A 52,079-nucleotide genomic window follows, 5' to 3' on the forward strand; every position below is an offset into this window, starting at 1 on the left:
GCCGCGACGGCCTCCAGCGCCTGGGCCGCACGGTGGTGACCGTCGCCGTGCTGCTGGGGCTTTGGCAGATCGCCTTCCACCTGACCGGCGAGCGCCGCTTCCTCCTGCCCTCTCCGGCCCAGACGCTGGAGGTGCTGGTGGAGCGCCACGTACAGATCCTGGAGCACGCGGGGGTGACCTTCGCGGAAATCCTGCTCGGCCTCGGCCTCGGCTGTGTTCTGGGCGTCGGCACGGCCCTTCTGCTGGCGAGCTTCCGTCCCGTGCGGCGGTGGCTGATGCCGGTGCTGGTGGTCAGCCAGGCCATCCCGGTCTTCGCCATCGCGCCGCTGCTGGTGCTGTGGCTGGGATACGGGCTGGGCAGCAAGGTCGCCATGGCGACGCTGATCATCTACTTCCCCGTCACCGCCGCCTTCTTCGACGGCCTGCGCCGCACCGATCCGGGATGGATGGACCTGGCGCGGGTGATGGGCGGCGGGCGCTTTGCGACGCTCCGCCACATCCGCCTGCCCGCCGCCCTGCCGGCGTTTGCCTCGGGCCTGCGGGTGGCGACGGCGGTGGCGCCCATCGGCGCCGTTGTGGGCGAGTGGGTGGGATCGTCTGCCGGCCTCGGATACCTCATGCTGCAGGCCAACGCCCGCATGCAGGTGCCCATGATGTTCGCCGCCCTGTTCGTGCTCGCCGTGTTCGCCGTCGCCCTTTACACCGCCGTCGACGTCCTGCTGCGCCGGGCCCTGCCCTGGGTGCCGGACGATGGTCGCACATCTTGAAGACCGATTATCAACCATTTGTTTTCACGGAGTTTTTCAGCGCATGTTCAACCGCCGTCTCACCCGGTTCGCGGCCGCCGCCTGCGCCGCCGCGGGCCTGATGCTCGGGGCCGCCGCGCCCGCCGCCGCCCAGGACCAGCAGGCGCCGCAGAAGCTGACCCTGCTGCTGGACTGGTTCGTCAATCCCGACCACGCGCCGCTGGTGGTTGCCCAGAAGAAGGGCTACTTCGCCGATGAGGGGCTGGAGGTGGAGCTGGTCGCCCCGGCCGACCCCAACGACCCGCCCAAGCTGGTCGCCGCCGGCAAGGCGGACGTGGCCGTCGGCTACCAGCCGCAGCTCCACCTGCAGGCGGCCGAGGGCCTGCCGCTCAAGCGCATCGGCACCCTGGTGGCGACGCCGCTGAACTCGCTGGTGACGCTGCAGGACAGCGGCATCGAGACGCTCGCCGACCTGAAGGGGAAGACGGTGGGCTTCTCCGTCGGCGGGTTTGAGGACGCGCTGCTCGGCACCATGCTCGATTCCGTGGGCCTGAGCCTGGACGACGTGACGCTGGTCAACGTCAACTTCGCCCTGTCGCCGGCGCTGCTGTCGGGCCAGGTGGATGCCGTGATCGGTGCCTTCCGCAATTTCGAGCTGAACCAACTGGCCATCGAGGGCGCCTCCGGCCGCGCCTTCTATCCCGAGGAACACGGCGTGCCCCCCTATGACGAGCTGATCCTGCTCGCCAACGCCGAGCGCGCCGCCGAGCCCGTCTTCGCCCGGCTGGTGGACGCCATCGAGCGCGGCACCCAATACCTGATCAACCATCCCGACGAAAGCTGGGAGCTGTTCATCCAGGCCTACCCGGACCTGGACGACGAGTTGAACCGCCGCGCCTGGGGCGACACCCTGCCCCGCTTCGCCCTGACGCCGGCCGCCCTGGACGTCGGCCGATACGACCGGTTCGCCGAATACCTTAAGGCGCAGGGCATGATCGACAGCGTGCCGCCGGTATCAGACTACGCTGTCGCACCGACGCGGCGGTAAAGGCCGCCCAGGAACATCCGTGCTGGGTGCAGGCCGGCGGGGTTCAACCGACCCCGCCGGCTTTTTTTCTTTGACCCGGACGCTTGGGATTCTATTTTCGGCTCTCTCGCCTTTCGGTCGCGTTGATGATCGAAGGGTATCCACGGCGTCCGGCGGGGCGCCGCCACATGCGTTTCCGGGAGCCTTCCTTCGTGTTTCACGCCGTCGGTCTCGGCTTGGTGATGTATCTGCTCTGGCTCGTGCTGTCAGGCCATTACACGGGCCTGCTGATGACGCTGGGCGCGATATCCTGTGCCTTCATCGTGTGGATCGTCCACCGCATGGACGCCATCGACCACGAAGCCTTTCCCGTCCATCTCAGCCTTCGGGGCACGGTCTTCTGGCCCTGGCTGCTGTGGGAAATCGTGAAGAGCAACGTGGACGTGGCCAAAATCATCCTCGACCCGCGGCTGCCCATCAGCCCCACCGTCGTGCGGGTACCGGCCAGCCAGAAGACCGAGTTCGGCCGCGTGATCTTCGCCAATTCCATCACGCTGACGCCCGGCACCATGTCGGTCCACATGGAAGACCACACCATCGTCGTGCATGCCCTGACCCGCTCCGGCGCGGACGGGCTGCTGAATGACGACGAGATGGACCGCCGCGTCTGCAAGTTGGAGGGCTCCTGCTGATGTTCATCGCCGCCGCCGCCGCCATCCTGGCAACCATTGCCATGGCCATCGCGCGCGCCGTGAAGGGCCCCAGCGTGTGGGACCGCATCCTGGCGGCCAACATGGTGGGGACCAAGACGGTGCTGCTGATCGCCGTGCTGGGCTTTCTGACCAACCGGCCGGAGTGGGGCGACATCGCGCTGGCCTACACGCTGATCAACTTCGTCGGCGTCATCGCGGTCCTGAAGTTCTTCCGCTACCGGAGCCTGGGCGGCCCGTCCTCCGGCATCGACGACGTGGGCGAGGTGTGACCGCCATGGACTGGGAGCTTCTGCGCGACGGCCTGTCCTGGGCCATGCTTCTGGGCGGCGCCGCCTTCTCGCTGATCGGCGGGCTGGGCATCCTGCGCATGCCCGACATCTATACCCGGATGCACGCGGCCTCGCTGACCGACACGATGGGCGCCATCCTCATTTTGGGCGGCCTGATGATCCAGGGCGGACTGACGCTGGTGACCGCGAAGCTGGTGCTGACGCTGTTCTTCCTGCTGTTCACCAGCCCCGTCTCCACCCACGCGCTGGCTGCCGCCGCGCTCACCGATACGCGGACGGCGCTGCAGGCCCGCGACGACGGCACCCTGGCCCCCACCGAGGTGGACCTGCCCGATGACCAGGATGCGCTGGACATCGCCGCCGACGAGGCCGCGCGCCAGTCCATCCGGGACGAGGAGTCGCGCGCATGACGCTTGTCATCGACGTTTTTCTGTTCCTGTTCCTGATGATCACGGCCGTCGCCATGGCGCGCATGAACAGCCTGTTCGGCGTGGTGATGATGTCGGGCATATACAGCCTGCTGTCGGCAGCGCTGTTCATGGTGATGGACGCCCCCGACGTCGCCTTCACCGAGGCCGCCGTGGGCGCGGGCATTTCCACGGTGCTCATGCTGGGCACGCTCGCGCTGGTGGGCCGCGTGCAGAAGCCGGCCCTGCGCCGCCACCACTTCGCCGCCCTGGGGATCGTCATCGTCACCGGCATCGCGCTGGCCTACGGTACCTATGACCTGCCCGCCTTCGGCGACGCCGACAACCCCGTGCAGACCAGCACGGTGACCGAGCGGTACGTGGACGTCTCGGGCCGCGAGATCGGCATTCCCAACATCGTGACCAGCGTGCTGGCCAGCTATCGCGGCTATGACACCCTGGGCGAGACCGTGGTGGTGTTCACCGCCGCCGTCGCCGTGCTGGTGCTGCTCGGCCGCGCCCGGCGGCGCGGCGTCACGGGCGAGGAACGGGAGAGCGATCTGCAATGATGCACCGTCACCCCATCCTGCGCGCCGTCTCCAAGCTGCTGATCGCCCCGATCATGCTGTTCGCGCTCTATGTTCAGTTCCACGGTGACTACGGGCCGGGCGGCGGCTTCCAGGCCGGCGTCATCCTGGCCGTGGCGTTCATCCTCTATGCCCTGATGTTCGGCGTCGAGACCGCACGGCGCGTGGCACCCATGTGGATGCTGCGTTTCCTGACCGCCTTCGGCGTGCTGCTTTATGGCGGCACGGGTGTGGTCGGCATCCTGTTGGGCGGCGCCTTCCTCGACTACAACGTGTTGGCCGCAGACCCCAAGGCCGGCCAGCACATCGGCATCCTGCTGGTGGAAGGGGGCGTGGGCATCACCGTGGCCTCGGTCATGATCGTGCTGTTCTTCACGTTCGCGGGGCGCAAGTGATGGACAACCTGCTCCAAATCATCATCGACCACTACAACTACTGGATCGTCATCATTTTGATGATGATCGGGTTCTACGTGGTGATCGCGCGCGGCAACCTGGTCAAGAAGCTGGTGGGTCTGAACATCTTTCAGACAAGCGTCTTTCTGCTCTACATCAGCGTCGGCAACGTCATGGGCGGCACCGCGCCCATCCTTGTCAGCGAGGCCGCCGAGGCGCGCCCCGACGCCCAGGTGCTTTACACCAACCCGCTGACGAGCGTGCTGATCCTGACCGCCATCGTGGTCGGGGTGGCGACCACGTCGCTGGGCCTGGCGCTGGTGGTGCGCATCAAGGAAAGCTACGGGACCATGGAAGAGGACGAGATCATCGACATGGACCAGGCCGAGGACAAGGCCGAGCGGGACCGCCTGCGCGGGCCGACGCCGGAAGAGATCGCGGAGGGTCATCCGTCGTGACCCTTCTGCCCCACCTCGCCGCCCTCCAGGTCGTCATTCCCCTGCTCGCCGCCCCCATTTGCATCATGCTTCGCCGCCCCGGGCTGGCCTGGGGTTTCGCGACGCTGGTGTCGCTGACCGATTTCGTAATTTCGCTCGGCCTGCTGTGGCAGGTACAGACCGACGGCCCGTTCTCCTACGCCATCGGCAACTGGGCCGCGCCCTGGGGCATCGAATACCGCGTCGACGCCCTGGCGGCCTACATGCTGGTCATCATCTCGGCCATGGGCGCGGCGGTCATGCTGTTCGCCCGGCGCTCCATCGAGGCCGAGATCGAGCACGCCCGCATCTACCTGTTCTATACCTGCTACCTGCTGTGCCTGACGGGCCTGCTGGGCATGGTGATCACGGGCGACGCCTTCAACCTGTTCGTCTTCCTGGAGATTTCGGCGCTTTCCAGCTACGCCATGATCGCACTGGGGCGCGGCCGGCGGGCGCTGACGGCGGCCTATCACTACCTGATCCTGGGCACGGTGGGCGCGACCTTCTACGTCATCGGCGTCGGCCTCGTGTACTCCCTGACCGGCACCCTGAACATGGCCGACCTGTCGCGCCTGCTGCCCCAGGCCGCCGGTTACCGCACGCTTGAGGTCGCACTGGCCTTCATCACCGTCGGGGTGGCGCTGAAACTGGCCCTGTTCCCGTTGCACAAGTGGCTGCCGGATGCCTACTCCTATGCGCCGTCGGTGGTGTCGGCCTTCCTGGCGTCGACGGCCACCAAGGTGGCGCTTTACGTCCTGATCCGGCTGTTCTTCACCGTCTTCGGCGCCAGCTACCTGACCGAGGGCATTCCGGTGGCCGAGGTGCTGCTGGTGACTGCCATCGCCGCCATGTTCTCGGGCTCGGCCGTGGCCATCTGGCAGGCCGACCTCAAGCGCAGCCTGGCCTATTCCTCGGTCGCGCAGATCGGATACATGGTGCTGGGCGTGGCGCTGATTTCGGCCGCCGGCATGGCGGCGGGGCTGCTTCACCTGTTCAACCACGCACTGATGAAGGCGTGCCTGTTCCTGGCGCTGGGCGCGGTGTTCTACCGCCTGAAGTCGGTCAACATCCGCGACATGGAGGGCATCGCCCGCCAGATGCCGCTGACCATGGGCGCCTTCGTCGTCGGGGGGCTGAGCCTGATCGGCGTGCCGCTGACCGCCGGCTTCATTTCCAAGTGGTACCTCATGCTCGCAAGCTTCCAGGACGGCCGCTGGTGGCTGGCCGTACTCATCGTGCTGTCGAGCCTGCTGGCCGTGGTCTACGTTTGGCGGGTGGTGGAAGCCGCCTACCTGCGGCCCCGCCCGCACGGGGCGCCGGCCGTGCGCGAGGCCCCCATGAGCCTGCTCGCGCCTCTGTGGGGCTTGGCGCTCGCCAACATCTGGTTCGGCCTTGATACCAGCTACTCCTACGGCGCCGCGCAGTGGGCCGCCGAAGCGCTGTTCCGGGCGGGAGGCCTGCTATGAACCCGCTGCTCTGGATGCTGGTGACGCCGCTGATTGGCGGCGTCGGGATCCTGCTCGCCAACCGTCAGCCCAACGCGCGTGAAGGCGTGACGATCCTGACGGCGGCCGCCCTGATCTGGCAGGTCTGGGGCCTGGCGCCCGAGGTGTTGGCCGGCGGCCGGCCGGAGGCGAGCTTCTTCGAGATCGTGCCCGGCATCGAGCTGGCCTTCCGGGTCGAGCCGCTGGGCATGTTGTTCGCGCTGGTGGCCTCGGGGTTGTGGATCATCGCCTCGGCCTATTCCATCGGCTACATGCGCGGCAACCACGAGAAGCACCAGACGCGCTTCTACCTGTTCTTCGCCGTGTCCATCGCCGCCACCATCGGCGTGGCGTTCTCGGCCAACCTGTTCACGTTGTTCGTCTTCTACGAGGCGCTGACGCTGGCGACCTATCCGCTGGTCACCCACGCGGGCTCCGCCAAGGCGCGCCAGGGCGGGCGCACGTACTTGGGCATCCTGATCGCCACCTCGATCGGGCTGCTGCTGACGGCCATAATCTGGACGTGGTGGGCGACCGGCACCACCGAGTTCACCCCCGGCGGCATCCTGGGGCAGGAGATCGTGGGGCCGGAAGTCGGGCTGCTGCTGTTCCTGTTCATGTTCGGCATCGGCAAGGCGGCGCTCATGCCCATCCACCGCTGGCTGCCGGCGGCCATGGTGGCGCCGACGCCGGTCTCGGCCCTGCTGCATGCCGTGGCGGTGGTGAAGGCGGGCGTGTTCTCGGTCATCAAGGTGATCGTCTACGTCTTCGGCTGGGAGAACCTGGCCGCCACCCCCAGCGCCGAGTGGCTGCTGTACGTGGCGGGCGGGACCATCGTCGTCGCCTCGCTGATCGCCATGCGGCAGGACAACCTGAAGCGCCGGCTGGCGTATTCCACCGTCAGCCAGCTGTCCTACGTGACCATGGCCGCGGCCATCCTGGCGCCGTTGTCGCTGGTGGGCGCGGCCCTGCACATCGCCGCCCACGCGCTGGGCAAGATCACGCTGTTCTTCGCCGCCGGCGCCATCCACACCGCCGCCCACAAGGACTATGTAAGCCAGCTGGACGGCATCGGCCGGCGCATGCCCTGGACCATGGGCGCCTTCGCCGTCGGGGCCCTGTCCATGATCGGCGTGCCGCCGACCGCCGGCTTCATCTCCAAGTGGTACATGCTGCTGGGCGCCTATGACGTGCAGGCGTGGTTCGCCGTCGGCGTCATCACGCTGTCGACGCTGCTGAACGCCGCCTACTTCCTGCCCATCGTCTATGCGGCCTTCTTCAAGCCGGAAAAGCCCGTGCACGCGGACGGGCACGCCCACACGCACCACAACCACGACTACAGCAACCACGGCGAGGCGCCCTGGCCCTCGGTCGTCGCCCTGACCCTGACGGCGGCGGGCACCGTGGCGCTGTTCTTCTTCGCCGAAATGCCGCTGGACCTGGCGCGCCAGATGATCGAGGCCACGCCATGAGCAAGACGCCCGAAACCACCGGCCCGCGCAAGAGCCCAGGGCAGGAGGACAGCGGCGGCCTGTCGCTGCCGCCCCTGCCCTGGCTGATCGGCGCCGCTGTCGTGCTGGCCGTGCTGGTGGGCGCGGATGCCGTAATTGACTTCAAGCCGCACTTCGGCGTCGACGGCATCTTCGGTTTCCACGCCGCCTACGGCCTCCTGAGCGGCCTGTTCGTGGTGATCGTCGCCAAGATCGCCGGCATCTTCCTGAAGCGGACGGACACGTACTATGACGCAGATTAGCGCCCTGGTGCCGCCCGGCGTCATCCTCATGATCGGCGGGCTCCTGCTGGCCCTGCTGCGCGGCGCACCCGCTGCCCGCGCCGTGATCCTGCCGCTGGCCCCGCTCGTGACCCTGTGGGCCGTCTGGCAGGTGCCGGACGCCGTGGTGATGTCGGCGGCCTTCCTGGACTACCGGCTGGACATCGTGGAGGGCGGCGCCCTATCGCGCCTGTTCGCCACCATCTTCGCCATCATGGCCTTCCTGGGCGGCCTCTATGCCATGAAGCGCGACAGCGTCATGGAACTGGCCGCCGCCTTCATCTACGCCGGCGGCGCCGTCGGTGTCTGCTTTGCCGGCGACCTGGTGACGCTGTTCGTCTTCTGGGAGGTCATGGCCATCGCCTCGGCGACCGTCATCTGGGCCAACCGGACCGAGGGCTCCTTCGCCGCGGGCATGCGCTACCTGTTCATCCACCTGCTGGGCGGCGTGCTGCTCATGGCGGGCATCGCCGCCTGGGTGATGGAGACCGGCTCGCTGGAGCTGGAGGCCATGGCCCCAGCCGACGTCGCGACGTGGCTCATGCTGGCCGGCGTGCTGGTCAACGCCGGCGCGCCGCCGCTGTGGGCCTGGGTGGGCGACGCCTATCCCGAAGCCTCGTGGTCGGGCACGGTGTTCCTGTCCGCGTTCACCACCAAGACCGCCGTCTACGTGGTGCTGGTGCTGTTCCCGGGCGTGGCGCTGCTGACGTGGATCGGCCTGGCGATGATCGTCTACGGCATCATCTACGCGCTGCTGGACAACGACATTCGCCGCATCCTGGCGTATTCCATCGTCAACCAGGTCGGCTTCATGCTGGTCGCCGCGGGCATCGGCACGGAGATGGCCCTGAACGGCGCGGCGGCCCATGCCTTCGCACACATCATCTACAAGGCGCTGCTGCTGATGTCGGCCGGCGCGGTGCTCTACCAGACCGGCATCCGCAAGGCCACCGACCTGGGCGGGCTGGCGAAGACCATGCCCATCACCGCCATCTGCGGCATCATCGGCGCCTTTGCCATCGCCGGCTTCCCGGCCACCTCGGGCTATGTCAGCAAGTCGCTGATCACCACCGCCGCCGCCGACGCACACCTGGCCTGGGTGTGGTTCCCGCTGGAGACGGCGTCGGCGGCCACCTTCGTCTACCTGGGCCTGCGCTGGCCGTGGCTGATCTTCTTCGGCAAGAACAACAGCGGCCTGACGCCCAAGGACCCGCCGCCGACCATGACCGCCGCCATGGTGCTGACGGCCGTGCTGTGCATCGGCGTCGGCATCTGGCCGTCGGCGCTCTATGGCCTGCTGCCGGTTCCGCCGGACTACAGCCCCTACAGCGTCTACAAGGTGGTCCACCAGCTTCAGCTCCTGCTGTTCGCCGGGCTCGCGTTCTTCGCGCTGAAGCCCCTGCTGCGGCCCAAGCGCACCGTCACGCTGGACTTCGACTGGTTCTACCGCCGGTTCGGCACCTTCCTGGCCGCGGAGTTCGGGATGCGCGGCGTGCGCGCCGGCGGCAGCGTGCTCGACATCTTCCAGGGCGGCCTGCGCCGTTTCGTCACCTTCGTCGAGACCCACCACGGCCCCGGCGGCCTGCTGGCGCGCACCTGGGCGACCAGCACGGCGGTGTTCGGCGTGGTGCTGCTGCTGCTGATCTATCTGATCATCTATTTCGTCTAGAAGGGCGGGCCGCCGCTCCTGCAAGACCCGACGACAAGGCCGGAAAGCCGACGGTGGTTTTCCGGCCTTGTGCTATCCATATGAGCGGCTGGAGATTTCCTCGACCTCGGGAGACCGCCGTGCTTCGACACCTCGTCCTGTCCGCCGCCGCGGTGCTTGCCGCCTCTGCCGTTGGCCCCGCCATGGCCGCCGATCCTCCGGGCGCGCCCTGGCAGTCGCCGCTGTTGCAGGACCACCCGCTGGTCGGCACCTTCGTGGAGGCCTCCACGGGCGTGACGCTGTCGGCCGAAGAGGCACTGTCGCGCGCCGCCGACGCGCGCTACCTGATCCTGGGGGAGCGCCACGACAACCCCGACCACCACGACCTCCAGGCCTGGGCGACAGAACAGGTGGTGGAGCGCAGCCGGCGGCCCGCCATCGTCTACGAGATGTTCGAGGCCGACGAGCAGGACGAGATCGACGCCTTCCTGGCCGGGGCTCCCGCCGACGCCGCCGGTCTGGGCGAGGCCGTGAACTGGGCGGAGTCCGGCTGGCCGGCATGGGAGCACTACCGCCCCATGGCCGATACCGCCGTCGCGCACGGGCTGCCCATCCTGGCCGGAAACCTGGCGCGCGACACCATCCGCGACATCGCCCGCCAGGGCCTGGACTCCCTGCCCGACGACCAGGTGAACCGGCTGGGCCTGCTGGAGGCCGACGAGCCCGCCATCCTGGCCGGCATGACCCGCGACGTGGACGAAGGCCACTGCAACCTCATGCCCGAAGACGCCATTGCGCCCATGGTCACCGTGCAGCGCGCCCGCGACGCCCGCATGGCCGCGACCATGGCGCAGGGGCTTGAGGCCGACGGCACCGATCAGGCCATTCTCATCACGGGCAACGGCCACGCGCGCACCGATCGCGGCGTGCCCTTGCGCCTGCGCCAGATGGATGTCGCGCCCGAGGACATTCTGGTGATCGCTCCCATGGAGGTGCGCGAGGGCATGACCACGGTCGCCGACTATGCCGAGGCCTGGGGCGGGGAGAGCTTCAACGCGCCGTTCGACATCCTGTACTTCACGCCGCGGCTGGACATGGTCGATCATTGCGAGGAACTCCGCGCCCGAATGGAGAAGAAGAAGGCGGAGTAGCGCCCGCATACCACCTTGGTCTAAATTACCCCTTCCGATCAAACCGCCCGGAAGAGGTCATGCCCATGGTGTTCCGCTCCCTCGCCCTCGCTGCCACCATCGCCTCCGCCGCCGTTGCGGTTCCCGACGCCCGTGCGGCGGACCCGGACTGCCACCGCGTCGCCCGCGGCGGCCAGACGGCGCGGGCGACTGTCTACTTCGACACCGGCAAGACCACGATCGCCGCCCACCACCGCAAGGAGCTGGAGCGCGTCGCATATGACGCCAAGTACCAGATCAAGGTCTGTCTCATCGGTCAGGCGGACCGCCAAGGCAACCCGGAGTACAACAAGCGCCTGGCGCTCAAGCGGGCGCAGGCGGTGCGGGCGCTGCTCATCGACTATGGCGTTCCGGCGGGCGTGCTGGTGCCGGTGTCGGTCGGCGAGGCCTACGGCGCTTTCGGGGGCGACTACAAGGACGGGCAGGAGCGCCGCGTGGAGGTCCATTTCCCGCGGCGCTACGAGTGATCGGCCCTACTCCTCGGTCCGGCCGCTGCCCAGCGAGCGCGGCATCCACTTGTGGACGTTCACCGGCCGGCCCTTGTGGCTGCGCATGACGCGCGGGCGCAGAACGTCGGTCAGCGCCGGGGCGGCGCCGGGCTCGCCCGCCTCACCGGCACCGGCCTCCGGCTTGCGGTCGGCAGCGCCCTTGCGGCCGTAGAAGTCCATCATGGACTTGAGCGTGATTTCCTCGCCCGGTCCGTTGGCGGCGATGGCGTCGCGGTAAGGGGCGTGGTTCTTGGTCAGCTTGGTCAGGTGCTCGGCGGAATGGGCGCCGAACTTGCGCCACACGCTGTCGAGAAGCTGCTTGGCGTCGTCGGGCACCCGGCGCGTTTCCACGTCGGGCCGGCCGTTTTCGAAGGCGCGGTAGATGGTGGGCTCCAGCGGCCCCATCTGGTCGGCCACGAAGGTCGCGGGCATCAGCTTGCGCCCCCGCGAAGCCACGGCGAAGTACGCCTGCGCCAAATACAGAAGCCGGTGCAGCTTCTGCGGCTGGAGGTATTCGTTGTCGTCCAGCGCCCGGTCGAGCATCCAGAACGCTACGTCGAACGACGAGTCGGCAGCGATACGCCTCATGGCGTGCCTCCGGAACCGATTGATCCTGATTGCGTTCCCAGGACAATAGACTGTCCACGCCGGGGCGCAAGACCCGCCGGTGCTTGACGACGGCGGCGCAGGCTCCGACTGTTGTCGAAACGGATGGGGCCTGCGTCTCCCATCCCTCTCGGGAGCCCGCCACCGTCCCATGTCCCGCCGCTTCATCATCACCCTTCTGATCGTCATCGTGACGCTGATCGCGCTCGGCGCTGCCTTCTGGCGGTCCCTGCCCGCGATCGCCGAGCATCTGGTGATTTCCCGCCTGGAGGCGCAGGGGCTCGGCCCTGTGGAAGCGGAAGTGGCCCACGTCGACCTCGGTGGCGCCCGACTGGCGCGCCTGACGCTGGGCGATGGTACGGTGGCGGTCTCGGGCGCGACGCTGGCATGGCGGCCGCGCGCGCTGGCGCCGGAGTCGCTGACCATCGACTCGCTGCGCCTGACCGGCCGCTGGACCGCAGAGGACGGGCTGAGCCTGGGCCCGCTGGACACGCTGCTGGCTGGCGCGGAGGACGGCGAGCCGGCGGCGGACGGCCCCTCTCTGCCCGTGCCCCGGATCGAACTGCGCGATGCCCGCGCCGAGATCACCCTGCCCGACGGTACCCTTACCGCCACCGCCCGGGGCACCATTCTGCGCGCCGAACCCGGTCCGGCCCTGGACCTGACGGCAGAGGTGGACGCGCCGGGACTGGCCGGCCGCGTCAGCTTTCAGGGAACCGCCGCCGGCTCCGGCGCCACCCCCGTCACCGGCGAGGGGCGGGTGCAACTGACGGCGGCCGGCTTCACCGCCCCCGGCGTTGCCGGCGCCATCAACGGCGACGTTTCGGCCATGGTCGCCATCGGGGCGGATACGGTGACCGTAACGGCGGAAGATCCAGTATCACTCACCCTGCGCGACCTTGCCCCGGCCCTGGCCGCACCGCTGGCCGACGTTCTGCCGGCCGGGGCCGCGGCGGATGCGCCGGTGCGGATCACCCTGTCCGGCCCCGACGGCCGCGCGCCCGTCTTCACCGTCAGCGGCCTCGGCGATCCGGCATCCCTGGCCGTGGCGAGCGACGGCCTGCGGCTGGCGGCGGAGACGGGCGAAGCCCGGGCCGCCGCCTCCGCCGCCGGGTCCCTGCGGCTGGAAGACGGCTTGCCGACGGCCGCCCTGCACGACCTTGCGGCCGAGGCTTCGGGACTGGTGGTCGGCGGCGTGCCGGTCGCGGGCACGCTGGCGAACGGCAATGCCACCCTCAGCGCCGCCGGGATCGCTGCGGAAGGCGATATTGCGCTGTCGACGGGCGCGGCGGTCGTGGGCGACATCGCCGCCCAGGCGGCTGCGCTGGACGCCCGGCTGCGCCTCAGCACCCAGGCGGACGGCACCGGCGCCCTCTATGCCGAGCGCGGGACGCTGCGGGTCGAAGGGCTGCGGCCAGCGCCGGATCTGGCCGTGACGGCGCCCGTGGTGCTCACTCTGACCGAAACGGAGGCGCCCCTCGTCCGCCTGTCTCCGCTGGAAGACAGTGACGGGTTGCGGGCCGACATCCAGGCCGCCTTCGCCGACCCGGAGCTGCGCCTGCGCCGGACCACGGGCAACGGCGCCAGGCTGATCCGCGCCGCCTTCGACCGGCTGGCCGTGGAGGCCGTGGCGCGCCTGCCGGACGGCACGCCACCGGAGGTGACGGCGATGGACCTGGAGGGATCGGGCGGCCTGCTGGCGGTCGACGCCATTTCGGTGACCGGCGCCACCCTCGACGCCGCCCTCGGCCCCGACGGCCCCCGCCTGTCGGTCAGCGGCCGCATGACCGCGCTGCCTGGCGAGCCTGCCGCTTTGGCCGAGCGCTCTCCGCTGCGTCCCTACCGCCTGTCGCTGACCGCCTCCCCCACGGCCGAATCCGGGACCCCGGAGCGGTTCGCGCTGGAGGTGGACCTGCGCGACGCGGCGCAAACGCGGTTGGCCTCGGCCACCGGCTGGGCCGACCTGGCCGAGGGCACCGGTCGCCTGCGACTGGACATGCCGCGCCAGGTCTTCGACCCCAAGGCGCTGCGGCCCGAACACCTGCACGGGGCCCTCGGCACCTTCGCCAGCGGCGTCACCGGCGCTGTCGCGGCCGAGGGAACACTGGCCTGGGGGCCGGAAGGCCTTGACCCCGACCTCAACCTCATGCTGCGGGACCTGTCGCTGAGCCAGGGGTTCGTGACGCTCCGCCGCATCAACGGCGTCATCCGCCTCACCAGCCTGGACCCCTTGCGCACGCCGCTGGGCCAGACGGTTTCCGTCGCCGCCGTGGAAGCCGGCCTGCCGCTGACCGACGTGACGGCGGACTTCCAGCTCGACGGCGACCGCCTGCACATCGACAGCGCCCGCGCCACCCTCGCCGACGGGACGCTGACGGCCGATCCGGCAAGCCTGCCGCTGGACCTCGCCAATGGCACCATGACCCTGCGGGTGCGCGACATGCGCCTGGCGCCGCTGGTGAACCTGCTGGACATCGAGGGGCTGAACGCCGCAGGCGCCCTGGGCGGCGAGATCCCGCTGCGGTTCGCCGGCGGCGACGTGGTCATCGACAACGCCGTGCTGCGCAGCCAAGGGCCCGACCGCGTCGCCTATGCACCGGAGGCCCCGCCCGACGCCCTGTCCGGCGGCGGCCAGAGCGTCGACATGGTGATGGAGGCGCTGGAGGACTTCCGCTACAACACCCTGCGCGTCACCGTGGACGGCCGGGCCAGCGGCCAGTTGACGGTGACGCTGCACATCTCCGGCCACAATCCCGCCTTCTATGACGGCTATCCCGTGGAGTTCAACCTGAGCGTCAGCGGCGCCCTGGCGGAAGCCGTTCAGGCCGGCCTGCAGGGCTATCAGGTGCCCGACCGCATCCGCGAGCGCATGATGAACTTCCAGAACGGGCAGTAAGCCGCAGCCATCTTTATCAAAAAGAGGCGTGACGCGCCTTACGATCGCCATTATCAATGGTTTGAATCCATGGTGACGGGGACACGCCGTCCCGCGTGCCCGAGGGAGACCCGGATGTTCCGCTCTGCAGCCTCCATGCCCACAGCCCTGCCCGCCGCGCTGGCGGTGCTCGCGGCACTGGCCGTCGCCGGCTGCCAGCCCACCGTGAAGGTGGAGGCGCCCGACAAGCCGATCGTGATCAACCTGAACGTCAAGATTGAACAGGAAGTCCGCGTCAAAGTGGAAAAAGACGTGGAAGACCTGCTCGAGGACCGCAAGGACCTGTTCTGAGGGGTCCGCCGATGGAGGGACGTATGATGTCGTTGCGAATGTTGCGCCGCCTCGCCGCCGGCTTCCTGGTGCTGCTGGGCCTCGCGGTCGCCGCGCCCACGGGCGCGCTGGCGCTGGACCTGGATACGGCGCGCGCGCAGGGGCTGGTGGGGGAGCGCTACGACGGCCTCATCGGCCCGGTGCAGGGCGGCGGTGAGGTACAGGCGCTGGTGGCCCGCATCAATTCCGAGCGCATGGAGGAATACCGCCGGATCGCCGAACAGCGCGGCGTGCCGGTCTCGGCCGTGCAGAAGCTTGTGGGCGAGAAACTGGTGAACAATGCCGCGCCGGGCACCTTCGTCATGACGCCGTCGGGCGACTGGCGGAAGAAGTAGGCCCGGCCGCGCGCCGGCTCGACCGCCAGCGCCGGCGCCGGGGCTGCCGCCGGCTCAGTGGAGACGGTTGTATTCCGTGCCCAGCCGCGGCGGGCCCAGGCGGATGACGTCGTAGACGATTTCGTAGCGCTTCGCGACACTGCCGAAATTGACGATAAGCCCCGGCGGCGGGTCGGGCGTGAAGGCCTGATAGTAGAACAGGGTGCGGTCGACCTCGAAGCTGGTGAGCATGGACCCGAAGCGCGAGGCGACGATGGGCCGCCGGTGCTTCTTGTGGTGCCAGTCCAGGCCGCCGCCGCCATGCCCGCTGCCTTCGCCATGGTCCTCGTCGTCGCGCACCGCCTCTTCCTGCGGTCCGGCGCCATCGGCGGGCAGCAGTCCCTCGATCGGCATGGCCTCGTCCGGCGAGAACGCCGACCGGCCCGCCGAAGGCGTGCGGGCGGTGGTGGCGGCTGCGAAGGCCGAGCCGAGCTTGCCGGCGGCGAGGGACATGGCGGAGAAAACTCCTTGGGCACGATTTCTTACTATTTAGTTTAGGTCTCCCCCGCTCCGCGTCAATCGCGTGACGGTGAAATCGGACCGTTCGCCTGCGCAACACCTTGCGCATCTTCCGGGAGTCCCGCGCAATCCCTTGCGTTCGGCCCCTTCGCCGCGCCATGATCGCAGGATGCCGGTCGGGCCGCCCGCCCGTCGCCGAAGGCGCGGCGGCGCCTGCGCCCGATCCGCGACTCGAACGACACCTCCGAAAGGCGCCCCATGAGCCACAACCTGCTCGTCACCCTGTTCTGCCCCGACCGCACCGGTCTGGTGGCGGCCGTCACCGGCCAGTTGTTCGACATGGGCCTCAACCTGGGCGATACCACCTTCGCCGTCCTCGGCACCGGGGCCGAGTTCACCGCCGTGTGCGAGGCGCCGGACGACGTTTCCTCCGACGACGTGGAAGGCGCGTTGAAGGGACTGCCCGAAGCCGAGGACGCCCGGGTCGAGGTCCGCCCCTTCGGCCTGGACCCGGTTGCCGACCCCTCCGGCCGCATCACCCACCGCGTCTACGTGCGCGGCGGCGACCGACCGGGACTGGTCGCCCGCATGGCCGAAGTGTTCGGGCAGTACGAGGCCAACATCGTACGCATGAGCGCCGAGCACATGCCCGACCTCGCCGGCGGCCAGTACGTGGTGCGCTTCGACGTCAACATTCCCGCCACGGCCGTCGAGCGGTGCCTGAACACCGCCGCCAACACGGCCGGCGAACTGCATCTGACCTGCCATGTGGAAGGCGTCGAACGCTCGGTAACCGCCTGATGGAGAACAGTCGCGTCCTTATCGACAGCCCGGTGCCGCCGGACGACCTGCCGGCGGTGATGCCGGGCGACCTGGTGCGCGCCTGGGACGCGGCGACCATTGCCGCCGAACTGGGGCTGGAGGTCGATCCCCGCGCCACCGGCGGCATCACCTTTCGCGGGCCGGGCGGCGAGGTCACTCTGCTGTTCGAGGACGTGGACGCCCAGGTGTGGATCGCCGGGCTGGAGCGCACGACCGGCCTGGACAGCCCGCACGGCATCTCGGTGTGCTTCCGGCTGCTGGGCCTGATCGAACTGATGGCGACGGCGGCCTGGATGCGCGGCCTGTTCGACATCGGGGGGCCCGAAGGGCCGGACATCCACCCGGCCCTGTTCCGCGTGGCCGCCACCATGCCGCTGGGCCGCGACGCCCGCTTCGACCCGCGCGAGTTCGAGCGCCGCACCCGCCCGCTGGTCGGGCCGCGCATGCTGAACTGACCTATTCCCCGGCCGCCTCGCGCAAGGGCTCGGTGTGGCAGCGGAAGCGGTTGGACCGCACTTCCGTGACAAGGCCCGAGCGCTTGAAGTCCGCCACCACGCGGCTGGCGGTTTCCGTGGTCACGCCCAGCATGGCGCCCAGATCCTCACGCGAGAACAGTTCCACCTCGGGCTCCGGCGTACAGGCGGGCTCCACCTCGGCCAGGTGCAGGAACAGCCGGGCCACCCGCGACCGCGCAGACCCGGTCGACAGGCCGGTCAACCATTCATCTGCCTGTCGCACCTGGGCGTGCCAGCGCTTCATGAGCTGTGTGTGCAGGCGCGGCGTTTCCACCGACAGGCGCTTGACCACCTCGCGCGGCAGGCGGCAAACCAGCGCCGGACGCAGGACCACGGCGCTGTGCTCGTACGCCTCGCCCACCAGAACCTCCAGCCCCGCCGTGTCGCCCCGGCGCAGAAGGCGCACGATGCGCTGGCCGCCGTCGGGCAGGTACTGCACCAGCTTGACCAGCCCCGACCGCACGGTGAACAGCGCCCGCCCCTCGTCGCCGGCGTTGTAGAGCGTTGATCCGGCGCCGAATTCCAGTTCGTCGATAGGCAGGTGGATGAGGTCGAAGTCGTCTTCCTGAAGGTCCGCGAACAGAGCGAGGTCCCGGATGGTGCACCCGGCGCATTCCGCCTGTCCCTTCCAGGCCGCTTCGATCCTGCTCTTTCGCAAAGTATCCTCGCCGGTTGGCCGCCGCATCGACGGTCGAAATTTCAGTGCCGCCAATTTAGGATCATCCGGACCTCCCGAAAAGGGATAACCGTCGCAAGGATTTATACCCGTGCCCGCCGACGCTTCGCAGTCCGCTCCGCTGCTGGAGGCGCGCGATCTCTCGCGCCCGCCGCTGGGGCCCGTGTCGCTGACGCTCGGCGCCGGCCGATGCCTGGCCGTGACGGGCCCGTCAGGCGCGGGCAAGTCGCTGCTGCTGCGGGCGCTGGCGGACCTGGACCCGGCGGAGGGAACGGTGCTGTTCCAGGGCACGGAGCGCAGAACACTGCCCGCGCCGGAGTGGCGGCGGCGGGTGTGCTATGTCGCCGCCGACTCCGGCTGGTGGGCTGAAACGGTTGCGGAGCACATGCCGGCCGACAAAGCAGCATGGCGGCCGCTGATGCAGGCAGTGGGGCTGTCAGACGCGGCGGACTGGCCGGTGTCGCGCCTGTCCAGCGGCGAACGTCAGCGGCTCAGCGTGGTGCGGGCCCTGGCCCGGCGGCCGGCGGTGCTGCTGCTGGACGAACCGACGGCGAACCTGGACGCCGAGGCCGCCGCCACCGTGGAAGCCCTGATCCGCCACGCGCTGGACGACGGCACCGGCATCATCCTCACCAGCCATGACCCGGCCCAGGTGGACCGCCTGGCCGACCACCGCCTGCGCCTGCGCGCCGGACACATGGAGCCCGCCCCATGATCGAGACGGCCGAACCGCTCTCCTGGCTGGACCTGGCATGGTCGGCGGCGCTGATCCTGCTGGCGGGCGGGTTGTCCGTGGTGTGGAACCTGGGCATCCATCGGCGGCTGCTCATCGCCGCCGCGCGCGCCACCGTGCAGCTTCTGCTGCTTGCGCTGGTGCTCGAGGCGCTGTTCGCCACCGCCTCCCCCTGGCTGACCGCGGCGGCGGCGGCCGTCATGCTGGGATTCGCGGGGCGGGAAATTTTCGGCCGCCAGGACCGGCGCCTCGCCGGCGGCTGGGGCTACGGCGTCGGGGGTGCGGCGATCACGGTGGCGGCGAGCGTCGTGACGCTGTTCGCGCTGACCACATCGGTCCGTCCGGATCCCTGGTACGACGCCCGCTACGCCATCCCGCTCCTCGGCATGATCCTGGGCAACGTAATGACGGGCATCGCGGTGGGGCTGAACACGCTGACTGCCGCCTGTGCGCGCGAGACGGCTGCCATCGAGGCACAACTCGCGCTCGGCGCGACGCGGTGGGAGGCGCTGAACGCTCCCATCCGCCACGCCCTGCGCACGGGGCTCATCGGCATCGTCAACAGCATGGCGGCGGCGGGCATCGTGTTCATTCCCGGCATGATGACGGGCCAGATCCTGGCGGGGCAATCGCCGGAGCAGGCGGCACGGTATCAGCTTCTGATCCTGTTCCTCATCGCCGGGGCGACGGCCATCGGCGCGGTGATGGCCGTGCTGCTGGCGGCGGCGCGCCTGACCGACGACCGCCACCGCCTGCGCCTGGATCGGTTACGGGGCACGAAGTGACACCCCCTATGCCACCAGCGCCGTCGCAATGACGGACCACAGGTAGATCATTCCCAGAAGGGCGAGAAGGCCGAAAGTGTCGCGCAGCAGGGCGGCCATGGACATGGTCTGTCTCCTCGTTTGACTCGTGAAGCAGTTCACCAAATGTTCCCTTATGGGCATGAGAACACATGCGGAACGGCAGGTCAACACGGTCTTTCCTCCGTATGCCGCCCGGCCTATATTGCCGCCCATGACCAACACGCCCAGCCGCCCCAGCCCCGTCGACCGCCGCCTGTCCGTCGACCGCCGCCTGTCCGTCGCCCCTATGATGGACTGGACGGACCGGCACGAGCGCGCCTTCCTGCGCTGCCTGACCACGCGCACGCTGCTCTACACCGAGATGGTGGTGACCGGCGCCATCCTGCACGGTCGCGACCCGGAGCGGTTCCTGGGCTACAACACCGATGTGGAGCACCCGCTCGCCCTGCAACTGGGCGGCTCGGACCCGCGCGAGCTGGCCGAGTGCACGAGGATCGCGGCTGAATGGGGGTACGATGAGGTCAACCTCAACTGCGGCTGCCCGTCGGACCGCGTCAGCGCCGGGCGCTTCGGCGCCTGCCTGATGGCGGAGCCGGAGCTGGTGCGCGACTGCCTTTCCGCCATGCGCGAGGCCGCCGGCGAGGCCGGGCCGGAGATCACGGTCAAGCACCGCATCGGCATCGACGACATGGACGGCTACGACCACCTGACGCGCTTCGTCGGCACGGTGGCGGAGTCGGGCGTGCGGAGCTTTTCGGTCCATGCCCGCAAGGCGTGGCTCCAGGGCCTTAGCCCCAAGGAGAACCGGGAAATCCCGCCGCTGCGCCACGACGTGGTCCACCGCCTGAAGCAGGACTTCCCGCACCTGGAAATCATCCTGAACGGCGGCATCAAGTCCGTGCCCGAGGCGCTGACCCACATCGGCCCCACCGACGGCGTGATGATCGGCCGCGCGGCCTATGAAACGCCCTGGTGCCTGCGCGAGGCCGACCATCTGGTGTGGGGGGAGCCGGCCGGAAACGCACCCGCCACCCGGCACGAGGCCGTCCGGCGCTACCTGCCATACATCCAGGCGCGGCTGGACGAGGGCGTGTTCCTCAAGCACATGGCGCGGCACATGCTGGGCCTGTTCCAGGGCGTGCGCGGCGCGCGGGCATGGCGGCGGTATATTTCCGAGAACGCGCCGAACAAGGCGGCCGGCGTGGAGGTCATCGAGGCCGCACTTGAGTGCGTGCCCGAGGACGCCGCCATGCAGGCCGCATGAGCACCCTTCCCGCCTCCGAGGCCGACGCCCGCCGGCTTCTGTGCGATGAAATGCTGGTGGGCCTCGCCCGCTGGCTGCGGGCCGCCGGGCACGACGCGACGACGCCCGTGCGCGGGGAGCCCGACCAGCGCCTGATCGCGCGGGCGGCCGTGCAGGACCGCCTGTTCGTTACCCGCGACCGGCCGATCCTGAAGCACCGCGCCGCCGCGGGGCTGGTGGTGGTGCTGGAGTCCGACGACCTGGACCGCCAGGCCGCAGAACTGCGGGAGCGCCTACGCCTTGACTGGCTCGCCGCGCCCTTCTCCCGCTGCCTTGTCTGCAACGTCCCGGTGGACGAGGCCGGGCCGGAGGATGTGGGCCGCATTCCCGAACAGGCCCGCGCCCTGCCCGGCCCCTTCCGCGTCTGCCCGGAGTGCGACCGCGTCTACTGGCCAGGCAGTCATGAGCGGCGCATGCGGGCACGGCTGGAGACTTGGGCGACCTCTTAGGGCTCTATGACCAGTTGCACCCAGTCCGACGCGAACCGAGTCACGTTGAAGCTGACCGGCCGCCCCTCGCCGTCCACGTCCAGGGCTTCCGTCACCAGCACGGGGCGGCTTTTGGGCTGGTGGAGGAGGTCCGCCTCCGCCCCCGCCGGCATCCGCGCGATGACGCGGGTCCAGGCGCGGGTGTAGTCCTCCACGCCATAGCGCTTGAGCGTTTCCGTCACCGATCCGGTCTCGCGGAACCCGACGTCGAAATCCGGGAAGCGACGGGCCGGAAGGTACTGGGACGACAGGGAAATGCGCCGGTCGTCGGCCATGCCGATGCTGTCGACCATCATCACCTTGTCCTTGCGCGCCACCCCCAGCGCCTCGGCCACCGCCGACTCCGCCTCCACGATCTCGGCGCGGACGAATTCGTGCGCCGCTTCAAGCCCTTGCGCGCTCAGGTTCGAGGAAAAGCGCGTGCGCTTGCCCACCGCGTAGTCAATGACGTGTTCGTGGACGAAGGTGCCGCGCCCCTGCTCCACCCGTAACAGACCTTTCTCTTCCATCTCCGCGAGCGCGCGGCGCACGGTATGGCGGTTGACGGAAAAGCGCGTCGCCAGCTCAAACTCAGTGGGCAGACGCTCGCCGGGCTTGAAGACGCCCTCGCGGATTTCGCTCTCCAGCACGCGCTGGATCTGGCGCCACAGGGCCACGCCCGCGCCGCGCCGCCGATCGAGGCCGTCATCCATTCGTCCAGGTCTCCGCACTGTTTCCGGGGCTTTGCGTCACAAACCTTTCACCGGGCACACCTTGCCCGGCGCGTCGGGAGCGGAGTATAACGGGCTTAGATATAGACGTCTAGACAAATATACAGATTGTCGAGGCCCGCCGATGACCGAGACCACCCCCACCGCCCCCTTGCCAGAGGTCGCCCGCCGCCAGAGGTGGATGGGCATCCTGGCGCGCACGCCGCTTGCGCGCCTGGAGGAGACCTTCGCCGCCCTGCCAGAGGCGCCCGCCTTCACCCACCTGCGCCGGCCGGAGATCGGCTCCGCCCTGGTGCGCGGCCGCGCCGGCGGATCGGGGGAGCGCTTCAACCTGGGCGAGATGACCGTCACGCGCTGTTCCGTCCGCCTGAGCGCGTCGGGCGCTATCGGGCACGCATACGTCGCCGGCCGCGCCCGCCGTCACGCGGAGCTGGCGGCGGTGTTCGACGCCCTGTTGCAGACACCCGGCCACCACGACCGCCTGTGCGCCGCCCTGACCGATCCCGCCGCCGAGGCCATCGCGGCGGCGCGGGCGGAAACGGTCGCCAGAACGGCGGCGACGCGGGTGGACTTCTTCACCATGGTGCGCGGAGAGGACTGACCATGACCGCCATCCCCCATGCTTCCGACCTGCGCCCTGGTTTCGCCGATCCGGTGCTGAGCGGCCAGGCCGTCTACCGCGCCGTGCTCAAGGGCATGAGCTACCCCGGCCGCCTCCAGGCCCTGCCTGCCACGGTGGACGCGCCGCCGCCGCTGTCGCCGGTGGCCGCCGGCGTGCTGCTGGCGCTGGCGGACCTGGACGCGCCGGTGTGGCTGGACCCGGCGGGGCTCGCCACCGACGACGTGGCCGGCTGGCTGCGATTCCACTGCGGCTGCCCGGTGGTCGAAGACCGCGCGACGGCGGCCTTCGCGGTGCTGGATGCCACGTCCGCCGCCGACCTGGAAGGGTTCGCGCTGGGAACGCCGGAATACCCGGAGCGCTCCGCCACGCTCATCATCCAGGTGCCGCGCCTGGCCGAGGGCGAGGGCCACACGCTCACTGGGCCGGGCATCAAGGGCTCTACCCGCCTGCGCGCGGAGGGGCTGCCGGAGGGGTTCTGGCGGGCGCTGGCCGACAACCGCCTGCTGTTCCCGCAAGGGCTGGATGTGATCCTGGCCGCGCCCGAGGGCCTCGCCTGCCTGCCGCGCACCACCATTGTTTCGGAGTGACCTGATGTACGTTGCCGTCAAGGGCGGCGAGCGCGCCATCGACAACGCCCATCGCCTGCTCGCCGAGGAACGGCGCGGCGATCGGGCGGTGCCGGCGCTCTCGCTGACCCAGATCAAGGAACAGATGACACTCGCCGTCGACCGCGTGATGACGGAAGGCTCGCTGTACGACCGCGACCTCGCGGCGCTGGCGATCAAGCAGGCGCGGGGCGATCTGGTGGAGGCGATCTTTCTGCTTCGCGCCTACCGCACCACCCTGCCCCGGCTGGCGGTCAGCGAGCCCGTGGATACCGCGCGCATGACCATCCGCCGCCGCGTCTCCGCCACCTTCAAGGACCTGCCGGGCGGACAGGTGCTGGGGCCGACCTTCGACTACACGCACCGCCTCATGGACTTCAAACTCGCGGCGGAAGCCGACGACGACGCCGAGCCCTGCGAACGGGGCGAGCCGCGCCAGGATGAAACCGTGCCCCGCGTCGCCGACCTGCTTGGCGAGGAAGGGCTGATCGAGCCCGAGGTGCCGCGCGACGGCGATACGGCCGAGCCGGGCGACATCACGCGCGAGCCGTTGGAGTTCCCCGCCGACCGCTCCACCCGCCTGCAAAGCCTGGCGCGGGGGGACGAGGGGTATCTGCTGGGGCTCGCCTACTCCACCCAGCGCGGTTACGGCCGCAATCATCCCTTTGCCGGTGAAATCCGCATGGGCGACGTGGCGGTGGAGATCGTGCCCGAGGAACTGGGCTTCGCCGTCGAGATCGGCGACATCACCGTCACCGAATGCCAGATGATAAACCAGTTCAAGGGCTCCAAGGCCGCGCCGCCGCAGTTCACCCGCGGCTACGGCCTCACCTTCGGCCAGGGCGAGCGCAAGGCCATGGCCATGGCGCTGGTGGACCGATCCTTGCGCGCCGAGGAACTGGGGGAAGACCTCACCGCCCCGGCCCAGGACGCGGAGTTCGTGCTGTCCCACTGCGACAACGTGGAGGCGTCGGGCTTCGTGCAGCACCTGAAGCTGCCCCACTACGTCGACTTCCAGGGCGAACTGGTCACGGTCCGCGCCCTGCGGCGGGAGCATGAACGGAAGGAGGCGACCGATGCAGCCGAATGACGCCACGCAGGCCCAGGACACGCTGGACGGCTACAACTTCGCCTACCTGGACGAACAGACCAAGCGCATGATCCGCCGCGCGACGCTGAAGGCCGTCGCCATCCCCGGCTATCAGGTGCCGTTTGCGGGGCGGGAAATGCCCCTGCCCTACGGCTGGGGCACGGGCGGCATTCAGGTGACGGCCGCCGTCATCGGGCCGGACGACACCTTGAAGGTCATCGACCAGGGGGCCGACGACACCACCAACGCCGTCTCCATCCGCCGATTCTTCGCCCGCACCGCCGGCGTGGCGACCACCGAGCGCACGACGCAGGCGAGCCTCATCCAGACCCGCCACCGCATTCCCGAAGCCCCGCTGACGGAAGACCAGATCCTCGTCTACCAGGTCCCCATCCCCGAGCCCCTGCGCTGGATGGAGGCCCGCGAGAGCGAGACCCGCAAGATGCACGCGCTGGAGGAATACGGCGTGATGCATGTGAAGCTCTACGAGGACATCGCGCACCTGGGCCGCATCGCCACCAGCTATGATTATCCGGTGCGGGTGAACGGGCGCTACGTCATGGCGCCCTCGCCCATCCCCAAGTTCGACAACCCGAAAATGGACATGATGCCGGCGCTTCAGCTGTTCGGCGCGGGGCGGGAGAAGCGCATCTACGCCGTGCCGCCCTACACCCGCGTGGAAAGCCTGGACTTCGAGGACCATCCCTTCGAGGTGCAGGCATGGGACGAGGCCTGCGCCCTGTGCGGTGCGACCGACAGTTACCTTGACGAAGTCGTCATCGACGATGCGGGCGGGCGCATGTTCGTCTGTTCCGACACCGACCACTGCACCCAGCGCACCGCCAGCCGGGAGGCCGCCGAATGACCGCCGCCGCCGCCATGGACCTGTCCGCCGAAACGCCGCTCCTGCGCGTGCGCGACCTCACCCGCCTCTACGGGGATCGGGTGGGGTGCGAGGGTGTCTCCTTCGACCTCTGGCCCGGCGAGGTGTTGGGCATCGTGGGTGAGAGCGGGTCGGGCAAGACCACCCTGCTCAACACCCTGTCCGCCCGGCTGGAGCCCTCGGCCGGCACCGTGGAGTACGACACCCGCGACGCCGGGCTGACGGACATCTACCAGCTTTCGGAACCCCGCCGCCGCCTGCTGACGCGCACCGACTGGGGCATCGTCCACCAGAACCCGCGCGACGGCCTGCGCATGGGCGTCTCCGCCGGCGCCAACATCGGCGAGCGGCTTATGGCCGTCGGCGCCCGGCATTACGGCAACATCCGCGCCGACGCGCTGGACTGGATGGGCCGGGTGGAAATCCGCGACGAGCGCGTGGACGACCTGCCGCGTACCTTCTCCGGCGGGATGCAGCAGCGCCTGCAGATCGCGCGCAACCTCGTCACTGGCCCGCGTCTCGTGTTCATGGACGAGCCTACGGGCGGGCTGGACGTCTCCGTGCAGGCGCGGCTGCTGGACCTGCTGCGATCGCTGGTGACGGGAATGCGGCTGTCGGTGATCCTGGTCACTCACGACCTCGCGGTCGCCCGCCTGCTCGCCCACCGGCTGATGGTGATGAAGGATGGCCGCGTGGTGGAACAGGGGCTGACCGACCAGGTGCTGGACGACCCGCACCACCCCTACACCCAGTTGCTCGTCTCCTCCGTGCTCCAGGTCTGAGGAACCCCCGATATGTCCCCCGTCATCCAGGTCCGCGACCTGACCAAGGATTTCGTCCTGCACACCCAGAACGGCGTGCGCATCCCCGTCTTCTCCGGCCTGAGCCTCGATGTCGCCGCCGGGGAGTGCGTCGGCCTTCACGGGCCGTCCGGTGCAGGTAAATCGACGCTCCTGCGCGCGCTCTATGCCAACTACAAGCCCGACAGCGGCGCGGTGATCGTGTCCCACGACGGCGGCGCGGTCGACATGGCCACCGCCGAGCCGCGCGCGGTGCTCGACGTGCGCCGCCGCACGCTGGGCTACGTGAGCCAGTTCCTGCGCGTCATTCCCCGGGTGCCGGCGCTGGACGTGGTGGCCGAGCCGCTGGTCGCGCTCGGCACCCCCGGCGACGCCGCCCGCGAGAAGGCCGCGGTCCTGCTCGCCCGCCTGAACATCCCCGAGCGCCTGTGGCATCTGGCGCCGGCCACGTTTTCGGGCGGGGAGCAGCAGCGCGTCAACATTGCGCGCGGGTTCGCCACCGACTACCCCGCCATGCTGCTGGATGAACCGACGGCCTCGCTGGATGCCGCCAACCGCGATACGGTGGTGGCGATGATCCAGGAGGCGAAGGCGCGCGGCTGCTCCATCGTCGGCATCTTCCACGACGTCGACGTCCGCACCCGCGTCTGCGACCGCCTGTTCGAGATCGGAGCCCGTGACCATGCCGCGTGACAGCCAGACCGCCAAGACGACCGACAATACGACGACCGCCGAGGCCAATCGCTCCATGAATTCCGAAATGATCCTGACCAACGCCCGCGTCGTCTGCCGTGACCGCGTCATCGACAGCGGCACCGTGGTGGTCCGCGACGGCCGCATCGCCGAGGTGGCGGAAGGGCGGTCCGAGGCCGCTGGCGCGCTCGACCTGAACGGCGACTATCTGCTGCCGGGCCTGATCGAGATGCATACCGACAACATGGAAAAGCATTTCGTGCCGCGCCCCGGCGTGCTCTGGCCCTCGCCGCTGGCCGCCGTGCTGGGGCACGATCTCCAGGTGGCGGGCGCGGGCATCACCACCGTTTTCGATGCCATTTCGGTGGGGGAATACGCCGAGAAGGGGCCGCGCCGGCAGATCCTGGGGCAGAGTCTGGCGGCCGTGAAGCATGCGCTGTCGGAGGGACTGTGCAAGGCCGACCACCTGTTCCACCTGCGCTGCGAGGTCTCCGACCCCTGCGTGGTGGAGATGTTCGAGCCCTACGCCCACGACCCGCTGGTGCGGCTGGTCTCGCTGATGGACCACACGCCCGGTCAGCGCCAGTGGACGGACGTCAGCAAGTACGTGCAGTACAACAAGGGCGAGAACTGGACGGAAGAGGAACTCAAGCGCCGCATCGAGCGCCTGAAGGCCGAGCAGGACAAGTACGCCGCCAAGCACCGCAAGGCCGTGGTGGCGCTGGCGAAGGAATACGACATCCCGCTCGCCAGCCACGACGACGCGACGGAAGACCACGTGCATGAGGCCGTGGCCGATGGCGTGGTGATCTCGGAATTTCCCATCACCATGACGGCCGCCTGCCTGGCGCGCGAGCACGGTCAGAAGACCATCATGGGCGCGCCCAATGTCGTGCGCGGCGGCTCGCATTCCGGCAACATGTCAGCGCTGGAGTGCGCGCGGGAGGGGCAACTGGATGGCCTGTCGTCGGACTACGTGCCATCCTCGCTGCTGTTCGCCGCGTTCCTTCTGCATGAAAAGCTCGACCTGCCGCTGCACGAGGCCGTCGCCAAGGTCTCGGCCAACGTGGCGGACATGGTGGGGCTGGCCGACCGGGGCCGCGTCGAGACGGCCCTGCGCGCCGATCTGGTGCGCGTCACCCACACCGAACACACCCCGGTCGTGCGCGAGGTCTGGGTCATGGGAGAACGGGTCTGCTGATGCGGGAGAACACGCCGCTTAACGCCTACCGATACGCCATCTACTATTCACCGCCCCCCGACGAGCCGCTGGCCGACCTGGGGCGCCAGTGGCTGGGGCGGGACCCGCATGACAATGCCTCCCACCCCCGACCGCAGGTCACGGGCATTTCGGCGGAGCGCATGGCGGAGCTGACGGCGGATGCCTGCCGCTACGGTCTGCATGCGACCATGAAGGCACCGTTCCGCCTCGCACCCGGCCGTGACGCGACCGGATTGCGCCGGGCGCTGCGGGAGTTCACGCTCATCCGCCGCGATGTGCTGGTTCCCCGGCTGGTCATCTCCGATTCCATGGGCTTCCCGGCCCTGGTGCCGGCGGAGCCCTGTCCCGCCCTGGACGCCCTTGCGGCGGACTGCGTGCGCGCGTTTGACCTGTTCCGCGCCGAACCGACGCCCGAGGAGGTTCGGCGGCGCAAGACCAAGGGCCTGTCGGCGGCGCAGCAGGACCATTTGGTTCATTGGGGCTATCCCTACGTCTTCGACGACTTCCGCTTCCACATCACGCTGGCCGGACCCATCGCCGACAATGACGAACGGGAGGCCGTTATGGCGGCGCTGCACGATCACTTCGCCCCGGTGCTGGACAGGCCGCTGTGCATAAAGTCCCTGTGCCTGTTCACGGAACCGGAGCAAGGGGCGCCGTTCCGGCTGTTCTGCCGCGACCGTTTCGGGTGACACAATCTTCCAAGGGTTAATTATGTAGTCCGAAAGTATACCTTATTACGCTTTCAAATCTCGCACCGCAGCGTAATCTTCCACTCTGAAACCGGCGGCATAGCCGAATACCGTCATGCCGCCTCGAGGGTAGAGAGGCCGCGCGCCATGCGCGCGGAGCAAGTGCGAGAGTGGGCGAATGAAAACCTTCCGGATCATGACCCGTTTCTGGCTGATCGTCGCCGTGGTGGCGGTCGGCATGACCATGCTGACGGCCTACGGCCTTTATCAGCTGCGCGCGAACCTGGTGGCGCAGGAGAAGAGCGCCCTGCAGAACGTCACTGACGCGGCGATGTCGCTGGTGGAGGACTATCAGGATCGCGCCGCTTCCGGCGAATTGACCACCGAGGAGGCCAAGGCGCAGGCGCTGGCATCGCTGTCCACCTACCGGTACGGCGATGACGGGTACTTCTTTGTGATCGACAAGCAGGGCGTCTTCCTGATGCACCCGATGCCCAAGCTGGTCGGCCAGAACAAGATCGACCTCGCCGACCCCAACGGCGTCCAGATCCTGCGGGAAATGATCAACGGCGTGAAGACGGGAGGCACCGCCTACGTCGAATACATCTGGCCCAAGCCGGCCATTAACGCCGATGCACCGAAGATCAGTTATGCCGCCGAGTTCGCCGAGTGGGACTGGGTCGTCGGCACCGGCGTCTACGTCGACACCATCGACACCAAGTTCTGGGCCGTTGCCCTGCCCTACATCGCCATCGCGCTGGTGATGCTTGGCGCGGTGCTGGCCGGTGCCCTGTGGATCAGCCGCTCCATCACCCGTCCGCTGAGCGCCCTGACCGGCGGCATGCGGGCCCTGTCGGGCGGCGACAAGTCCATCCAGGTCGACTACACCGACGAGCCCAACGAACTGGGCGACCTGGCCCGCGCACTGCAGGTCTTCAAGGACGCCGCCATCGAGCAGGACCGCCTGCGCGCCGAGCAGGACGCCGAGAACGCCCGCAAGCTGGAGCGCCAGGCCAAGCTGGAGAACCTGACCGCCAGCTTCGACAAGACCGTCATCCGCCTCATGAAAACGGTGGAAGGCTCCATCGACGGCCTGCGCACCGCCGCGCACAGCCTGGACGTGGGCGCCCAGCACACCGCCGAACGCTCCACCCGCGTTTCCGCCGCCTCGGAACAGGCGTCGGCCAATGTGCAGACGGTCGCCACGGCCGCCGAGGAACTGTCGGCCTCCATCCAGGAAATCACCCGCCAGGTCAGCCGCTCCTCGGAAATCGCCGCCTCGGCGGTGGAAGAAGCGCGCCGCACCGACGGCATCGTGCGCGGCCTGGCCGACAGCGCGGCCAAGATCGGCGAGGTGGTGAAGCTGATCACCGACATCGCCGAGCAGACCAACCTGCTGGCACTCAACGCCACGATCGAGGCGGCCCGCGCAGGCGAGGCCGGCAAGGGCTTCGCCGTGGTCGCCAACGAGGTCAAGAGCCTGGCCAACCAGACTGCCCGCGCCACCGAGGAGATCGCCGGCCAGATCGGCGCCGTCCAGTCCACCACCCACGAGGCCGTCAGCGCCATCGAGGCCATCAGCGGCACGATTGCCGAGATCAACGAGATCACCTCGGCCATCGCCGCCGCCGTGGAGGAACAGGGCGCCGCCACCAGCGAAATCAGCCGCAACGTGCAGGAGGCCGCCCAGGGCTCGCAGGAGGTCTCCGACAGCATCGCCGGCGTCTCCGAGAGCGTCGACGAGACCAAGGCCGCTGCCGGCCAGGTCAACAGCGCCGCTCACGACCTGGAGAACGAGGCCGAAACGCTGAAGTCGGAGGTGGAAACCTTCCTTGAGGGCATCAAGGCCGCCTGAACCGGCGGTTGCACTCAGGCATCGCCCATTGCTACCATCGGAACGGCGCGACCCTCTGCGGCTCGCGCCGTTTCTCTTTTGGAAACAAGGCCATGGCCCGCTCTCCGTTCTTCTCCCGCCTGATCGACCGCGTCGTTCCGGAAACCCTCATCAAGCGCCTTTCCGGCGGCGAGGAAAAGCCCGTCGAGGACGCGGAAAACGCCTATGACGACGATCCACCGGAACTGTCTCTGGAAGAGCTTTTGAAGGAGGACATCGGCGCCTTCGGCGGCAAGATGCACATCATCTCGCTGGTGGAGTTCAAGGAGGCCATCGGCTCGGCCAAATGGCTGAAGCTGTCGACCAACATCATGCTGATCGCCGAGGGCGTCCTGCGCTCGCGCCTGGGGCACGCGCATTCCTACGTGCAGCGCGGGTCGGACATGTTCCTGCTGGGCTTCCGCGGCCTGTCGGACACCGCGGCCAAACTGCGCGCGGTGGAGGTGGCCGAGGAAATCGGCGGGCGGCTTGCCGGGGCGGCCTTCGGCAGCAAGCAGGCGCTGGTACGCACCGCCGAGGTCGACCCCGAGGACCTGCTGACCGAGGACGGGGAGCTTGACGAAAAGGTCCTGCACGCCGCCGTGGCCGAAGGCGAAAGTGTCCAGCCCGTCTCACCCAAGGAGGCGGAGCGGCGGCGTTTCCACCAGGCCAAAGTGGAAAAATCGGACGGACACCGCCCCTTGCCGACCACCGACCCGACAGCACTCAAACAGCCGGGCCGGCGATTCTGGACGGGGTCGGGCACCTCCGGCCACGACGACGGCCGCCGCCGCCAGTGGGAGACCGAAGGCGCGGGCGCCGATTACGACGACGCGCCGCCCGAGCCCGATCCGCTGGCCGAGGCCGCCGCCCGCGCCGCCGCAGAGCAGCCGCGCATCAAACCGCTGGTCAAACCGTTGAGCGAGGCCGAGCGCCGCCACTTCGAGGCCATGCACGGCGGCATGCTCGCCACCCTTGGGCCGGAGGATTATGTGCGCTCGGGCGGGTCCGCCCTGGATGCGACCGATCGGCTCCAGGGCGGCACCGCAACGTCTGGTTCCGATGACCCGGCGGCCGAGGATGCCCCGCCGCAAGACCCGGCGACGCGCAATCCGGCCGCGGTGGAAGCCATGCTCCGCCCCTGCTGGACCGCCGCCACGGAAGCCGCCGACACTTTCCTTCTGCGCCCGCGCCTGACCGGCGGCAGCGTGCCCGCCGGCGAGACCCGCGCCCCCGGGGCCGACAACGACGCCATGATTGCCGCCAAGGCTGTCGAGGTCCTGGAGCAGATGGCCGAGAAGGCGCCCGGCGCGGTTCTGGTTGTTCCGCTGCATTGCCTGTCCTTGGGCGATCCCGACCGGCGCCCGGCGGTGCTGGGCGCCCTGAACAAGGCCTCCGCCGCGACGCGCATGAAGGCCTTGCGCGTGGAGGTGGTGGGCATCACCCAGCGCACACCGGCGGCGCGCGTCATGAACGCCATCGACGCACTGCGCCCCATCGTCCGCGAGGTCGCCCTGCGCACCGACTTGGCGGACCCCGCCAGGGTCGTCTTCGGCTTGCGCGGCGTGCTTGTGGGGGCGGATGCCGAAGACCTGAAGGACCGCCCGCCCAAGGCCATGGCCGAACGGATCAGGGCGCTGGAGGAAAAGGCCCGGCTCGGCGGCGCGACCGGCAGCTTCCTGTGGGGCCTGCGCAAACGGGGCGAGATTGCCTTGGCACTCGACCACGGCATCGGGGCGGTGGGCGGACCGGCGCTGTCTCGCGACATTCCGCCGCCGGGCAAGGCGCTGAGGCTGTCCAAGGGAAGGCTGCTGGGGAAAACCGGATAAAGCGCGGAAACGGCTTTTTACTACCTTGACGATTTTTTGGGCCGGACATACAACCCTTGATGTTTCACACATCATTGGGGATTGGATCATTGGCCAACATCAAGCTTGTGAAGGTGCGCGACCCGGAAACGGGGATGTACCTGAACCATGAAGGCAAGTTCGTCCGCGACTACGCGCCGGCCGACTGCATTTTCCGGATGCGCGACACGGACGGGAAGGTCTCGCTCCAGCACGATTTCGAGCGCACGTACCTGCACGCCTGCGGCTCGCTCAAGGAGACGCTGGAGCCGGAGACCGGCCACTTCGAGCAGTTCCACTGCCCGGAAACCTTCTGCACCTACGCCCGCTTCAGCAGCGCGCCCCACGGCGCCGCGGCCGGTGCCGACCAGCAGCCCGAGGTCAACCTGCTGGTCGAAGAAACCGACGAGCTTCCCCTGGAGATGATGCCGATCGGCAACTACCGGGTGCTCGACGACGGTCAGGTCGCCGAGTTGAAGCAGCTCGCCAATGGCGGCGGCGCGCTTGGTCAGTTCGGCCGGGAAAGCTCCCAGGGCGACGAGGACATGGCGAACCTGATGCGCTGGGTGGGTGACACGCCGGCGGACCAGCAGTCGCACCTGTGGATCAGCGGGAAACTGAAGGACGGCGCCGAGGTCCAGATCTGCAAGCGTGGCAACGCGAGCATCAGCGTCATCCGCCAGAAGACCCTGAGCGCCGCGGGCAAGGAAGCCTACGAGCAGTACAAGCTCGACAATCCCGACGAGGAATGGTCGGTCGCCGTCGAGGCCGTCGTCAAGTACACCAGCGGCAACAAGACGTTCTGGCAGAACGCCCTGTTCTTCGGCGAGCAGTATCTGGTCGGCGAGCTGATCTGGCAGGCCGCCCGGATCGTCACCAAGCTGCTGACCAAGGGCCTGACCAAGCTGTTCACCGAAATCGCCAAGCGCGGCGTCATGCGCGCCCTGACGCAGGCCGAGGCCCGCGGCCTTCAGGCGGCGATGACCCAGGACCGCTGGTACGTCAAGGTCGTGTCGTACATGGGCTCCGGCAGCCGCGGCGCGCGCTTGCTTGCCGGCACCTTCAACTTCATCGTGACGGCGGTGATCTTCATCGTCATCGCGTACTTCGTGCTGCCGATCATCTTCAAGAAGCAGCGCGCGTCGTTCTACGCCTACAACTTCACGAGGAAGCAGGTGAGGGTCAGCACGGCCTTCCTCGACAACATTCCCGAGACGATCCAGGAAAACTCGGCCGAAGCACCCTACGTGCTTCCGGCGATGACGAAGGCCGGCGACTGGATCACCATCGACGGATTGCCGATCCAGGCGGATTCCAATGTCGTTCACGCGATGGCGTTCGATTTCGAGAACGACAGCACCTTCATGCAGGGCTTCGGGGCGCTGATAATGGCGCAGGACGTCGACAATTCCGACAACGCGCTGTTCGCGTCCATCAGCATCCCCTGGGTGGCCGACAACGCCATCAACCTGAAGGTGGACAAGGCATCAGCGGACTACAAGTCGCTCTACAAGGGCATGGCCGATCAGCGCCAGCAGCAGAGCTACGTGCTGGAGGGTGGCGACGTCGACGGCCAGATTGGCATCAACGCCCTGACCGGTTCGGACAACCGCTACACCGCGCAGGTGAACATCACGAAGATCTGACGCAGACGCGGAAACGGAACACGCCCGCCTTTTCAGGCGGGCGTGTTTTCCATGTCCCTCGTTCCTGAAAGGCGGGTATCCGCGCCTTCAAGCTCCCGACCGCGGCGGCTTGTAGCCGCGCAGCAGGAACTCGCGGCCGACCTTCACGCGGGGGGCGCCGTCGTATTCCACGACGTCGGCGGTGGCGTATGTTTCGTTCCACTCCGACGGCAGGTAGCTGCCCGTGCCGATGACATCGATGGGCGCGCTGGCCAGCGCCATGACCTTGCATTTGGCCGGCGAAAAGCCCGACGAGGCGATGATCTTCACTTTCGGGAAGCCGGCCGCGTTCAGCTGCTCGCGCGCGTGCCAGATCGCGGCGGCCGAGACGCCGGTGCCGATCAGGTGCTTCAGTTCCGCCTCGGTGCGGTAGCCGCGGATGGCCTTCGGCGCGTTGCGCTCCAGCACGTCGTAGCTGGCCTGGGTGTCCAGCCCCTCCACATAACGGCCACCGTGGGTGTCCAGGCGCACGCCGATGCGCCCCTCTGCGGCCAGTTCCGGGAAGCGCTTGCAGACCTCCAGCGAGTCCGTGATCTCCTGCCCGAAGTAGTCCACCAGCACGATCAGCATCTGGTCGGGGAAGGTCTCGTGGAACATCTCGGCCGCGCGCACGGTCGATCCGGCGTAGCCGATCAGCGCGTGCGGCATGGTGCCCCGGCCTTCGGACTGTCCGAAATAGTGGGCCGTGGCGTCGGTCGCGTTGCCGATGAAACCGACGGCACCGGCGCGCCGCCGGGCGGTTTCGCTGCCGACGGAGGCCGCGTAGGCCATCAGTTCCGACATCTCGGTGCCGGCGCAGTGCCGGGCGTCCATGGCGAGGAAGGCCACCTGCGGCAGTTCCTCGCACATGGCGTGGGCGTTGTAGGCCGCGACGCAGGCGGCGCCCAGTTTCTGCAGGAATACGGTCTCCAGGTCGACCAGCGCGGCAAAGGAGCCGCGGATGTAGATCATGGGCTCGCCGGCGCCGACCCAATCGCCCTCGCGATAGCGTTCCTCCACGTCGAAGGCCTCGCCGCGCTTTTCGCCGATGCTGCGCAGCCACCCGCAGGCGAGCGCGCCGGCGTAGAGCACCGGGCGGCGCATGAAGACGGCGTAGGTGACCCGCGCATCCCCGAACTTGAGCACCACGTCACGGGTGCGGCGGAAGTACTTGTCCGTCCAGCCGGGAAGGTCCTCCAGGCCGGGCCAAAGGGTGATCGGGTCGGGCTTGCTGCCGTCCATGATGGTCTACCGCCTCGAAAACGCGGACGGCCGGCGCCCGCACCCGCCCTGCGGCGGGGCACGCACCGGCCGCGCGCTGGTCTTATTGGGCCGCGGTGGCGGCGGCCTGCTGCTGGGCGCGCTCTTCCTTCAACGCTTCCGCGATAAGGAACGCCAGTTCCAGGGCCTGACGCCCGTTCAGGCGCGGGTCGCACAGCGTGTCGTAGCGGTCGGCAAGGCCGGCCTCGGTGATCGCCTGGGCGCCGCCGATGCACTCGGTCACGTCTTGGCCGGTCATCTCGAAGTGAACGCCGCCGCCGTGGGTGCCCTCCATGCGGTGGACGGCATAGAAGCCGCGCACTTCCTCCAGGATCTTGTCGAAGGAGCGGGTCTTGTAGCCGTTGGAGGTCTTGACCGTGTTGCCGTGCATGGGGTCGCAGGCCCAAACGACCTTGCGGCCCTCGTTCTTGATGGCGCGCACCAGGGCCGGCATTTTCTCCTGCACCTTGTCGTGGCCCATGCGGACGATGACGGTCAGGCGGCCCGGCTCGTTGTTGGGGTTGAGCACGTCGCACAGGCGCAGCAGATCGTCCGGATCCATGGAGGGACCGGCCTTGACGCCCAGCGGGTTCTCGACGCCGCTCAGGAACTCCACATGCGCTTCGTCCGGGTTGCGGGTGCGGTCGCCGATCCACAGCATGTGGGCGGAGCAGTCGTACCACTTGCCCGAGGTGGAATCGACGCGGGTCAACGCCTGCTCATAGGGCAGCAGCAGGCATTCGTGGCTGGTGTAGAAGGCCGTCTCGCGCAGCTGCGGCACCTTGTCGGCGGTCAGGCCGCAGGCTTCCATGAAGCCGAGGCTTTCACCGATGCGGTTGGCAAGTTCCTCGTACCGCGCCGCTTCCGGGCTGTCGGCCAGGAACCCCAGCGTCCACTGGTGCACCTTGTGCAGGTCGGCGTAACCGCCCTGGGCGAAGGCGCGCAGCAGGTTCAGCGTGGCGGCGGCCTGGTTGTAGCCCTGCACCATCCGCTGCGGATCGGGCACGCGGGCGGCTTCCGTGAAGTCGGGGCCGTTGACGATGTCGCCGCGGTAGCTGGGCAGTTCCACGCCGTCGATGGTCTCGGTCGGAGCCGAGCGCGGCTTGGCGAACTGGCCGGCCATGCGGCCCACCTTCACCACCGGGCACGAGGCGCCGAAGGTCAGCACCACGGCCATCTGCAGCAGCACGCGGAAGGTATCGCGGATGCCGTCGGCGGTGAAGTCGGCGAAGCTTTCGGCGCAGTCGCCGCCCTGCAGCAGGAAGGCCCGGCCCTCGCAGACCTCGGCCAGGTGGCGGCGCAGGTTGCGCGCCTCGCCGGCGAAGACCAGCGGCGGCATGGCGCGCAGGGTCTTCTCGGTGGCGGCCAGCATGTCCGCGTCCGGATAGACGGGAACCTGCTGAATGGGCTTGCTCCGCCAGCTATCCGGTGTCCAGGTCCCAGCCATCTCGGTAATTCCCTTACTCAGACCACGTGAAGGTGTTCATGGAAAGTCCACGGTATACGACGCGCGGGACGCAATTGCAACGTTACGGGACCTTCCAACACGGCCTGTCAGGGATCAACCGTACTTCCGGATGAAGCCGTCCACGCCCAGCGACCGGAAGTCCGGCAGCGCCCTGGTCAGCGTCTCATGGTCCCAGTCCCACCAAGCGATGCGCTTGAGCGCGGCCTGGGTCGCGGGCGGAAAGCGCTCGCGGATGGGCTTGGCGGGCACGCCGCCGACGATGGCGTAGTCGGGCACGTCCTTGGTCACCACCGCGCCCGCGCCGACGATGGCGCCGGTGCCGATGCGCACGTCGCCCATGATCGTGGCGCCGTGGCCGATCCACACGTCATGGCCGATGACCAGCCGCCGCGCGCGGCGCCATTCGAAGAAGGCCGCGTCGTCCTCGCCCATGCCGTACATGGCGCTGCGGTACTGGAAGTGGTGCTGGCACGGCCGGTCCATGGGGTGCTGGCCGGGGTTGAGACGGACGGCGGCGGCGATGTTCACGAACTTGCCGACGGTGGTGTAGATGACTTCGCCGTCCTCGCCGATATAGCTGTAGTCGCCGAAGGTGCTTTCGGAGACGCGGGTGCGAGCGCCGACCTCGCAGTAGCGGCCGAAGGTGCTGTCGCGCACCTCCGCGCTGGGATGCAGGAAGGGCTCGACACCCAGCGTCTTCGGCAGGGTTTCGCTGTCGATCATGGTCAGATGAACAGCTTGCGCAGGCGTTGGGACAGGATGTCGAGGATGGAGACGCTGAGGATGATGATGATCATCACCGCCGCCGTCTCGGCGTAGTAGAATCCGCGGATGTACTCCCACAGCACCTGCCCGATACCGCCAGCGCCGACGATGCCCAGCACGGTGGCGGAGCGCACGTTGCTCTCGAAGCGGTAGAGGGAATAGCTGATCCACAGCGGGATCACCTGCGGAATGACGCCGAAGATCACCTCGTGCAGCCAGCCGGCACCGGTGGCGCGGATGCCCTCCACCGGGCGCGGGTCGACGGCCTCCACGGCCTCCGAGAACAGCTTGGCGAGGATGCCCGTGGTATGGATGAACAGCGCCAGCACGCCGGCAAACGGGCCGAGGCCGACCGCCACCACGAACAGCATGGCGAAGACCATCTCGTTGATGGCGCGGAAGGCATCCATCAGGCGGCGCATGGGCTGGGTGATGTACCAGGGCGCCATGTTTTCCGAACACAGGATGCCGAAGGGGATGGACAGCGCGACGGCCAGCGCCGTGCCCCAGACGGCGATCTGCACCGTCACCACCATTTCCGACACATAGTCGCGCCAGTTGGTGAAGTCGGGCGGAATGAACCCTTCGGCGAAGCGCACCATGTTGGGCCAGTATTCCACCAGCGCGCCCGGGCGCATGTCCGCGCCCTCCCACGACAGCACCAGCGCGGCCAGCAGGCCGGCCCAGCCGAGGTAGTAGAGCATCGACTGCTTGAGGTCGCGCCTGGGCGGCTTCAGGCGGTGGGCACGCGCGGACGCGGCGGCGTTGGCGGCGGTCATGGCGGATGGGCTCCGGCGGGTCGGGTCGAATATTTGTCGCGAAAAGAGCGCGGCGCCGCCCGATACAGGGACGGCGCCGCACGGGGCGTCAGGGGCTTAGGACGCCGACTTGGGCTGCTTGGCAGCCAGGTCCTTCAGCGCGTCGAGCTGGGCGTCGATCTCGGCGATCTGGTCCTTTTTCTCCTGCTCGCTGAGGTTCTCGTTGCCCGCGATCTTGGCGCGGTTCTTGAAAAGCTCCAACTGGCGGATGGGGATCAGCTGGGCGTTGGACGAGGGCTGGAACGGCGCCCAGCCCAGGTCGGACAGCACCTTCAGTTCCTCGTCCAGTTCCGCCTGCGCGCCGATGCGGCCGTAGGTCATGAAGAACTTGATCACTTCGGCCTTGGCGGGATCGGCCAGGTCGTTGCGCCAGACGATGGGGTCGGACGGGATCAGCGGCGACTTCCAGATCACCTTGACGTCCTTGGCCATGTCGGGGTGCGTCTTCTGCATGCGGCGCAGGTTTTCGGTATTGTTGGTGGACACGTCCACCTGCTTGTTCGCCGCGGCGACCAGGTTGGTCTCGTGGTTGGCGTTGCGCACGGTCTTGAAGCAGTCCTTCGGATCGACGCCGTTCTGGGCGAAGACGTAGTAGGACGGCACCAGGAAGCCCGAGGTGGAGTTGGGGTCGCCGTAGCCGAAGTTCAGGCTGCCGTCACACTTCAGCACGTCGTCCACGGACTCCAGCGCGCTGTCCTTGTGGGTGACCAGCAGCGACCAATAGCCGGGATTGCCCTCGACGTCGACGGTCTGCGCGAAGATGGAACCGTTGGCGCGGTCCACCGCTTCCATGGCCGACTTGTTGCCGTACCAGGCGATGTCCACCTTGCCGAACCGCATGGCCTCGATGATGCCGGCGTAGTCGGTGGCGAAGAACGGCTTCACCTCCATGCCGGTCTGTTCTTCCATGTCGGCCAGGAACGGTTCCCAGATGGTCTTCAGGTTCTGGGTCGACTCGGTGGAGATGATGCCGAAGTTCAGTTCTTCAGGCTTTTCAGCGGCCTGGGCCGTCAGGGCGGACAGGCTGACGGTCGCGGCGGCGGCGACGGCGACGAGGCTGCGGAATTGCATTTCGGTAAGGCTCCCGTACCTGGGTGGGTGGTGAGATTTTTGGAAAGGTCTGGCGGGGGTCGTGGCCTCAGCCGGCGGCGAAGGCCGGCTCGGGCATGGCGCCGCGCGGCCCGGTCTCGAGGTCGCGCTCGGGCCGGGCATCGACGATCAGCTCCTCGCTGTCGGCGCCGTAAAGCTCGGTGAGGAAGGCGGGGGTGAGCGCCGCCGAGGGTCCGTCGTGGACCACCTGCCCGGCGCGCATGGCGACCGTGCGGGGACAGTATTTTGCCGCGTAGTTCACCTGATGCAGCGACACGACGACGGTGATGCCGTCTTCGCGGTTGATGGCGGCCAGGGTCTCCATGACCTTGTTGGCCGAGGCCGGATCGAGGCTGGCAATGGGCTCGTCGGCGATGACGACGCTGGCCTTCTGCACCAGAGTGCGGGCGATGGCGACGCGCTGCTGCTGGCCGCCCGACAGCGTGGAGGCCCGCTGGCCGGCGAAGCGCGCCATGCCGACCCGGTCCAGCGCCTCCATGGCCGCGCGCTTTTCGGCGGCCGTGAACAGGCCCAGCGTGCCGCGCCAGTCGGGCACCCGGCACAGAAGGCCGAGCAGCACGTTGGTCAGCACCGTCAGCCGGCCGACGAGGTTGAACTGCTGGAACACCATGCCGACATCAGCGCGGATGCAGCGGGCATTGCGGACGAGTCGGCCGTGCTCCTGAATGGGACGGCCCAGCACCTCCACCCGCGCCGCGCCGCCGTTGCGGTCGCCGAGCGTCAGGCCCGAGACATGGCGCAGCAGGGTGGACTTGCCGGAACCGGAGGCGCCGATCAGCGCGACCATCTCGCCGCGCTCCACGCTCAGCGACACTTCGGACAGGGCGCGGCTGCCTCGCTGGAACGACTTGGACAGTTGGGAAATGGCAATGGCGGTGTCGGGCACAGCGCCTTCCTCCGGCTGGTGGGCTCTGGCCGGAAGATATACTCGCCGATCCGCGACTCTTTCGCGACCGGACGATGAAAGTTAAATGAAAGGGACAATACCGCCACTTTGCAATTTAGACATCTAACGGATGACGTCTATCTTGTCCAGACTTTACTTGCGTGCTTTAACCTCCGCCCATGACAGACGCACGCCTCATCTATGTCGTCGGCCCGTCCGGAGCGGGAAAGGACACGCTCATCGCCTGCGCGCGGGTAGCCGTGGACGGCCGGCTGCCGGTGGCCTTCGCCCACCGCTACATCACGCGACCGGCCGACGCCGGCGGCGAGTCGCACGTCGCCCTGACGGAGGCCGAGTATGCCGAACGTCTGGGCCGCGGCCTGTTCGCCATGGCCTGGGACAGCCACGGCCTGCGCTACGCCATCGGGCGCGAGATCGACCTGTGGCTTGATGCCGGCATGACGGTGGTGGTCAACGGGTCGCGGGCCTGGCTGCCCCGGGCGCTGGCACTGTATCCCCACCTTGTCCCGGTGGTGCTGACCGTCGCCCCCGATGAACTGCGTCGCCGCCTGATTGCGCGCGGCCGGGAGGCGCCGGAACAGATCGAGGCCCGGCTCGCCCGTGCCGCCGCCTTCCAGGTGGACGCCCCGTCGGCCGTGGTGATCGACAACTCCGGCCCCATCGACCAGGCGGTCGAGGCCCTGCTGACGGTTCTCCGCGCGCCCCTCCGCCAGCCGGCATAGGCTTGGCTCGACCTCCGGCCGGGGGCGGGCTAGACCTCCCTCCTATGTCCTTTTCCCGAGTTTCCAAAGGGTCTTTCGAGGCCTACCCTGTCCAGTAAGCACATAAAAGCGGATGAATGTCCCAACGCCGGGGAACCGGACGGGAGGCAGGGATGGAACAAGGGCATCGGGCCACCCTCGTAAGGCTTGCGTTCGTCAATGCGGGCATCGCCGCTGCATGCGTCCTGGCGGCGCGTTTGGTGGCAAGCCTGCCCGTGGTGGAAGCGGCACCTGCGGCCGCCGCCTCGCCCCTGGTGATGGCGCCGGCCGCCGCCATCGTTCTGGCGGCGGTGCTGGTCGGCGGCTGGAGGGCGCTGGCCGGTGCGGCAGCGGGCGCGTTGGCCGCCGGACTGGCCGCGCGGCCCGAGGCGCCGGCCCTGGCGGCCGCGCTGGCCGCCGGGGTGCTGTTCGCCGCCGGCTGGAGCGCCGTCTACACCCGCTATGCCGTGAGCGACTGCCTGACGGATCTGGCGCTCACCGTGCGCGGTGCCGGCGTGCTTCTGGCCCTGACGGTGGGCACGTTCACCATCTGGACGGCGACACTGGCCAGCCTGGCCGACATCATCGTCACCGGCGCGTCCCGCGCGCACGAGGCCTTCGAGGCGGCACTGATCGGATGGGCAGTGCCCGTGGCCGTGGTTTCCGCCGTGCTTCTGCCGCCGGTCCTGCTGGCGACCCGCGGCGGCTGGCCCGGCGGGCGGGCGGCAGCCTGCAGGGGAGCGGTATGGCTGGCGGTGGCGGGGGTGACGCTGCTTCTGTTCCGTGGCGAGCCGGGTCACCAGGAGCTGGCCGAGGTGCTTCCCTTTCTCGTCCTGCCCATGCTCATCACCATCGGCGCCGTGAACGCGCCCGCCGCAGCGGTCGGTGTCGCAATCGTGGCGGTCGTGGCGACCACCGTGACCCTTTCAGGACAAACGGCGTGGGGCGCTGTCGAAGCTCCGGCCGACCTCGGGGCGCTGGCTGTGATGCTGGCGGCCTGCGCCGTCACCGCCCTTCCCTTCGCCGCCCTCATGGGCGAGCGGCGCGCCGCGGTGAAGGCTCTGGAAGCCGCCAACCAGGACCTGGAGACGCGGGTCGCCTTCCGCACAGCCGAAGCGCGCGGCAACGAGCGCCGCCTGCGCCAGATCCTCGACGGCAGCCCCGCCGGCGTCTGCGTCACCCGCCCCGGCGGCGACCTTGTCTACGCCAACCTGGCCTTCCGCAGCCTGTTCGGCGTGGGACCGGAGGAGCGGCCGGAAGGGCTGGACGTCACAACCCTGTTCGCCGAACCCGATGACCGTCGGGCGCTGCTCGACCGACTGGCGCGCGACGGCATCGCCACCGGCCTGGAAATGCGCTACCGCTACCGCGGCCGCGTCGGCTGGGCGCTGGAACACGCCGCCATGGTCACCTTCGAAGGAGAGCCGGCGGTTCTGGCATGGATCGTCGACATCACCGACCGCAAGGCGGCCGAGGCGGAGCTGGAGGACGCCCGCCTGCGCCTCGCCGCCCACCGCGACGAACTGGCGCGCGAGGTCGCCGAACGCACCGAGGCGCTGGCCCGGGCCAAGGAAGCCGCCGAGGCCGCAAATGCCGCCAAGAGCGATTTTCTCGCCAACATGAGTCACGAATTGCGCACGCCGCTGAACGCCATCCTCGGCTTCTCCCAGCTTATCGAAACGGACTTGGCGGCGGGCACGATAACGGCCGAAGCGGCACGCAGCCGTGACGCCGAATACGCGGCCAACATCCAGCGCGCCGGGGCGCATCTTCTGGCGGTCATCAACGACATCCTGGACATGGCCCAGATCGACGCCGGACGCCTGGAGCTGGCGGATGAGCGCGTGGACCTGGCCGGCTGCATCGACCGGGCCGTGGCGCTGACGGAGCCGGGCCCCGGGGTTTCGGCGCCGCGGGTGGAACTCGACCTGCCGCCGCGCCTGCCCGCCCTGCTCGCCGACCGGCGGCGGGTGGAGCAGATGCTGGTCAAGCTGGTCTCCAACGGACGCCGCTTCACCGCCGCCACGGGCACGGTCACCGTCCGCGCCGGGCGCCGCGGCGACGGCGTGGTGACGGTTAGCGTCGCGGACACGGGCATCGGCATGAATCCGGACGACATCCGCCGCGCCCTGACCCCGTTCCAGCAGGTTCACGGCGGACTGGGGCGCCCCTACGACGGCACCGGGCTGGGCCTGCCGCTGGTGCGGGCGCTGATCGACCTGCACGGCGGCACGCTGGAGATTGACAGCGCGCCCGGCCGGGGCACGCGCGCCACCATCACCTTCCCGCCGGCCCGCGTCCTGCAACCCCACGCAGTGCCGGAACCGGATGCCGGTGCCGGCACCGACGAAGCCGCCCTGCGCGCCTGACGGCGCTAGCGCACGGCGGCAACCGGACCATCCGCAGGCAAAGCGGCGCCGCGAGAAGGCGCGCCGGGCGCGTCGATCATGCGGCCTACTCCACCACCGGCGCGCGCAGGGGTCCCTGCTCCATGGCCTCGATCCGCCGGGTCAGCGGCTCCAGCATCGCCGCCACGCGGGCGAGCGCCGCCAGGGCTTCGGCCTCGGACCCGGCGAGCGGCGTGGACTCCAATGCCTCCAGCAGGCGGTCCAGACCCGTGGCCGGCTTGGGGAAGGGTTCCAGCGCCACCGCCGTATCGGTCGCGATGCCCGCCCGGCGCTTGGCCTCGGCCACCGCTTCATCCAGCCCGCCAAGGCTGTCCACCAGGCCCTTCTCGGCCGCTGCGGCGCCCGTCCAGATGCGCCCGCCGGCCAGCCCGCGCACCTGCTGCTTGGTCATGCCGCGGGCCTCGGCCACCTTGGAAACGAAATCGTTGTAGATCCAGTCCAGGTTCTTCTGGAACTCGGCCCACTGGGCTTGCGTGAAGTCCTGGTTCGGGCTGTACATCAGGCGTGGACCACCAACGCTGACGTCGTCCCAGTTGACCTCCAGCTTGCGCCACAGGTCCGACAGCACGAACTTGCCCGACACCACGCCGATGGAGCCCGTCACCGTCCCCGGCTCGGCCACGATGTGATCGCCCGCCATGGCGATGAAATAGCCGCCCGACGCCGCCGTGTTGCCCATGGAGACCACCACCGGCATCCCGCGGTCCCGCGCCCGGCGGATGGTGCGCCACACTGTGTCCGACGCCACGTAGGAGCCGCCGGGACTGTCGATGCGCAGCACGATGGCCCGCACGCCGCCGTCCTCCACCGCCGCCTCGATGGCGCGCGACAGGGTGTCGGAATAGATGCCGGCCCCGCCGCCCAGCGGCCCCTTCTCCGCCTCGCCGCGCATGATCGGCCCGCTGGCCTGGATGAGCGCGACACGCGGCGCTGCCTCGGGCGCCTCCTCCAGCTCCACGCCGGCGTAGGCTTCCAGCGGCAGGGTCTCCTGCGTGCCTGCGCGGGTGAACACCTCCGCCTCTACCTCGTCGCGGTAGGCCAGCCGGTCCACCAGGCCGCTGTCCAGGGCCTCGGGCGCGAGCAGCGGGCTCTGCTGCGCCACCTGCCGCACGGTCTCGGGCGACAGGTTGCGGTCGGCGGCAACGTCTGTCACGAACTGGCTCCAGAACCCGCCCAGCAGGTCCTGGAGGTCTTCGCGCTGGAACTGGTCCATGCTGTCGCGGGTGAGGCTGTCGAAGGCGCTCTTGTGATCCTCGCGCGCGTCGAACTGCGGGCGGACACCCACCTCTTCCAGCAGGTTACGCAGGAACGGCACCTCGGTCGCGAACCCCAGCGGACCGACACCGCCCGAGGGCTGCAGCCAGACCTCGTCGAAAGCCGTGGCGATGTAGGTGTCGAGGCTGTCGTTGCCCTCGTTCAGTGTCTCGGCGAAGATGATGGCCGGCTTGCCCGACGCCCGGAACCGCGCGACCGCCGCCCGCAGCGCCTGAGCCTGCGCCATGCCCGCCTGGGTGCCGCCGATCTCCGCCAGCAGGCCCCGCACGTCCGGGTCCGCCGCCGCGGCGTCAATGGCGCGCACGGTGGCGGACAACGACAGCGGCGCGCCGTCGGGCAGCAGGGCGAACGGCCCCTCGGGCTCGCCCTCGGGGAACTCGCGCCGCAGGTCGACCGTGAGAACCATCTGGTCGGGGCGCTCGGCGCCACCGGCCATCATCTCCTCGAAGTCCAGGCTGGAAATCCCCCACCACGCCAGCCCGATCAGGCCGAGAAACAAAAACCCGATCACCGCCAGGGTGCCGAGCAGGAACTTGCCAAGGGCGCGCATGTGGAACTCCCGCCGTAACTGGTTGCGGGAGAACGGTAGAAGGCGGGGGTGGCGGGGTCAAGCGGCGGTGGTGTTACGGGGCTGCGGTGATGCGCGGTGGGTGGTTCCGTACACGGGGGACTGCCGTTCCCCGATCCCCCGGCTCGGGGAGCACAGCTCCCCGAACCCCTCAGTTTTCTGGAAGCGCTTCGCGAGAAGCGCGAATAGGATCGCTGAGCAGAAGGCGTGTGCGCAGCACGCAGCGCTTCCCTCTGGCGCAACGCGCCGGAGGGAAATTACTAACGATCCATGCCGTGGTACTGAGGATTGGGCATCATCTCGGTCGCGTGGGCGACGCGGTTGGTGTAGTTGTAGAAGCCCACCGTATCGACGATGTCGAAGATGTCCTCGTCCGAGAAACCGACGTCGCGAAGGCCCTGACGATCGGCCTCCGCGAAGTCCATGGGGGCCTTGGTGAGCGTCCACGCCGCGTCGCACATGGCGCGCTGGCGGGGCGAGAGATCGGCGACGCGGTAGTTCATCGCCAGCATCTCCCCAAGCTGAGGGTCCCCCGACAGCGCCCGGACGGCCTGCCCGTGCGCGACCAGGCAGTAATAGCAGTGGTTGGCGCAGGAGACGACGACGGCGATCATCTCCCGCTCCAGCTTGGACAGCCCGCTCTCGGCGAGCATGACCTCGTTGTAGAGCTTGGAGAACGCCCGCAGCTTGTTCGGCTTCATGCCATAGGCGCGCAGGACGTTGGGCACGAAGCCGATCTTCTCGTCACAGACCTGGAAATACTTCTCCATGTCCTCCCCGATCTCCGGCTTCTCCGGCAGGTCGAGGCGGATGATGTGGTCCGGCTGCGGCATGGTGATGGGTCCTCCCTTGGGGTTTCTTGATTGGCGGGAGGAAGAGTGGGGGATGATGGGGCGGATGGCAAGGGAGGGCAACGCGGCGGCAGACGCCAGCGTTTCCCCGGGCATCGAAGCATCCAAACAACCGGGGATTATCCATCATGCAGAACAAGGCGACCGCCGTCTGGACCGGAGGCCTCAAGGACGGCAAGGGCGAGATGAACACCCGCAGCGCCGCGCTGCGCAGTGCCGCCTACACCTTCAAGACCCGCTTCGAGGGCGCCGAGGGCACCAACCCAGAGGAGTTGATCGCCGCCGCCCACGCCGGCTGCTTCTCCATGGCCCTGTCGAAGATCCTGGGCGAAGCCGGCACCGCGCCGGAGCGCATTCAGACCGAAGCGACGGTGACGCTGGAACAGCAGGAAGGCGGCTTCGCGATCACCAAGGTGCACCTGAACACCTCCGCGAAAGTTCCGGGCTGCGACGACGCCGGCTTTCAGGATGCGGCAGGCAAGGCCAAGGCCGGATGCCCCGTTTCCAAGCTTCTGAAGGCGGAGATCACGATGGACGCGCAGCTGGAAAGCTGATCGGCGTGGGCATGGCAACGCGCCCCACCAGAGCAGTCAGGCCTGAGCAAAATGCGCTCAGGCCTTTCTTATGTTTGCTGCCCGCCTTGACACCGCCCCAACCGCCCCCACACGATCCTTACCGGATTCGTTCAGGAGCGTCGGCTAGTGCAGCGAAAACAAAGACACATCCGGATCATCGAGCGCGCGTTGTTCGCCAGCCGGTGGTTGCAGTTGCCGTTGCTTGCGGGCCTTCTCGTGGCCCTGACGATCCTCGGGCTTCAGTTCGCCATCGCCATCTTCGAGGCCGTGCTCGATTTCCGAAACCTGACGCGGCTGGATACCATTCTGCTGACGCTGGACCTCATCGACATGGTCCTGATCGCCAACCTCATCGTCATGGTGGCGCTCAGCGGGTATCAGTTGTTCATCGTCGGCGTCGGGTACCCGTCGGACCCGGAGCATAAGACGTTCCGCTTCGACGAGGCCGCCGGGCCGCTGAAGTTCCGCATCGCCACCACGATCGTCCTGATCTCCACCATCCACATGCTGCACGCCTACCTCGGCGAAAAGCCGCTGGAGCCGTCCATGATCGTTCAGTTGGCAGTGTTCCAGACGCTGTTCATCCTGACGGCCGTGGTGCTGGCGGTCATTCACCGCATCCTGCCGCGCCGCAACCTGTCCGACAGGCCCGAGGGCGACGAGGGCGAGGACGAGGACGCCCGGACCGGCGACTAATCCCGCCTCACCCGCACTGTGCGCGATGGCGCAGCAGGTGGTCCGCCAGCACGCAGGCGACCATGGCCTCGGCAACGGGTACGGCGCGGATGCCGACGCAGGGGTCGTGGCGGCCCTTGGTCCGCACGTCCACCTCCTGCCCGTGCACGTCGACGCTCTGGCGCGGGGTCAGGATGGACGACGTCGGCTTGACCGCCAGGCGCGCCACCACCGGCTGCCCCGTGGAGATGCCGCCCAGCACCCCGCCCGCGTTGTTGGAGAGGTAGCGCACCGAGCCGTCGTCGTTCATGCGCATTTCGTCGGCGTTGTCCTCGCCGGTCAGGGCGGCGGCGTCGAAGCCGTTGCCGATCTCCACCCCCTTCACGGCGTTGATGCTCATCAGCGCCTTGGCGAGGTCGGCGTCCAGCTTGTCGTAGACCGGCGAGCCCAGGCCCGCCGGCACGTTGGCCGCCACAACCTCCACCACCGCGCCGACCGATGAGCCCGCCTTGCGGACCTCGTCCAGGTAGGTTTCCCACTTGGCCGCGGCCGTCGCATCGGGGCAGAAGAAGAGGTTGGCGCTCACCTGGTTCCAGTCCCAGCCCTCGCGGTCGATGCCGTGGGGGCCCATCTGGACCATCGCGCCCTGCACCTTCACCCCGCCGGGCACCAGATGGTCGAGCACCTTGCGCGCGATGGCGCCGGCGGCCACCCGCATGGCCGTCTCGCGCGCCGAAGACCGCCCGCCGCCGCGATAGTCGCGGACGCCGTACTTCTGCCAATAGGTCACGTCGGCATGGCCGGGGCGGAACTGCTGGGCGATCTCCCCATAGTCCTTGCTGCGCTGGTCGACGTTGCGGATCAAGAGGCCGATGGGGGTGCCGGTCGTCATGCCCTCGAACACGCCCGAGAGGATCTCCACCTCGTCCGGCTCGCGCCGCTGGGTGGTGTGGCGCGAGGTGCCGGGGCGGCGGCGGTCCAGCTCCACCTGGATGTCCTCGGCCGTCAACGGAATGCGCGGCGGCACGCCGTCCACCACGCAGCCGATGGCCGGGCCGTGGCTCTCGCCGAAGGTCGTGAAACGGAACAGGTGGCCGAAACCGTTGCCGGACATCGCTTGATCCCTCTTGTGCGACAGAATTACGGGGGGCCTCGGCCCCCCGATCCCCTCGATTGGAGGGCGCAGCCCTCCAAACCTCTCAGTTTTTTGTCTTTTGGGAAAGGGCGCGGGCGGCTGAGACCGGATGTGGATTCCTGCTTTCGCAGGAATGACGGTTTATTTGTCCGGCACGCCGCCCACTCACGGAAAACTGGAGGGTTCGGGAGGCTGTGCCTCCCGGCCGGGGTTTGGGGCGCGAGCCCCAAGCGCGAAGCGCTCAGGCGCCGCGGTTCACCCCTTCACCTTGAACTGCCCCAGCATCTCGGCCAGCTGCGGCGCGCTGTCGGGTTCCAGCATGCCGACGGTGTGGTAGCCGCAGTCGACATGGTGGTTCTCGCCGGTCACGCCCGAGGACAGGTCGGAGAGCAGGTACATGCCCGACTTGCCGACATCGTCCAGGCTGACGTTGCGGCGCAGCGGCGCGTTCAGCTCGTTCCAGCGCAGGATCTGGCGGAAGTCGCCGATGCCGGACGCCGCGAGCGTCTTGATCGGCCCGGCCGACAGGCTGTTGACGCGGATGTTGTCCTCGCCCAGGTCGGTGGCGAGGTAGCGGACACTGGCCTCCAGGGCGGCCTTGGCGACGCCCATCACGTTGTAGTGGGGCATCACGCGCTCGGCGCCGTAGTAGGTGAGCGTCAGCAGCGAGCCGCCGTCGGTCATCAGGGGGGCGGCGCGGCGGCAGACGTCGGTGAAGGAGAAGCAGGAGATCTGGAGGCTGCGGCTGAAGTTGTCCAGCGTGGTATCCACGTAGCGGCCCTTCAGCTGGTCCTTGTCGGCCCAGGCGATGCCGTGCAGCACGAAGTCCAGTTTGCCCCAGCGTTTCTCCACCTCGGCGAAGACGGCGTCCATGCTGGCTTCGTCGGTCACGTCGCAGGGCACGACGAAGTCCGAGCCGACACTTTCGGCCAGCGGCTTGACCCGCTTGAGCAGGGCGTCGCCCTGGTAGGTGAAGGCCAGCTCGGCTCCGGCCTCGCGCGCCGCCTTGGCGATCGCCCAGGCGATCGACTTATCGTTGGCGACGCCCATGATGAGGCCTTTCTTGCCCGCCATGAGGGAAGTGGCAGCGGTCATGCGTCTTCTCTTGTGCGTTGATCTGGTAAAAGGATGACACCCGTCGAAAGGACGCGGCATCCTACACCAAGATGACAGGGGGTCAAAGGCGCATGCCCAGGGAATGGGGCGGAAAGATAAGCACCCGGATCGAGGCCGCCGCCGCGCACGCCGGAGGACCGTTGGCGCGTGCGGCCGCCTTTCCGCGCTACGTCATCCGCCGCGTGCTGGCCGACCAGGTGCTGCTGGTGGCCGGCGACCTGGGATACATCTCGCTGATCGGGCTGGTACCCATGCTGGCGATCGGCTTCGCCATCCTGGCGGCGTTCCCCGCGCTGGGGGACCTGCGCGGACGGATCGAGGACCTGATCTTCCAGAATTTCGTCCCCAGCTTCGGCGAGCAGGTGCAGGAGGCCGTGGCGCGCTTTGTCGACGCCTCGGCGGAACTGACCATCGTCGGCGTTCTGGGCCTGGCCGTGATCGCGCTGCTGCTGCTGACGACGGTGGAACACGCCTTCAACCACATCTTCCGGGTCAGTCGGGCGCGGTCGCTGGTGGGGCGCTTCCTGGTCTACTGGACCGTCATGACGCTGGGCCCGCTGCTGGTCGGCGCCAGCTTCAGCCTGTCGAGCTGGCTTCTGTCGCTGGACGACCGCACGGTGTCGGACGTTGTGAACTTCGCCGGCGGGCCCCTCAGCGCCATTGCGCCGTTCCTGCTCACGCTCATGGCCTTCACGCTGTTCTACATGGTGGTGCCCAACCGGCGGGTGCGGTTCAAGGACGCGCTGGTGGGCGCGGCCGTCGCGGCGGCCATGTTCGCCGCCCTGCGGTTCGGCTTTGTGATTTATGTGGCGCAGGCGCAGAACTATTTCACCCTGTACGGCGCGCTGGCGGCCCTGCCCCTGTTCCTGACCTGGCTGTTCGCCAGTTGGACGGTGGTGCTGCTGGGCGCCGTCATCACCGCCAGCCGGCCGGAGTGGCGCATGCAACTGGCCCAGGTGGAGGACGATGAGCCCGGCATCCGCCGTCTGATCATCGCCTTCGACCTGCTGGGGCGGCTGGTGGACGACAGCGCCGAGGGCGGCAGCGGGCTGCGCCGGCCGGAGCTGCTGAACGCCACCGGCGCACCCGAAGCCGCCTTCGTGCACGTCCTGGAGTCGCTGGAGAACGGCGGCATCCTGGCGCGCACCGACCGCCGCCGCTGGATCATCGCCCGCGACCTGCGTCACGCCACCCTGGGCGACGTTGCCCGCGCGCTGGGCCTCGGGCTGCCGGAAACCCTGCCGCCGGTGGTGGACCGGCCGTGGCGGGGGGCTCTGTCGGACACGCTGGAGCGCCTGCACGATGCCGAACGCCCGGCGCTGGAAACGCCGCTGTCCGACATTCTGAGCAGCGAGCGCCCGGTCGCGCATCTCCGCCCGCATCGCGCCTCTTGACGTGCGGGCCGGTTGCTCCCACTCTCTTTGCAAGACCCCTCGCGCTGGTCGCCTATTTCCATTCCGGCGTGCAAGAGGGTCGCAAGAGCAGGGACTGCCGGTCGCATCTCGTTCCGCCGCTGATCGCGTGACGGAGGAGATCGATCATGGACGGCCATCAGACCCCGAGCCAGCACCACGGCCACGGCCCCAACGATAGTTTTACCGGGCGCGTGCATCTGCCCTACGCGGACCAGATCCGCGACGTGCGCACCCAGGACGTTTTCGAATGGCTGGCGGCCGGATGGCGCGACCTGACGCGCGGCGGCCTTACCAGCGTTCTGTATGGCGGTGTGTTCGCGCTGGCAGGCTACGTCATCGCCTTCGGCCTGTCCGAGATCGGGCACGGCTACCTGCTGTTGCCGGTGGCGGCGGCTTTTACCCTGGTGGCGCCCGTGCTCGCCATCGGGTTCTACCAGATCAGCAAGCGGCTTGAAGCCGGCGAGCGGGCGTCGCTGGGAGACGCCGTCACCGCGCCGCGCGTCAACCTGTTCCACCTGATGACGGCGGGGCTGGTGCTGATGCTGTTCGCACTGATCTGGGTGCGCGTGTCCACCCTGATCTTCGCGCTGATGTTCCCGGCAACCGGCTTTTCCACCGAGGCCATGCTGGCGCAGTTGGCGACGCCGGCGGGCCTTGTGTTCCTGCTGGCGACGGGGCTGATCGGCGGGGCGTTCGCGGCGACCGCCTTCCTGTTCTGCGCCATCTCTCTGCCCATGATGCTGGACCGGCCGGGCTCGGATTTCTTCACCACCGCACTCGCCAGCATGCAGGCGGTGCTGCGCAACCCGCGCGCCATGGCCCTGTGGGCGGCCATCATCGCGGTGGCGACGGCGGCGGGCATCGCGACCTTCTTTATCGGGCTCATCATCGTCATGCCGCTGATCGGACATGCCAGTTGGCACGCCTATCGGGCCCTGATCGCGCGGCCCTAGGCGACGACGGCAGACCCTTACCGGCGGGCGGGCGGGGCGGATATGCGGGCGGCCGGCTGGCGCAGCC

The 52,079-nt window shown here is 68.7% G+C and carries 54 protein-coding genes (1 of these 54 running past the window's edge); 40 read left to right on the top strand and 14 right to left on the bottom strand.

Going from position 1 to position 52,079, the window contains the following annotated elements:
• The 14 genes from C882_RS09360 to C882_RS23115 all read left to right on the top strand — a co-directional run.
• Positions 1-767, top strand: the 3' portion of a protein-coding gene (locus tag C882_RS09360) for an ABC transporter permease (RefSeq protein ID WP_009540344.1). Its footprint begins 4 nt before the window's first position; only the last 767 of its 771 coding nucleotides appear in the window; the start codon falls outside the window, past its left edge; the stop codon is at positions 765-767.
• A 43-nt stretch (positions 768-810) separates the two neighbouring features.
• On the top strand, positions 811-1,794 hold the full coding sequence (locus tag C882_RS09365; RefSeq protein ID WP_043644490.1) for an ABC transporter substrate-binding protein: 984 nt from the start codon (positions 811-813) through the stop codon (positions 1,792-1,794).
• Positions 1,795-1,985: 191 nt separating this feature from the next.
• Positions 1,986-2,465, top strand: coding sequence for a Na+/H+ antiporter subunit E (locus C882_RS09370; protein WP_009540346.1), 480 nt, complete (start codon positions 1,986-1,988; stop codon positions 2,463-2,465).
• Positions 2,465-2,755 (top strand): monovalent cation/H+ antiporter complex subunit F, encoded by a 291-nt coding sequence (locus tag C882_RS09375; RefSeq protein ID WP_009540347.1) that lies wholly within the window; start codon positions 2,465-2,467, stop codon positions 2,753-2,755. The genes C882_RS09370 and C882_RS09375 overlap by 1 nt, the downstream gene beginning before the upstream one ends.
• Before the next feature lie 5 nt (positions 2,756-2,760).
• Complete coding sequence (gene mnhG, locus C882_RS09380) at positions 2,761-3,186, top strand: monovalent cation/H(+) antiporter subunit G (RefSeq protein WP_083875756.1); 426 nt, start codon at positions 2,761-2,763, stop codon at positions 3,184-3,186.
• Positions 3,183-3,752 (top strand): DUF4040 domain-containing protein, encoded by a 570-nt coding sequence (locus C882_RS09385; protein WP_009540349.1) that lies wholly within the window; start codon positions 3,183-3,185, stop codon positions 3,750-3,752. The genes mnhG and C882_RS09385 overlap by 4 nt, the downstream gene beginning before the upstream one ends.
• Positions 3,749-4,165, top strand: a complete 417-nt coding sequence (locus C882_RS09390) for a Na(+)/H(+) antiporter subunit B (protein ID WP_009540350.1) — start codon at positions 3,749-3,751, stop codon at positions 4,163-4,165. The genes C882_RS09385 and C882_RS09390 overlap by 4 nt, the downstream gene beginning before the upstream one ends.
• Positions 4,165-4,623, top strand: a complete 459-nt coding sequence (locus tag C882_RS09395; protein WP_009540351.1) for a cation:proton antiporter subunit C — start codon at positions 4,165-4,167, stop codon at positions 4,621-4,623. The genes C882_RS09390 and C882_RS09395 overlap by 1 nt, the downstream gene beginning before the upstream one ends.
• Positions 4,620-6,110 (top strand): monovalent cation/H+ antiporter subunit D family protein, encoded by a 1,491-nt coding sequence (locus tag C882_RS09400; protein WP_009540352.1) that lies wholly within the window; start codon positions 4,620-4,622, stop codon positions 6,108-6,110. Before C882_RS09395 ends, C882_RS09400 begins: the two co-directional genes overlap by 4 nt.
• Entirely contained in the window at positions 6,107-7,600 is a 1,494-nt protein-coding gene (locus tag C882_RS09405; RefSeq protein ID WP_009540353.1) for a monovalent cation/H+ antiporter subunit D family protein, read from the top strand. Before C882_RS09400 ends, C882_RS09405 begins: the two co-directional genes overlap by 4 nt.
• Positions 7,597-7,881, top strand: coding sequence for a hypothetical protein (locus C882_RS09410; RefSeq protein WP_009540354.1), 285 nt, complete (start codon positions 7,597-7,599; stop codon positions 7,879-7,881). The genes C882_RS09405 and C882_RS09410 overlap by 4 nt, the downstream gene beginning before the upstream one ends.
• On the top strand, positions 7,868-9,568 hold the full coding sequence (locus C882_RS09415) for a Na(+)/H(+) antiporter subunit D (protein WP_009540355.1): 1,701 nt from the start codon (positions 7,868-7,870) through the stop codon (positions 9,566-9,568). Before C882_RS09410 ends, C882_RS09415 begins: the two co-directional genes overlap by 14 nt.
• 119 nt (positions 9,569-9,687) lie before the next feature.
• Entirely contained in the window at positions 9,688-10,698 is a 1,011-nt protein-coding gene (locus tag C882_RS09420) for a ChaN family lipoprotein (protein WP_009540356.1), read from the top strand.
• A gap of 65 nt (positions 10,699-10,763) precedes the next feature.
• A complete protein-coding gene (locus tag C882_RS23115; protein WP_160166780.1) occupies positions 10,764-11,204 on the top strand; it encodes an OmpA family protein in 441 nt (146 codons plus the stop codon).
• 6 nt (positions 11,205-11,210) lie between these two features.
• Here C882_RS23115 and C882_RS09430 read toward each other — a convergent pair whose 3' ends face one another.
• Complete coding sequence (locus C882_RS09430) at positions 11,211-11,813, bottom strand: Panacea domain-containing protein (protein ID WP_009540358.1); 603 nt, start codon at positions 11,811-11,813, stop codon at positions 11,211-11,213.
• A gap of 169 nt (positions 11,814-11,982) precedes the next feature.
• On the opposite strand from C882_RS09430, the gene C882_RS23120 reads away from it, so the two are divergent.
• The 3 genes from C882_RS23120 (at position 11,983) to C882_RS09445 (ending at position 15,431) form a co-directional block, all read left to right on the top strand.
• Positions 11,983-14,727: an intermembrane phospholipid transport protein YdbH family protein gene (locus C882_RS23120; protein ID WP_009540359.1), complete on the top strand. Its 2,745-nt coding sequence runs from the start codon at positions 11,983-11,985 to the stop codon at positions 14,725-14,727.
• A 114-nt stretch (positions 14,728-14,841) separates the two neighbouring features.
• Entirely contained in the window at positions 14,842-15,057 is a 216-nt protein-coding gene (locus C882_RS09440) for a YnbE family lipoprotein (protein ID WP_009540360.1), read from the top strand.
• Between the two features lie 38 nt (positions 15,058-15,095).
• Positions 15,096-15,431 (top strand): YdbL family protein, encoded by a 336-nt coding sequence (locus tag C882_RS09445; RefSeq protein WP_009540361.1) that lies wholly within the window; start codon positions 15,096-15,098, stop codon positions 15,429-15,431.
• 54 nt (positions 15,432-15,485) lie between these two features.
• Here C882_RS09445 and C882_RS09450 read toward each other — a convergent pair whose 3' ends face one another.
• Positions 15,486-15,923: a hypothetical protein gene (locus C882_RS09450; protein WP_009540362.1), complete on the bottom strand. Its 438-nt coding sequence runs from the start codon at positions 15,921-15,923 to the stop codon at positions 15,486-15,488.
• A gap of 264 nt (positions 15,924-16,187) precedes the next feature.
• On the opposite strand from C882_RS09450, the gene C882_RS09455 reads away from it, so the two are divergent.
• Positions 16,188-16,730, top strand: coding sequence for a glycine cleavage system protein R (locus C882_RS09455; protein WP_009540363.1), 543 nt, complete (start codon positions 16,188-16,190; stop codon positions 16,728-16,730).
• Entirely contained in the window at positions 16,730-17,206 is a 477-nt protein-coding gene (locus tag C882_RS23125; protein ID WP_009540364.1) for a hypothetical protein, read from the top strand. Before C882_RS09455 ends, C882_RS23125 begins: the two co-directional genes overlap by 1 nt.
• Position 17,207: 1 nt before the next feature.
• Here C882_RS23125 and C882_RS09470 read toward each other — a convergent pair whose 3' ends face one another.
• Positions 17,208-17,951, bottom strand: a complete 744-nt coding sequence (locus C882_RS09470; RefSeq protein WP_009540365.1) for a Crp/Fnr family transcriptional regulator — start codon at positions 17,949-17,951, stop codon at positions 17,208-17,210.
• Positions 17,952-18,033: 82 nt separating this feature from the next.
• On the opposite strand from C882_RS09470, the gene C882_RS09475 reads away from it, so the two are divergent.
• From C882_RS09475 to C882_RS09490, 4 genes are all read left to right on the top strand, one after another.
• Positions 18,034-18,657 carry an ABC transporter ATP-binding protein gene (locus tag C882_RS09475; protein WP_009540366.1) on the top strand — a complete coding sequence of 208 codons (624 nt, stop codon included), beginning with the start codon at positions 18,034-18,036 and terminating at the stop codon, positions 18,655-18,657.
• Positions 18,654-19,460, top strand: coding sequence for an ABC transporter permease (locus C882_RS09480; RefSeq protein ID WP_009540367.1), 807 nt, complete (start codon positions 18,654-18,656; stop codon positions 19,458-19,460). The genes C882_RS09475 and C882_RS09480 overlap by 4 nt, the downstream gene beginning before the upstream one ends.
• Before the next feature lie 232 nt (positions 19,461-19,692).
• On the top strand, positions 19,693-20,745 hold the full coding sequence (dusA, locus tag C882_RS09485; RefSeq protein ID WP_043644499.1) for a tRNA dihydrouridine(20/20a) synthase DusA: 1,053 nt from the start codon (positions 19,693-19,695) through the stop codon (positions 20,743-20,745).
• Entirely contained in the window at positions 20,742-21,233 is a 492-nt protein-coding gene (locus C882_RS09490) for a Mut7-C RNAse domain-containing protein (RefSeq protein ID WP_009540370.1), read from the top strand. The genes dusA and C882_RS09490 overlap by 4 nt, the downstream gene beginning before the upstream one ends.
• Here C882_RS09490 and phnF read toward each other — a convergent pair.
• Positions 21,230-21,964, bottom strand: a complete 735-nt coding sequence (gene phnF, locus C882_RS09495) for a phosphonate metabolism transcriptional regulator PhnF (protein ID WP_009540371.1) — start codon at positions 21,962-21,964, stop codon at positions 21,230-21,232. The two genes, C882_RS09490 and phnF, sit on opposite strands and share 4 nt — an antisense overlap.
• Positions 21,965-22,106: 142 nt before the next feature.
• Between phnF and phnG the strand changes: the two genes are divergently transcribed.
• The 11 genes from phnG to C882_RS09550 all read left to right on the top strand — a co-directional run bounded on the left by phnG (position 22,107) and on the right by C882_RS09550 (position 33,955).
• The gene (gene phnG / locus C882_RS09500) at positions 22,107-22,583 is read left to right on the top strand and encodes a phosphonate C-P lyase system protein PhnG (RefSeq protein ID WP_052000103.1); all 477 of its coding nucleotides are present in this window, start codon (positions 22,107-22,109) and stop codon (positions 22,581-22,583) included.
• 2 nt (positions 22,584-22,585) lie between these two features.
• The gene (gene phnH, locus C882_RS09505; RefSeq protein WP_009540373.1) at positions 22,586-23,191 is read left to right on the top strand and encodes a phosphonate C-P lyase system protein PhnH; all 606 of its coding nucleotides are present in this window, start codon (positions 22,586-22,588) and stop codon (positions 23,189-23,191) included.
• A gap of 4 nt (positions 23,192-23,195) precedes the next feature.
• Complete coding sequence (locus C882_RS09510) at positions 23,196-24,299, top strand: carbon-phosphorus lyase complex subunit PhnI (protein WP_009540374.1); 1,104 nt, start codon at positions 23,196-23,198, stop codon at positions 24,297-24,299.
• Positions 24,286-25,164, top strand: coding sequence for an alpha-D-ribose 1-methylphosphonate 5-phosphate C-P-lyase PhnJ (locus tag C882_RS09515; protein ID WP_009540375.1), 879 nt, complete (start codon positions 24,286-24,288; stop codon positions 25,162-25,164). The genes C882_RS09510 and C882_RS09515 overlap by 14 nt, the downstream gene beginning before the upstream one ends.
• On the top strand, positions 25,161-25,964 hold the full coding sequence (gene phnK / locus C882_RS09520) for a phosphonate C-P lyase system protein PhnK (RefSeq protein ID WP_009540376.1): 804 nt from the start codon (positions 25,161-25,163) through the stop codon (positions 25,962-25,964). The genes C882_RS09515 and phnK overlap by 4 nt, the downstream gene beginning before the upstream one ends.
• A gap of 12 nt (positions 25,965-25,976) precedes the next feature.
• The gene (gene phnL, locus C882_RS09525; RefSeq protein WP_009540377.1) at positions 25,977-26,675 is read left to right on the top strand and encodes a phosphonate C-P lyase system protein PhnL; all 699 of its coding nucleotides are present in this window, start codon (positions 25,977-25,979) and stop codon (positions 26,673-26,675) included.
• Complete coding sequence (locus C882_RS09530) at positions 26,665-27,876, top strand: alpha-D-ribose 1-methylphosphonate 5-triphosphate diphosphatase (protein WP_009540378.1); 1,212 nt, start codon at positions 26,665-26,667, stop codon at positions 27,874-27,876. Before phnL ends, C882_RS09530 begins: the two co-directional genes overlap by 11 nt.
• Positions 27,876-28,589 (top strand): DUF1045 domain-containing protein, encoded by a 714-nt coding sequence (locus C882_RS09535; RefSeq protein WP_009540379.1) that lies wholly within the window; start codon positions 27,876-27,878, stop codon positions 28,587-28,589. Before C882_RS09530 ends, C882_RS09535 begins: the two co-directional genes overlap by 1 nt.
• 196 nt (positions 28,590-28,785) lie before the next feature.
• Entirely contained in the window at positions 28,786-30,444 is a 1,659-nt protein-coding gene (locus tag C882_RS09540; protein WP_160166781.1) for a methyl-accepting chemotaxis protein, read from the top strand.
• A gap of 92 nt (positions 30,445-30,536) precedes the next feature.
• Positions 30,537-32,291, top strand: a complete 1,755-nt coding sequence (locus C882_RS09545; protein WP_009540381.1) for a hypothetical protein — start codon at positions 30,537-30,539, stop codon at positions 32,289-32,291.
• 89 nt (positions 32,292-32,380) lie between these two features.
• Positions 32,381-33,955: a hypothetical protein gene (locus C882_RS09550; RefSeq protein WP_009540382.1), complete on the top strand. Its 1,575-nt coding sequence runs from the start codon at positions 32,381-32,383 to the stop codon at positions 33,953-33,955.
• A gap of 87 nt (positions 33,956-34,042) precedes the next feature.
• Here C882_RS09550 and C882_RS09555 read toward each other — a convergent pair whose 3' ends face one another.
• The 6 genes from C882_RS09555 to phnC form a co-directional block, all read right to left on the bottom strand.
• A complete protein-coding gene (locus C882_RS09555) occupies positions 34,043-35,215 on the bottom strand; it encodes a beta/alpha barrel domain-containing protein (RefSeq protein ID WP_009540383.1) in 1,173 nt (390 codons plus the stop codon).
• A gap of 82 nt (positions 35,216-35,297) precedes the next feature.
• Positions 35,298-36,680: a class II 3-deoxy-7-phosphoheptulonate synthase gene (locus C882_RS09560; RefSeq protein WP_043644502.1), complete on the bottom strand. Its 1,383-nt coding sequence runs from the start codon at positions 36,678-36,680 to the stop codon at positions 35,298-35,300.
• Between the two features lie 114 nt (positions 36,681-36,794).
• Positions 36,795-37,424 carry an LbetaH domain-containing protein gene (locus C882_RS09565; RefSeq protein ID WP_009540385.1) on the bottom strand — a complete coding sequence of 210 codons (630 nt, stop codon included), beginning with the start codon at positions 37,422-37,424 and terminating at the stop codon, positions 36,795-36,797.
• A gap of 2 nt (positions 37,425-37,426) precedes the next feature.
• Positions 37,427-38,245 carry a phosphonate ABC transporter, permease protein PhnE gene (phnE, locus tag C882_RS09570; RefSeq protein WP_009540386.1) on the bottom strand — a complete coding sequence of 273 codons (819 nt, stop codon included), beginning with the start codon at positions 38,243-38,245 and terminating at the stop codon, positions 37,427-37,429.
• A 96-nt stretch (positions 38,246-38,341) separates the two neighbouring features.
• A complete protein-coding gene (gene phnD / locus C882_RS09575) occupies positions 38,342-39,355 on the bottom strand; it encodes a phosphonate ABC transporter substrate-binding protein (RefSeq protein ID WP_009540387.1) in 1,014 nt (337 codons plus the stop codon).
• A 67-nt stretch (positions 39,356-39,422) separates the two neighbouring features.
• Positions 39,423-40,280 carry a phosphonate ABC transporter ATP-binding protein gene (gene phnC, locus C882_RS09580; protein ID WP_009540388.1) on the bottom strand — a complete coding sequence of 286 codons (858 nt, stop codon included), beginning with the start codon at positions 40,278-40,280 and terminating at the stop codon, positions 39,423-39,425.
• 179 nt (positions 40,281-40,459) lie between these two features.
• Here phnC and phnN point away from each other — a divergent pair, with 179 nt between their 5' ends.
• Positions 40,460-41,023: a phosphonate metabolism protein/1,5-bisphosphokinase (PRPP-forming) PhnN gene (gene phnN / locus C882_RS09585; RefSeq protein ID WP_009540389.1), complete on the top strand. Its 564-nt coding sequence runs from the start codon at positions 40,460-40,462 to the stop codon at positions 41,021-41,023.
• Positions 41,024-41,262: 239 nt separating this feature from the next.
• Positions 41,263-43,410, top strand: coding sequence for a PAS domain-containing sensor histidine kinase (locus C882_RS23130; RefSeq protein ID WP_152415265.1), 2,148 nt, complete (start codon positions 41,263-41,265; stop codon positions 43,408-43,410).
• An 85-nt stretch (positions 43,411-43,495) separates the two neighbouring features.
• Here C882_RS23130 and sppA read toward each other — a convergent pair whose 3' ends face one another.
• Together sppA and C882_RS09600 are read right to left on the bottom strand one after the other, a co-directional pair.
• Positions 43,496-45,274 carry a signal peptide peptidase SppA gene (sppA, locus tag C882_RS09595; RefSeq protein ID WP_009540391.1) on the bottom strand — a complete coding sequence of 593 codons (1,779 nt, stop codon included), beginning with the start codon at positions 45,272-45,274 and terminating at the stop codon, positions 43,496-43,498.
• Positions 45,275-45,552: 278 nt separating this feature from the next.
• Positions 45,553-46,125, bottom strand: coding sequence for a peroxidase-related enzyme (locus tag C882_RS09600; protein WP_009540392.1), 573 nt, complete (start codon positions 46,123-46,125; stop codon positions 45,553-45,555).
• A gap of 146 nt (positions 46,126-46,271) precedes the next feature.
• Between C882_RS09600 and C882_RS09605 the strand changes: the two genes are divergently transcribed.
• Both C882_RS09605 and C882_RS09610 read left to right on the top strand, forming a co-directional pair.
• Positions 46,272-46,697 carry an OsmC family protein gene (locus tag C882_RS09605; protein WP_009540393.1) on the top strand — a complete coding sequence of 142 codons (426 nt, stop codon included), beginning with the start codon at positions 46,272-46,274 and terminating at the stop codon, positions 46,695-46,697.
• Positions 46,698-46,844: 147 nt separating this feature from the next.
• The gene (locus tag C882_RS09610) at positions 46,845-47,414 is read left to right on the top strand and encodes a YqhA family protein (RefSeq protein WP_043644506.1); all 570 of its coding nucleotides are present in this window, start codon (positions 46,845-46,847) and stop codon (positions 47,412-47,414) included.
• Between the two features lie 7 nt (positions 47,415-47,421).
• On the opposite strand, the gene aroC is transcribed toward C882_RS09610, so the two are convergent.
• Both aroC and fabI read right to left on the bottom strand, forming a co-directional pair.
• Positions 47,422-48,507: a chorismate synthase gene (aroC, locus tag C882_RS09615; RefSeq protein WP_009540395.1), complete on the bottom strand. Its 1,086-nt coding sequence runs from the start codon at positions 48,505-48,507 to the stop codon at positions 47,422-47,424.
• A gap of 276 nt (positions 48,508-48,783) precedes the next feature.
• Positions 48,784-49,623, bottom strand: a complete 840-nt coding sequence (gene fabI / locus C882_RS09620) for an enoyl-ACP reductase FabI (RefSeq protein ID WP_009540396.1) — start codon at positions 49,621-49,623, stop codon at positions 48,784-48,786.
• Positions 49,624-49,784: 161 nt separating this feature from the next.
• Here fabI and C882_RS09625 point away from each other — a divergent pair, with 161 nt between their 5' ends.
• Together C882_RS09625 and C882_RS09630 are read left to right on the top strand one after the other, a co-directional pair.
• On the top strand, positions 49,785-51,038 hold the full coding sequence (locus C882_RS09625; protein ID WP_009540398.1) for a YihY family inner membrane protein: 1,254 nt from the start codon (positions 49,785-49,787) through the stop codon (positions 51,036-51,038).
• Positions 51,039-51,184: 146 nt separating this feature from the next.
• A complete protein-coding gene (locus C882_RS09630; protein WP_009540399.1) occupies positions 51,185-52,012 on the top strand; it encodes a DUF2189 domain-containing protein in 828 nt (275 codons plus the stop codon).
• Positions 52,013-52,079: the final 67 nt, after the last annotated feature.

This window comes from Caenispirillum salinarum AK4 (assembly GCF_000315795.1).
In the GTDB taxonomy this organism is placed as follows: domain Bacteria; phylum Pseudomonadota; class Alphaproteobacteria; order Rhodospirillales; family Rhodospirillaceae; genus Caenispirillum; species Caenispirillum salinarum.

Bases quoted from the DNA above. Each gene is read 5' to 3' on its own strand.
- C882_RS09365 (WP_043644490.1), top strand. From the start codon at position 811: ATGTTCAACCGCCGTCTCACCCGGTTCGCGGCCGCCGCCTGCGCCGCC.
- C882_RS09375 (WP_009540347.1), top strand. From the start codon at position 2,465: ATGTTCATCGCCGCCGCCGCCGCCATCCTGGCAACCATTGCCATGGCC.
- mnhG (WP_083875756.1), top strand. From the start codon at position 2,761: ATGGACTGGGAGCTTCTGCGCGACGGCCTGTCCTGGGCCATGCTTCTG.
- C882_RS09385 (WP_009540349.1), top strand. From the start codon at position 3,183: ATGACGCTTGTCATCGACGTTTTTCTGTTCCTGTTCCTGATGATCACG.
- C882_RS09390 (WP_009540350.1), top strand. From the start codon at position 3,749: ATGATGCACCGTCACCCCATCCTGCGCGCCGTCTCCAAGCTGCTGATC.
- C882_RS09395 (WP_009540351.1), top strand. From the start codon at position 4,165: ATGGACAACCTGCTCCAAATCATCATCGACCACTACAACTACTGGATC.
- C882_RS09405 (WP_009540353.1), top strand. From the start codon at position 6,107: ATGAACCCGCTGCTCTGGATGCTGGTGACGCCGCTGATTGGCGGCGTC.
- C882_RS09410 (WP_009540354.1), top strand. From the start codon at position 7,597: ATGAGCAAGACGCCCGAAACCACCGGCCCGCGCAAGAGCCCAGGGCAG.
- C882_RS09415 (WP_009540355.1), top strand. From the start codon at position 7,868: ATGACGCAGATTAGCGCCCTGGTGCCGCCCGGCGTCATCCTCATGATC.
- C882_RS23115 (WP_160166780.1), top strand. From the start codon at position 10,764: ATGGTGTTCCGCTCCCTCGCCCTCGCTGCCACCATCGCCTCCGCCGCC.
- C882_RS09430 (WP_009540358.1), bottom strand. From the start codon at position 11,813: ATGAGGCGTATCGCTGCCGACTCGTCGTTCGACGTAGCGTTCTGGATG.
- C882_RS23120 (WP_009540359.1), top strand. From the start codon at position 11,983: ATGTCCCGCCGCTTCATCATCACCCTTCTGATCGTCATCGTGACGCTG.
- C882_RS09440 (WP_009540360.1), top strand. From the start codon at position 14,842: ATGTTCCGCTCTGCAGCCTCCATGCCCACAGCCCTGCCCGCCGCGCTG.
- C882_RS09445 (WP_009540361.1), top strand. From the start codon at position 15,096: ATGTTGCGCCGCCTCGCCGCCGGCTTCCTGGTGCTGCTGGGCCTCGCG.
- C882_RS09450 (WP_009540362.1), bottom strand. From the start codon at position 15,923: ATGTCCCTCGCCGCCGGCAAGCTCGGCTCGGCCTTCGCAGCCGCCACC.
- C882_RS09455 (WP_009540363.1), top strand. From the start codon at position 16,188: ATGAGCCACAACCTGCTCGTCACCCTGTTCTGCCCCGACCGCACCGGT.
- C882_RS23125 (WP_009540364.1), top strand. From the start codon at position 16,730: ATGGAGAACAGTCGCGTCCTTATCGACAGCCCGGTGCCGCCGGACGAC.
- C882_RS09470 (WP_009540365.1), bottom strand. From the start codon at position 17,951: ATGCGGCGGCCAACCGGCGAGGATACTTTGCGAAAGAGCAGGATCGAA.
- C882_RS09480 (WP_009540367.1), top strand. From the start codon at position 18,654: ATGATCGAGACGGCCGAACCGCTCTCCTGGCTGGACCTGGCATGGTCG.
- dusA (WP_043644499.1), top strand. From the start codon at position 19,693: ATGACCAACACGCCCAGCCGCCCCAGCCCCGTCGACCGCCGCCTGTCC.
- C882_RS09490 (WP_009540370.1), top strand. From the start codon at position 20,742: ATGAGCACCCTTCCCGCCTCCGAGGCCGACGCCCGCCGGCTTCTGTGC.
- phnF (WP_009540371.1), bottom strand. From the start codon at position 21,964: ATGGATGACGGCCTCGATCGGCGGCGCGGCGCGGGCGTGGCCCTGTGG.
- phnG (WP_052000103.1), top strand. From the start codon at position 22,107: ATGACCGAGACCACCCCCACCGCCCCCTTGCCAGAGGTCGCCCGCCGC.
- phnH (WP_009540373.1), top strand. From the start codon at position 22,586: ATGACCGCCATCCCCCATGCTTCCGACCTGCGCCCTGGTTTCGCCGAT.
- C882_RS09510 (WP_009540374.1), top strand. From the start codon at position 23,196: ATGTACGTTGCCGTCAAGGGCGGCGAGCGCGCCATCGACAACGCCCAT.
- C882_RS09515 (WP_009540375.1), top strand. From the start codon at position 24,286: ATGCAGCCGAATGACGCCACGCAGGCCCAGGACACGCTGGACGGCTAC.
- phnK (WP_009540376.1), top strand. From the start codon at position 25,161: ATGACCGCCGCCGCCGCCATGGACCTGTCCGCCGAAACGCCGCTCCTG.
- phnL (WP_009540377.1), top strand. From the start codon at position 25,977: ATGTCCCCCGTCATCCAGGTCCGCGACCTGACCAAGGATTTCGTCCTG.
- C882_RS09530 (WP_009540378.1), top strand. From the start codon at position 26,665: ATGCCGCGTGACAGCCAGACCGCCAAGACGACCGACAATACGACGACC.
- C882_RS09535 (WP_009540379.1), top strand. From the start codon at position 27,876: ATGCGGGAGAACACGCCGCTTAACGCCTACCGATACGCCATCTACTAT.
- C882_RS09540 (WP_160166781.1), top strand. From the start codon at position 28,786: ATGACCCGTTTCTGGCTGATCGTCGCCGTGGTGGCGGTCGGCATGACC.
- C882_RS09545 (WP_009540381.1), top strand. From the start codon at position 30,537: ATGGCCCGCTCTCCGTTCTTCTCCCGCCTGATCGACCGCGTCGTTCCG.
- C882_RS09555 (WP_009540383.1), bottom strand. From the start codon at position 35,215: ATGGACGGCAGCAAGCCCGACCCGATCACCCTTTGGCCCGGCCTGGAG.
- C882_RS09560 (WP_043644502.1), bottom strand. From the start codon at position 36,680: ATGGCTGGGACCTGGACACCGGATAGCTGGCGGAGCAAGCCCATTCAG.
- C882_RS09565 (WP_009540385.1), bottom strand. From the start codon at position 37,424: ATGATCGACAGCGAAACCCTGCCGAAGACGCTGGGTGTCGAGCCCTTC.
- phnE (WP_009540386.1), bottom strand. From the start codon at position 38,245: ATGACCGCCGCCAACGCCGCCGCGTCCGCGCGTGCCCACCGCCTGAAG.
- phnD (WP_009540387.1), bottom strand. From the start codon at position 39,355: ATGCAATTCCGCAGCCTCGTCGCCGTCGCCGCCGCCGCGACCGTCAGC.
- phnN (WP_009540389.1), top strand. From the start codon at position 40,460: ATGACAGACGCACGCCTCATCTATGTCGTCGGCCCGTCCGGAGCGGGA.
- sppA (WP_009540391.1), bottom strand. From the start codon at position 45,274: ATGCGCGCCCTTGGCAAGTTCCTGCTCGGCACCCTGGCGGTGATCGGG.
- C882_RS09600 (WP_009540392.1), bottom strand. From the start codon at position 46,125: ATGCCGCAGCCGGACCACATCATCCGCCTCGACCTGCCGGAGAAGCCG.
- C882_RS09605 (WP_009540393.1), top strand. From the start codon at position 46,272: ATGCAGAACAAGGCGACCGCCGTCTGGACCGGAGGCCTCAAGGACGGC.
- aroC (WP_009540395.1), bottom strand. From the start codon at position 48,507: ATGTCCGGCAACGGTTTCGGCCACCTGTTCCGTTTCACGACCTTCGGC.
- fabI (WP_009540396.1), bottom strand. From the start codon at position 49,623: ATGACCGCTGCCACTTCCCTCATGGCGGGCAAGAAAGGCCTCATCATG.
- C882_RS09630 (WP_009540399.1), top strand. From the start codon at position 51,185: ATGGACGGCCATCAGACCCCGAGCCAGCACCACGGCCACGGCCCCAAC.